The sequence below is a fragment of the Neolewinella litorea genome (assembly GCF_004803465.1).
Classification (GTDB): domain Bacteria; phylum Bacteroidota; class Bacteroidia; order Chitinophagales; family Saprospiraceae; genus Neolewinella; species Neolewinella litorea.
In genome coordinates this window covers 230,686-288,020 of record NZ_SRSF01000002.1, presented here as the reverse complement: position 1 = coordinate 288,020, position 57,335 = coordinate 230,686, and the positions used below count along the sequence as shown (strand labels likewise).

Here is a 57,335-nt window from a genome sequence, read left to right as displayed (position 1 = left end):
GTCTGGAGGAGTACGACAGCAAATTTGCTATTGTCGACATCAAGCAGTTGCGCCGACTGCTCAACTGGCGCAACGACCAGGTGGGCGGCTTTGAAGTCGTGCTGGATAATATAGATGACCTCGACGCCTTTTCCGATTACATCCACTACGACGTCCTGCCGCAGGACCTCTACGCCGACAGCATCCGCAACAAGCTGCGTGAACTGTTCAACTGGCTGGACATCCAGGATTACAACGGCATCATCATCCTCATCCTCGTCGTATTGGTGGCCATTATCAACATGATGACGGCCCTCCTGATCCTCATCCTCGAGCGCACCAACATGATCGGCACCCTCAAGGCCCTGGGGCAAGACAACTGGGGCATCCGGAAGATATTCCTCTACTACGCCGGCTTCATCGTGGTGGTGGGCTTGCTACTCGGCAACCTCCTCGGCCTCGGACTGGCCTGGATCCAGAAAACCTACGGCGTTGTCCAGCTGGACGAAGAAAGCTACTACCTGGCCGTAGCCCCCATCAAACTCGAATGGATGACCATCCTCGGCCTCAACCTCGGCACCTTCTGCGTTACGCTGCTGTTTCTGGTGCTGCCTTCTTACCTGGTTACTAAGATCGATCCGGTAAAGGCTATTCGGTTTAAGTAAGGGGGGAGTTCAAGGGGTGAAGGTGCCAAGGGGTGAAGGGGTGAAGGCCGTCTCACATTTGTCCCTCGCTTCGCTCGGGGGCGAGTTCAAGGGGTGAAGGGGTGAAGGCGGTCTTACATTTTTCCCTCGCTTCGCTCGGGGGAGGGCGGTTCTGCCTTGTCCACCCATAGTTCGTCCTTGGGCTTGGCATAATGCAAGTGGCGGGTTGCGGACGCACTCGGACGCTGAGTCGGCCAGTAAACGGTGGCCGCGGACTCAAACAACCCATAGGCGCAATCACGGATGCCAAACATAGCGAGGCAAGAATGGCACGCAACTCACCAACCAACAACTAAGGCATCCAAACCAACAACCCACTAGGCACCCGTGGCTCAAAGCGCGTACTCTTGGGCGGCAGGGTACGACCGGCTTCCACTTCGGAAAAGAAGCTTTGGCGACTGAGGGGAAAGCCGAGGAGCTTGATCTTGTCGTCATCGTCGGGGGAGAAGACTACGGCGCCGTCGACTAAAGGTGGGGGGTCGACCGAAGTGATGCGGGCGTCGGTGCGGGTGTCATGGATGCCGAAGACGTGGGGCAGGACCTGCAAATTCAGCCAGCCCGGATCGGTGTCTACGAGGGTGTTCTCGCGCTTGGTGAGTTCGAAATGCGCATTGCGAAAACTGAGCAGCCAGTGACCGGGAGCAGCGGGGGCTACCGGGCGGTCCAGGGGGCGGATGTTGAAGTAGGGGGTCAGTTGTTGTTGCAGTTCCTCAACCGATCGGCCTTCCCCATCGATCAGGCGCAGGAAAGTACCGATGTGGAGTTCGTCGGCGCCCACGATCACGACGGGAATGAAGGAGCAGGAAGCATCCCCCTCATCCGCCAACTGGGCGTGGGTATAGGCACGGTGGTGTCCGTCAGCAATTACCAGCGTGCCGGGGACCTCGAGCGGATGGTTGCCGTTCGCCCCCCCGTGGTGCAGGCGGTAAATGTGGTCATTGCCGTAGAAGATCACCTGGTCTTCCTCCGAGCCGGGCGACAGGGCGGACAGGCAGGAGTCAAGGGATGGCGTCGTCAGCAGGACGGGCTTCCCGAGGGCGCCACGATCAGAGGATACCAGCCGCTGTTGACGGTTGAGGCGGGCGGTGAGGGTGCGTTCGTGTGGGCGTACGGTTCCGTCGGAGAACGTGCTGGCGGGCAGCAACCCGCAGATGCCGTGCGCGGTACGGCCGTTTTCCCCGTTTCGGATGCTCAACCGGGGAAAGGAAGGCCCTTCCGTGACGGTAAAGGGAAAGGGCGACAATTGCCGGATACCGTCGCGCGTAACGGGCAGCGTCTCGTGAATGCCCGGAGCGGGATGGTAAAAGCGGGGGAAGGGGTAGAGGGCAGACGTCATGAGAGGGGGCAGAAAAATACCACCAATCAGGGGAAAAAGAGAAAGGTGCGGCACAAGTGCCACACCTTTCCTGAACTAAACCCCAGTTATAAAAAGTCTTTAAGGCGGCGCGTGCCGCCGGTAGTCTGCTGCAATATACGGGCAGCGATGAGAAATTATTGCGAAATGCCAGAAAATTTACTCCGGCAACCCCATGATTTTACTTTCGCACCCCATACCCGGGTGGATGGGCTAGGGCTGGGCGGTGGCACCGAAATCAAACAGCAGGCTGAAGCGGAGGGTGTTGTCGAGAGGGTTGCGCTGGTTGCTGGTGGGGACCAAGTAGCTCAGGTTGATACCAAAGATGTTGTACTTAAGCCCCAGGCCGGCGGTGAGGTACCTGCGGCCACCCTTGGTCTGGTTCTCGTGGAAGTAGCCGGCCCGCACGGCAAACTGCTGGGCGTACCAGTATTCTGCACCCACGCCGATGGTGAACTCCCGCAGTTCTTCGTTGAACCCGTCCGGCGCGTCGCTGAAGCTGGTCAGAATACCGGCAATGGGGGAGAGGTCGTCGATCTCGTTCTGGGTACGCTTGCAGGTGGGTGTTCCGTCACAGGGCGTAGGTACCAGCAATTTGTTGGTTTCGGCCGTGAAGGTGATCTGGTTGTACTCGTCAAGATTCATTGTGTAGGCCGCGCCGAGGGCCAGGTTGGCGGGCAGGAAGTCGCGGATGGTGTCCAGGGTGTATGAGATCTTGTTGCCGATGTTGGTCACGGCACCCCCGATGGAGAGGATATTACCGTTTACCCCCAGGGGTTCGCTGCGGAAATTAACCCCGAGGTCGGCCGCGAAAGCCTGTCCGGCCTGGATGATCTGTCCCTGCACCTGCTGCCCGGAGGCCAGGTTGGAGTTGATGTATTTGGCCGTGATCGACAGGCCCAGGTTCTGCGTGAGCCGGCGGCTGTAGGCCAGGGCCACTTCAAATTCGTTCGGCTTGCCGGTACCCAGCGAGGTGTTGTTTTCGTCGGTGTACTGGATATCACCCAGGCTGAAGTAGCGCAAGCTGGCGCCCACGGCCTGGTTCTCGTCCAGTTTCTTGAACCCACCGAGGTAGGCCAGGTAAACGTCGTTCAGGCCCAGCGCCTGCAGCCAGGGGGTGTAGGTTGCACTGAGGGCGAGGTCTTCCTCGGAGAAGGCCAGGCGGCTGGCGTTGTAGTGCAGGGCGTTGGCGTCGGGGCTGAGGGCCACGCCGACGTCGCCCATGGCGGCACCGCGGGCGTCGGGGGCAATTCGGAGGAAGGGCACGGCCGAAACGACGGTGTTCACGCAGGGGCCACCGGTGCCGGGCATGGTCTTGTTGCCGTCGGGGCCGACGACGCAGGCGCCGATCTGGCCGTAAAGGGACGTTCCCGGAACGCAGAGGGCGGTGAGGGCAAGCAGGGTAAACAGGAGTTGTCGCATAGGTTGATTAAGATTCCGACGGAGCACGGGCACAAGCGCCACCCTGAGAAAACCGCCTGGGGTTAGAGACTACCCCAACGTGCGGTAGTGGGTCCTTATTTTCCGCCCCGACCGCGGATTTGGTCGTGGGCGGGGACACTTTGGGACAAAATTACGTTTAATCGGTTCATGAATAGCCCCACAACCCTTTCGCCCATGTTTCTGCGCTGCCTCTTTTTTATTGCCGGACTGTTTTTTCTTATCCCGATTAGCGGACAGGTAGAAGTCAATCCGTACGTCGGCTTCGTGCCGGGCAAAGACCGTCTTTCAACGACAGGCGGGGACCTTAAAGGCAGCCGCTACCTTCTGGGAATCGACGCGCTGCTTGGGGCCGGGCAGTTGGCCCCTTTGGGGGGACTGTTTTACGTGCAGCAGCGGTACGAGGGTGGGGCGTCGGGCGACTTCTCCTACGGCCGGGTGCACCTTCCCCTTGGGGTGGCCTACCGCCTGCTGGCGCCCGATTTCGACCTGAACCTGGTGCCCTCACTCGCTTTGGCCCCCGGACTGACCCTGGGAAGTGACGCCGCTCCGGATTTTATGCGCGAACTGGACTGGAGCCTCCGGGCCGGCGCGCGCCTTTATCTGGACACGGTCACGGTAGGGGTACATTATCTGCTGAGCCTTACGGACCACTATCCGGAGGGCAAGGAAGATCCCGCCGGAGTGGTCCTTACCCTCGGCGCCCGCTTTTAACTAATATGATCGTCGGGCGGCGGGTTGTCGTCAGGAGTGTTACCTTGCCGCCCGGCCAGCCTCGATTTGCCGCTGAACTTGCGCAAGTAAACCTTTCGGGCTTTCTTTGCGGCCGCATTAAATCACAAAAGCCACCCCTGATTATGGCCAGTATTGAAGAAAAAGTAAAGCAGATCATCGTTGACAAACTAGGCGTTGACGAGTCTGAGGTAACGCGGGACGCCAGTTTCCAGAACGACCTGGGCGCGGATTCCCTCGACACCGTAGAACTCATCATGGAGTTCGAAAAAGAATTCGACATCAGCATCCCGGACGAGCAGGCGGAGAATATCCAGACCGTCGGCCAGGCCGTTACTTACCTGGAAAGCAGCGTGGAAAAGTAATTTTACCACCAACGCTTTTATTCCGCCGCCCGATTACCCCACCAGGTAGCGGGCGGCGGTTTTTAGAAACAGCAGCAACATGAAGCGAGTAGTCATCACCGGCATCGGCGCCCTCACCGCCATCGGTAATTCCGTCCCCGAATACCTCGAAGGCCTGCGCAACGGCCGCAGCGGGGCTACCCCCATCACCCAGTTCGACGCCGACAAGTTCAAGACGCAGTTTGCCTGCGAAGTGCAGGACTGGGATCCCACCCAGCGGGTAGACAAGCGGGAAGCCCGCCGGCAGGATCGCTACACCCTCATGGCCCTCTACACGGCCGACGAGGCCCTGGAAATGGCCGGACTTTTGGGTGAGGACAGACAAACACTCGCTTCCGTAGATCCTGACCGCGCCGGATGCATCTGGGCTAGCGGCATCGGTGGCCTGCGTTCACTTGAGGAGCAAATCGAGATCTTCGACGGAGGCGACGGCACGCCGCGCTACAATCCCTTCATGATCCCACGGATGATCGCCAATATGGGTGCCGGGCACATCAGCATGCGCTACAACTTGCGTGGCCCCAGCTACGCCACGGTCAGCGCCTGCGCTTCCGGCGGACACGCCCTGGCCTCCGCCGCCGACGATATTCGCCTTGGGCGCGCCGATGTGATGGTGACCGGTGGTTCGGAAGCCGTCATCACCAAGGTCGCCATCGGGGGCTTCAACTCCATGAAGGCCCTCAGCACGCGCAACGATAACCCCGCCGAGGCATCCCGCCCCTACGACGCCGACCGCGACGGATTTGTACTCGGAGAGGGCGCCGGCGCGCTGGTGCTGGAAAGCCTCGAACACGCCCAGGCCCGTGGTGCCACCATCCTCGCCGAAATTGGCGGTTACGCCGCCAGCTCCGACGCCTACCACATCTCCGCCCCGCATCCCGACGGGACCGGCGCCAAGATGGCCATGCTGAACGCTATGAAGGACGCCGGACTGTCGCCGGAACAGGTCGATTACATCAATACTCACGGCACTTCGACCCCCCTCGGCGATACCGCCGAGCTCAAGGCAATCCAACTGGCCTTCGGCGAGGCGGTTTACGACCTTAACATCAGCTCTACCAAGTCCATGACCGGCCACCTCCTCGGCGCGGCAGCCGCCATCGAGTCCATCGCCTGCGTCCTGGCTATCCAGCACAACTTTATCCCCCCGACCATCAACCACTTCACCGACGATCCCGAGATCGATCCGCGGCTCAACCTGACCTTCAATAAGGCAGTAGAGAAGCCGGTGCGCGTGGCCCTGAGCAACACCTTTGGCTTCGGCGGACACAACTCCGCCACCATTTTTAAGCGTTTTGCGGACTAATTTGTTATAGTCGCAATATGTCTATCAGCCTTTAGCCCCAATATCGCCACCTAGTGATAAAAGCAGTACGAAGGATCTATAATCGCTACTTCTCTCCGGAGAAGGAACTGGTGCGGCGATTGCGCCGATTACTGGGCTTCACCCCGGCATACCTGAATATCTTCAAACTCGCTTTCTCTCACAAAAGCAGCAACGACAATAACCGCCACCAGCCCTACGGGGGGCAGAACAACGAACGGCTGGAATTCCTCGGGGACGCCGTCCTTGGTACTATCGTAGCCGAGTACCTCTACAAAAAGTACCCCACCGCGGATGAGGGCTTCCTGACCAAAATGCGCTCCAAGATCGTCAAGCGCAAATCGCTCAATACCATCGGCTACGATATGGGACTTGACGAATTGCTCAGCACCTACAACAACACCCGTATCGCCCGGTCCATGCTGGGCAACGCCGTGGAAGCACTTGTCGGGGCCGTCTACGTCGAGCAGGGATACGTTGGGACCACCCACTTCGTTGTACAGCGGATGCTACGCGATTACGTAGACATCGACACGCTGGAAACCTACGACGACAACTACAAGAGCCAATTGCTCGAGCACTGTCAGAAAAACGGGCAGAAAGTCGACTACGAGATCCTCAAGCGGTTCAAGCAGGACAAGCGCGACCGCTTCCGCGTGGCCGTGACCATCAACGGGCAGCGCATGGCCGTAGGCGAGGATTTCAATAAAAAGAGCGCCGAACAGCTGGCCAGCCGCCGCGCCCTTAAGGATCTTGGCGTTACCGCCGGGGGCTGAGTCAGTATCCGGGCCAACGAAAATAAATCGCCGGCACCCGCGTTCGTCCTCTGTGCCGCGTCGATCGGGCGGGCACAAACCGGAAATCGCGTTATTGGGCTTACATTCCCGCCGTCGTTCACCGAGCGGAACGCGGCACCGGCCGGCCACGGCCCCGCCCGGTAAAGCCCCCCATCATGCCCCTTCCTACTACCTCCCGCTGGCCCCTCTACCTCGCCCTCATCGGCCTGGGCATCGTCGTAGCCTCGGTGTGGTATACCAACCGATTGGCCAACCAGCTTTCCGTCATCGAGGAGAACTACGTCCGCTTCTACGAAGCCTCCATGCGCGACATCAATAACTTTGATGGCAGCGACGCGGCGGAGGACGTCTCCACCCAACAGGCGATCATCGAGAACAACACCACCATCCCCGCCATCTGGGCCCTCCAGAGCGGCGGCTACGTGGAAGCCATCAACTGGGGCGGCCGCGAGTCCGACACCGCCTACATCCTCGAGCAACTGGATTACCTGAAGGAATACGGCAAACCACCCGTCGAGATGCCGTACGGCGGACTCATGTATTTCGGCACCAGTACGCTCATCCAGAAACTGCGCCTCTTTCCCTACATCCAACTGGCGCTTATCGGCACCTTCCTGGTCATCGGCGTATTCGGCATCAACCAGGCACGGCGGGCGGAGCAGAACCGCGTCTGGGTCGGCATGGCCAAGGAAACCGCCCACCAGCTCGGCACCCCCATCAGTGCCATCATGGGATGGATCGAGCACCTCAACCTCTCCTACGCCGACAACGCCGACCTGATGGACGTCTCCGCGGAATTGCAAAAGGACGTGCAGCGCCTGGAGATGGTCGCCAACCGCTTCAGCAAGATCGGGGCCACCCCGGAATTGTACCCCACCAATATTTACGCCGAGCTCGCCCGCTGCCGCGAGTACATGGAAAAGCGGGCCCCCCGCCGCGTCACCTTTAATTTCCCGGACGCGAGCACCGGTGACCTTCCCGTGGCGATCAATCCGCTGCTTTTCGACTGGGTGATCGAGAACCTCCTTCGCAACGCCCTGGACGCCATGGATGGCAAGGGAAAGATCAGCAGCGTGGTCCACGAAAAGGACAACAAAGTGATCATTGACATCAGCGATACCGGAAAGGGTATCTCACCCCGCAACGTCCGCCGCGTATTCAAACCCGGATTCACCACCAAACAACGGGGCTGGGGCCTCGGCCTTAGCCTGGTGCAGCGCATTATTGAGGAATACCACCAGGGACGGATTTCGGTACTCTCTTCCGAACCCGGCAAGGGCACTACCTTTCGCATCGTATTACCCCGCGCTACCCCCCCGAAACCATGATCCAGGACACCATCATCGCCGTCGCCACACCCCCGGGCGAAGGCGCGATCGGCATCGTACGCCTCAGCGGACCCGACGCGATCCGGCTGATTGACCCCTTCTTCCCTTCCCGCGAACTGCTGAAAGCCACGCCCCGCCGGGCTTACTTCGGCGCCCTGTTGGACCCCACGGGCGAGGCCATCGACGAGGTAGTGGTGACCACCTACCGGGCCCCGGCCTCCTATACGGGTGAGGACGCCGTGGAAATCAGTTGTCACGGCAGCCCCTTCATCCTGCAGCGCATCCTTCAATTGGGCGGGGACGCGGGTGCCAGGCCCGCTGGTCCCGGAGAGTTCAGCCAGCGGGCCTTCCTGAACGGCAAACTCGACCTGAGCCAGGCCGAAGCGGTCGCCGACCTGATTGCCTCCCGTTCGGCTGCCGCGCACCGCATCGCCCTGGGACAACTCCGCGGCGGCGTAAGCAACGAAATCACGGAGCTGCGCACAAAATTGATTGACTTTGCCAGCCTCATCGAGCTGGAGCTGGATTTTGGGGAAGAGGACGTGGAATTTGCCGACCGCCGGCAACTTTCGGATCTGGTGGCGCGGATACGCAAACGCATTGAGGACCTGACGACCTCCTTCCGGCTCGGGAACGCCATCAAGGAAGGGGTCTCGACCGTTATCGCCGGCCGGCCCAATGCCGGAAAATCGACCCTCCTGAACGCCCTCCTGAACGAAGACCGCGCCATTGTGTCCGACATTCCGGGTACCACCCGCGATACGATCGAGGAAGCCGTCAACATAGGTGGTATCCACTTTCGACTTGTCGACACGGCCGGTATCCGCGATGCCTCCGACGCCATCGAGGCCATGGGCGTGGCTCGAACGCTACAGCAGGTTGCCGTCGGTCACCTGTTGGTCTATGTCTTCGACGTGGTAGAGACCGACCCGGCCACGCTTGCCGCGGACCTGGACCGCCTCTACCGCGAAGACCTCGAACTGGTGGTGGTAGCCAACAAAATGGACCTGAACCCCTACACGAAGTACGACCACTACTTCGGCCAGGACTACGCCGGCAAATGGACGGTACCCCCCGAAAGGTTCATCCCCATGATCGCCAGCGAACGCAGCAACCTGCAGTATCTGCGCGATACCCTGCTCGATACGGTAACCGAAGGCCGGGGCGGAATAGACGCCCAGGAAGTCATCCTGAGCAATGCCCGACACTACGACGCCCTGCGGCGGGCCGACCTTTCCCTCGAGCGCGTGGCCAAAGGGTTGGAAACCGGCCTCTCCCAGGACTTCATCGCCATGGACATCCGCCAAAGCCTGCGGGACCTTGCAGAGATCACCGGGGAGATTTCCACCGACGATCTGCTCAGCAACATCTTCTCCAATTTCTGTATCGGTAAGTAGCCCGCTAGGGACCAAAAAAAGCCCGCCGGGAGGGGCGGGCCTGATATACACTCAAAACGTCAAACTTTATATTCTTTACGAATCGAGCCGGTGCAGCTCGAGTGATTCGATCATCCGGATAAGCTTGTCGGCGTACTTCGGATCCGTCGCGTAGCCTGCCGCGCTCAGTCCGCGCGCCCAGCTCCGGAAGTCCGTCCGATCAAGCTGAAACAGGTCCTGGTATCGGTCCTTCTGCAGCAATTCCCCGTGGGCCCGGTAGCTCTCTTCCGGACTGGAGAAAATGCGGAAGAAATCCTTGTGATGGTCGTCGCTGTGATTGCTGCAGTGGCCCTTGCTGCAGCTCTTGCTGAAGCATTTCAACCCGAAGTGGTTGTTGTTCTCTACGGCCAGGGTACTTTGCCCGACTCCGCTTTCGAGCAGGCCCTGGGCCAGGGTGATGCTTGCCGGGATGCCCTGCTCTTCCATTTGCCGCAGGGCAATGTTCTTGTACTGCCGAATGTAAGCCAGTTGCTCCAACTCACGCGCCGTCCACTGCCGGTCACCGCCCCGGAAGGCCACGAAACTGTTGCCGTCACCCACGCCGTCGAATACCGAGGATTGCTGCACGCCCAACCAGCGCCCGCCGTCGATGCTAAGGGAAAAACTCAACTCCTTGCGGGTAACCACGATCGCCAGTACGAGCAGAACGGCGGCCTTGGTCCAGGGACTGGTGAACTGCCGGTGCAGTCGCCGGTACAGATCCTCGAGGTAGAGACGCCAGCCGGTAGGTATGGGAAGGTTCATAACGGGTGGGTTGCTTAGGGCTGCAAGGTAGGGCTAAATGTTTTAAAAATCCCACATTTCAAACAAAATATTTATCCCGATCGCTATCCTGACTCTTTGTCCAGGATAGGTGATGATACCCCGTGCGCTCGCGCTCTCGATCTCCCGTATATTGTGGCACCCTTACCGTCCAATTCCCTTTCATGCACCGTCTCATTGTGATAGTATTCGGCTGTTTCCTCGCCGTGGGTTCGCTCACCGCCCAGAAGTACGGCCATCTCAACTTCGGTAACCTGATCGCGCAGGTGCCGGGCACGAAAGCCGCCGACGAGCAGTTGGCGGCGTACAACGCTGAATTAATGAAAAAGGGGGAGGAGATGGTCGCCCAATTGCGGGCCCGCGTCACCGAACTGGAAGGGCAGATTGACGAACTCCCACCGGTGAAGGTGGCAGAATTCCGCGCCGAGCTGAACAAGGACCGGGAAGAGATCGTCCGCTACGAACAACAGATGGTCCAGGACGTGGAAAGGCGGCGCCGGGAATTGCTCGGGCCCCTCATTGAAGAAGCACGGGCGGCGATCATAAAGGTCGCCGAGGAAAACGGCTACGTCCTGGTGTTCGATACCTCCCAGTTCAATACCGTTCTGTTCGCCCGGGACTCGGACGATCTGATGGCCCTGGTCAAGGCGCAGCTCGGCTTGTAAACCGCTTGTAGAACCTGCGCCGCGACTGGTCCAGGTGCAGGATAACGTCCTCCGTCAGCACAAAGCCCACCACCTGCCCCCCGGCGTACACGGCCGCACCGTACACGTCGGCATCCACGATCCGCTCGGTCAGGTCCAGCAGGTTGTCCTCCTCGGTGGCCGTGATGAACTCCGCCTCGTAATAGTATTCTACGGGGTGCTCCCGGTCGGCTTCCCGCAGCAGTACTTCCCGCTCCACGAATCCGCTCAGCTGGTTCCAGTTGTCATAGACGGGGAGCACCTTGGCGTCGGTACCGGCGAAGACGGCCCGGGCCCGGTACACGCGGTCGGTGGCGTAGATCCGTTCCCTGAGGGGGGTGCGAAGGACATCCGCGAGGGTGGCCCGGGAAAGGCGCCGGCGCTGCCAGCCCCGGTTGAGCTCAATGGCGGAAAAGGACACGATGAACAGCGCGCTCAGTCCCAGCAGCGGGTCTTCGATGGAAAAGGACAAGCCCACCAGTCCGGCACCGATCGTTATGCCCAGCAGGGTAGTGATGACGGTAGCCACCCGCTCACCGAGTGGTTTTTTCAGCAGCGCCCGCAGGATGCGCCCCCCGTCGAGGGGATAGGCCGGCAGGAGATTGCCGAGGGCCAGGATGGCGTTGACGGCCAAGGTGATCCCGAGCAACTGTTCCGTAAGGGTTGGCACCACGACGAGATTGCCGAAGGGGTTCAGGTAGAAGCGGAGCAGGTAAATGCCGTTGGGTTGCCAGAGCAGCACGGGCAGGGTGAGCAGCGCCAGCAGAATATTGGCCAGCGGGCCCGCGAAATAGATCAGCACCTGGTCGAAGGTGCGCTCCGGCTCGTCCGGGATCAGGGCGCCGCCCCCGAGGGGAAACAGGATGATCTTTTCGGCCCTTACCCCCCGCGCCCGGGCAGTGAGGGCGTGACCCAACTCGTGGATCAGCACGAAGAGGAACAGCAGGACGGTGATGCCCGTCCACCATTGCACCTGCGTCCAGCGCAAACCGATCCCCGGTTGGTAGGCATACACCAGGATGGCGGCCGGGACCAGCAGGAAGGACCAGTGCAACTCGGTGGGAACACCAAAGATGCGGCCGATGCGCCAGGTGCGAAACAAGGGTACGGTTTAGGTTGGCACGTAGTTCCGGTTGATCCGGGGCAGGAACAACAGGGCTATCAAGCCGATCAACACGTTACAGCCGATATTGATGGAAAAGAAGGAAATATTCGCCCAGGCGAAGCCGTCCTCGCCGGCCACCCCGTACAAGCCTAGGGCGCTCTGGGCCAGGTAGTGGTAGCTGCCCATGCCGCCCGGACTCGGAATGACGATGCCCCAGCCCCCGCTCACGAAGGTGGTCAGCGCGGCCTCCGGTCCCAGGTCCGCCGTGGGCGCGTAGGAAAGGAAGACGAAGAGCGTCATAAGGAAGTACATCAGCCAGATGTTGAGGCTGTGCAGGACAAACAGCCAGGGCCGCTCAACGGTAGCAATGGTGCGCAGCCCCTCCACGAAGCCGCGGATCACGCTGATCAGTTTGTCGCCCACCCGGGTGGCGGCGATGCGCCGGCGCTGGAACCACGCCAGGGCCAGTCCGGCCGTTCCCAGCACCACCACGCTCAGCAGCAGCCACTCCAGTCCCGCAAATCGTCCGGTCACGGAGGCGTTGTCCGTCAGCCAGGCCATAATGCGGTCGCCGGCCAGCAGGAGCGTCAGGCCCGAAAGGGTAAGCAGACAGATCACGTCGACCATCCGGTCGACCACCACGGTGCCAATCACCTTCTCCAGCTTCATTTTCTCGTAGCGCGCCATGGCCGCCGGCCGGGCGATCTCACCGAGGCGCGGGAAGCCCAGGTTGGCCAGGTAGCCCAGGTTGATGGTCAGAAAGGCATTCACCAGACGGGGGCGCTTGCCCAGGGTGCGCAGCAGCATGTTCCAGCGCAGCGCGCGGCTGAGGTTACTGACGCAGAAGGCCACCACCGTCATACCCAGCCAGGCGAAGTTGGCTCCCGCAAAGTCGCGCAGGACCTTGTCGAGCAAACTGCATTCCCCTTCGGCGAGGCCCCGCAGGGCGCAGTCGGCGGCGTAGGCTTCCTGCTGGTTGCGGTATACAAGGTAAAGGATGCCAAAGCCCAGTCCGACGAAGACAATGAACTTCAGCGCATTCGTAAGCGATTGCGACATGGGCGCGAAGATAGCCCCACTAGGGCCGTTCGTAGGGTGCCCGGTAGCGGCGGGCCAGTAAGGTCGCGTCCCCGCCGGAGAGGGTCCGCGTCTCGGGGTCGTAGCTCAGGGTGCCACCGTCGAGCATGGCCAGGTTGCCCAGGATGCAGGCCGCCGAAGAAATCACCCCCTCCTCAATGTCCGCCACCGGGCGCGTCCCCGAATCAATGGCCCGCAGAAAGTCAATAAAATGCGCGCGGGTGGCCGGCGCGGCGTGCAGTTCGATGTCCTTTTCTTCGAGGTCCTCGGGGAACTCTTCGCGCTCGTAGCGGGCCTCCACCCGCACGGTCTCGCCGCCGGCCGGCGTAAAATCGTATTTGTGCGGATCGGCCTCCAGCGTGCCCTGGTCACCGTAAATCTTCATTGCCCAGGGAAACTCCGGGTCCGGGGCCTTACCCCAGGTGCGGTGCTGCCATACGCAGCTCAGCCCGTCGTACTCAAAGACCACATGCTGGGTATCGGTGATGGTGGCGTCGGCCTCCGTCTGTACGTAGATGCCCCCCGTGCTGCTCACCTCCAGCGGCCAGCCGAGGTCAAGCATCCAGCGAGTCATGTCGAACATATGGACACACATGTCGCCGACAATTCCGTTGCCGTAGGCCCAGAACGAACGCCACCGGCGGTGCGGCAGGCCCTTGTAGGGCAGCAGGGGGGCCGGACCCGTCCACATGTCGTAATTAAAGAAGTCGGGAACGGGCTCCTCCTGTCGTACCGCACGGTCGCGCATGTGGTAGTAGCAGCACACCTCCACGTGGGCTACGGTGCCTAGTTTGCCGGCGTCCACGATGTAGCGCTTGGCCTCCACCAGGTGGGGGGTGCTGCGCCGCTGTAGCCCCACCTGCACTACGCGATCGTGACGGCGCGCCGCGTCCAGCACCGCCTCACATTCACGCACGTCTACGCCGACGGGCTTTTGCAGGTACACGTGGGCACCGGCTTCAATGGCCGCCACGGCCTGCAGGGCGTGCCAATGGTCGGGGGTGCAGACCAGCACGATTTCCGGACTTTCCTCCCGCAGGAGCCGCTCGTAGTCGAGGTACAGTTTAGGTTCCGCGCCGGGGATCCGCTGGCGTACCAGGGCCGCGGCACCGGCCAGCATGTGCTCGTCTACGTCGCACAGGGCCACCACTTCCACCTCGGCCACCTGGATTAGCCGCATGAGGTCGCTCTTACCGTACCAACCGCAACCGATCAACGCTACTTTCCGCGGGGCGGCGGCGCGCGGGTGCCGGGAAGGGTGGGGAAGCGGCCCGAGGGGCAGGCCCGCAAAAAGTACCGGGGCGGTCTGAAGGAAGGTGCGTCGTTTCATGGCTGGTGCTTGTGTGATGGCTAATATACTCGTCGGGCGGCCGGCATCAGTAGCGGGCGTCCAGCCAGTCCGTAAGTTGCTGCAGCACGCGGGGGTCGAGGGTGGTCATTATCGACCCGTATTCGTTCGGGTGGCCGGTAAGGGCGGGCTGGAGCAGGTGGTTCAGATCGGGGAGGGCTACGGTGGTAAAGTCGGGATTACCGCCGCGGTCCAGGGCCGCGGCCACCGCCTCCAGGTTGTTGATGCCCACCTGGGTGTCTTTTTCTCCGTTCAGGGCCAGCACCGGCACGCGCACCCGCTCCAGGAACACCGTCGGGTCCAGGGAAAGGAATTGGCGGATCCACGGGCTGCTCAGGCTTCGGGCGTAGGTAGCGGCAAAGGTGGCCGGATCGTAGATGCTCTTTCTGATCGTGGAATCCAGCCGCGGCAGGAGCGTAAGGATGGTATCCTTCAGCTCCCGGACAAAGGCGGCAGAATCCAGGTTCGGATGTTGCTTCACGTACGTGAAGGCCCCCCGGATGACAGGTTGGTCCGGCGGCGTCTGTCCGGCAATCATTTGGCGCTGGTCCAGCATCAGGCTGTCCAGCGGCAGGCCCGGTGCCGCCAGCAGAATTAGAAAGTCTACCGAAGGGGTCTGAGCGGCGGCAACCATGGGGGCCACCAGCGCGCCTTCGCTGTGGCCGATGAGGCCTACGGGTACGTCCCGGAACGCTTTTCGCCCCCGGAGGTACGCTACTGCCGCCGCCGCGTCCTCCGCAAAGTCGGTTGTAGTGGCGCCGAAAAAGTCACCCGTACTCCCACCCACGCCGCGCTCGTCGTAGCGCAGCACCCCGTAGCCACGCCGGGTTAGATAGTCGCTAAGCACCAAAAAGGGACGGTGGTTGATAACGGGACCCAAATCCTGGTTGCGGTCCTGGGGACCTGAACCACTGATGAGAACGGCCAATGCGCGGGCAGGGGCGTCGGTGGGCAGGGTCAGTTCACCGGCCAGCTCTACGGTATCGGCACCGCCGGGGAAGCGCACCGATTCGCGGAAGTAGGGAAAATCCACCGGTTCCTGCGGTCGTAAGGTGTCAGGGGTGATTTGAGGACCGTAGATAGTCGCACAGGCCCTGCCGGCCCCCATTGCCGCGAGGGAAAGGAAGGCGGCAAGTAACCAGGAGCGGATCATAGGCGGTGGAGTAACGGCAACCGGGGGCCGTGGATCAGTTAGAAGGGTCGTCGGCCTCCGCTTCCGTCTCTGCGGGCGCTTCCGCCTCCTCACCACCGTCCTTCAGTACGCGGGTATCGTAGGTGCCGATGCCCTGCTCTTGCAACCATTCCTGGTGCGCCCGGAGGCGGCGGCGGAAGTCGTCCCAGTCGCGGCGCGCCTGTGGCGTCCAGCCCACTTCGGCGAGGGCCAGCAGGCGGGGGAAGGTGAGGTAGTCGATGTCTTCGAGGTTCTGGATGGTCTCACCCCACAACGGGGCTTCAACGCCCATGATGTCGGAATCGGTAAGTCCCTCGGCCATGGTGGCGGGGTCCCAGAGGTAGGCGGAGTCCACTTCGATGTAGGCCGCCCAGTGCAGTCCGATGCGCGAGGTGCTGTCGTACTGCATATCCAGGTAGGCGCGGGTGGCGGGACTCATCAGTACCGGGTTGCCCGCGGCCTGGGCCTTGAGGGCGTAGTCGGGGTGGGCCCACAACTGTACGACCGTACCCGGCTCCAGGGCGGAGGTGGCTACCTCGTCCCAACCCATGGGTTGCTTGCCGTTGCGCTTAATGATCTTTTGCACCTCGTTGACGAACTTGACGTAGTCTTCGTGGTCGGTGGCGTCGCTTTCGTCGCCGCCCAGGTGGAAGTAGGGGCCGGGTGTCAGGGCCCCGATCTCCCGCACTACGTCGTCGATGAATACGTACACGGAGTCCTGGTCGGTGTCCAGCGTGCTGAAACCTACCCGGGTACCGGTATAGGGCTCGGTGGCCTTGCCGTCTTCATTGAGGATGGGGTAGGCCGACAGGGCGGCGTTGGTATGGCCGGGCATATCGATTTCCGGCACGATGGTGATGCCGCGCGAGGCGGCGTAGGCTACGATCTCGCTGTAATCCTCCTGCGTGTAGAAGCCGCCGGGGGTGCCGCCGACTTCCGACTTGCCGCCGATCTCGGTCAGCTTGGGCCACGATTTGATCTCGATACGCCAGCCCTGGTCGTCGCTCAGGTGCAGGTGAAGGTGGTTGATCTTGTAGGGGGCAATGCGGTCGATGACGGCCTTCACTTCTTCGACCTCAAAGAAATGCCGGGCCACGTCGAGCATGAAACCGCGATAGGGGAAGCGGGCCTCATCGTTGATGGTACCTTCGGAGATGTATACGGCACCCGCGTCCGCGCCCGAAAAATGAAGCACCTGTTCCAGGGTCTTGACGGCGTTGAGCATGCCGTCGCGCGTTCCGGCGCTGACCTCGATATTACCGTCGCGGAAGTTGATGCGGTAGGCACCTTCGGTCAGGTCACTGCGCACGTCGAACTGCAGGGGCAGTACCAGATCGGGCAGGCGGGAATAGAGGTAGCGCTGGGCGTCGCCGATAATGGCGTCCGAACTCGGCATCACGTTGCCGGAGTAGGTTTCGTAATACGCATCTCCTTCTCCGTCCACGATCGAAGCCGGCAGGGGAATGAGCGGCAGTTCGGAAAGCGCGGGCACGTTGGCGGGCTTGGGCGGGGGCTCGTTGCCGCAGGCGGTCAGAAGCAGGAGGAAGAGCAGGGGGAATAAACGCACCACGTAGTAACTGAGATTTGGTAGAAGCGAAAGGTAATTCAAAATCGGGAAGCAAAAAAAGGGCTCCCGGTGGTCGGGCGTGGCGGCAGGAAGTCCGGCGTGGATTACCTTTGCGGCGATAACGGGGTGCTGTCCCCCCTCCGGGGCGGCTGAGATCATACCCTTTGATATTTATTCAAGGAACCTGCCCGGGTAATGCCGGGAAGGGAAAAACCATTACGCATGAAGCGTCTGTTGCTGAGCGCCCTGTCGGGCCTCTTCTTTCTCCCATTGCTTACCGCCCAGCGAGCCGTCGACACCATAGCGAGTGTCTACGAATTCGATTACCCGATCACGGTAACGGCCACGGCCGCGCGCGCCGAAACGCCGGTCACCTTCGTTAACCTGACCCGAAAGGACATCGCCGTGCGCAACCTCGGTCAGGACGCGCCCTACCTGCTCAAGTGGACCCCCTCGGTGGTCGTCAATTCCGACGCCGGAACGGGCATCGGCTACACGGGCATCTGGATCCGCGGCAGCGACCCCACCCGCACCAATGTGACCATCAACGGTATACCCTACAACGACTCCGAAAGCCAGGGCGTGTACTGGGTCAACCTGCCCGATTTCAGTTCCTCGGCCGACCTGATCCAGATCCAACGGGGCGTGGGTACCAGTACCAACGGCGCCGGGGCCTTCGGGGCCACCATCAACTTCAGTACCCTGGGCGATGACGCCGAACCGGGCCTGCAACTCGACGGCGGAGTGGGCAGCTTCGGCACCCGCCGCGGAGTGGTGAACTACCGGGGCCAGACCGAGAATGGCTTCCGGGTGGCGGCCCGCTACAGCAAGATCCACTCCGACGGCTACGTCGACCGTGCCCGCGCCGACCTCGACGGCTACTACGCCGCGGTGAGCAAGGAGGCCGGCACGGCCCTCATCAGTTTCGTGGCCTTCGGCGGACACGAGGTGACCTACCAGAGCTGGAACGGCGTGACGCAGGACGAGATCGATACCTACGGCCGTACCTATAATTCCGTGGGCACCGAAAAGGAGGGTGAGCCCTACGACAACGAGGTCGATAACTACCGCCAGAACCACTACCAACTGCACTACAACAACCGCCTCAGCGACCGCTACGACCTGAGTGTGAGCGGCCACTACACCCGGGGACTGGGGTATTTCGAGCAGTATAAGGCGGACGAAAGCCTGGCCGATTACGGTATCTCCGCGGCGGTGGACGAAAGCGACCTTATCCGCCGGCGCTGGCTCGACAATCACTTCTACGGTACGGTCTACAGCCTGCGCTACCGGCAGGATCGCTGGGACCTCACTTTTGGCGGATCGGCCAACGAGTACCTCGGCGACCACTACGGGGAGGTAATCTGGGCGCGCTTCGCCGGTGACTCCGAGATCCGTGACCGCTACTACGCCAACGATGCCACCAAGCGGGACTTCAGCAATTACCTGCGCGCCAACTACGGCCTGACCGACGCCCTGAGCGCCTACCTCGACGGACAGGTACGGCACGTGAACTACGAATTTCTCGGTCCGGACGAAAACTTCAGCGAACTGGAACAACGGGCGGGCCACACCTTCTTCAACCCGAAAGCCGGGCTCGTCTACCAGCCCGCCCGCGGCACCCGGCTTTACGGCAGCTTCGGCGTGGCCCAGCGGGAGCCCAACCGCAACGACTTCGTGGACAACCCCGCCGCCACCCGGCCGGTACCCGAAAAGTTGTTCAATACTGAGATCGGGTACAGCCGCGGTACCCCAAACAGCAATTACGGCATCAACCTTTACCATATGGCGTACCGCGATCAGCTGGTGCTGACGGGCGCACTGAACGACGTGGGGGAGTACATCCGCACCAACGTACCGGAGAGCTATCGGCTGGGCCTCGAGTTACAGGGCGGCTTGCAACTCGCCCGGCACTTCACCCTCGGCGGCAACCTGACCGTAAGCCGCAACCGGGTGGGACGCTTCACGGAGGTGCTGGACGACTACGACGGTGACTTTGCGTACCTCGGACAGTTCGAAGCAGTACGTGAAAATACTCCCCTGGCCTTCAGTCCGGATCTCACCGGCGCACTGGAGCTGGGCTACGATCGCACCGTGCGGCAACACGGCTTCTCGGCCGCCCTGCAAACGAAGTACGTCGGAGCCCGCTACGTGGATAACAGCGGCGCCGAAGAGAGCAAACTCGACGGCTTTTACTACACCGACCTCCGCCTGGGGTACACCCTCCGAGAACGGTACCGCCTGACCTTGATGCTGCGCAACCTCACCGACCAACTCTACAGCAGCAACGGCTGGGGCTACCGCTACCGGTTCGACGGACAAGCGACCACCCTGCAGGGAATGTACCCCCAGGCGGGAAGGAATTTCATGCTGAGCCTGGGCGTGGACCTGTAGGTTGTGCGAACTACACGAAGGAAACACGGTGAAAACTTTCTGCTATTGACGTTCTCGCGTGCATCTTTTTGGTTACATCACCGATACGGAGGCCATCAGCTTAAGTCGCGCCGACATGAGGGTCATAGACTGCACTCGCACCATTGTTATGGCCCGGCAACCTTCACCAAGCGCCCCTTCCCGCCGTGGAAGGGGCGCTTTTTTGGTGTCTATTCTAACGGTTTGTTAAGCATACCACCTTATATTTTTGCGTTGTAGTTGCGAATAACCGGACGACACGTGAAAAATTTTCTGCTCTCCTTCCTTATCGTAGTGGCCGCCTTTGCCGCCGGGCGCTACTTCTTTCCCGCGGAAACGGCGGCCCCGCCGGCCCTGCTGAACGTGGTCGCCCACCGGCCGGCACCCGATAGGGCCAGTGCCGGAGAGCGGGTAACACCGGCCGACGTTACCCTGGCTTCCACTCCGGAAGAAGAACGCACCATTCGCCTTTTTGAGGAGGCATCCCCGGCCGTTTGCTTTATCACCACCAAGGCCATGCGTCGCTCGTTCTGGAGCTACGGCGAGGTGGAGAGCGGCTCCGGATCGGGTTTCCTGTGGGACCGTGAGGGACACGTCATCACCAACTTCCACGTGATCAACGGGGCCAATACCAGCTCCATCGCCGTCACCCTCAGTAACGGAAAGACCTACAATGCCCGCGTTGTGGGCTTCGAACGCGAGAAGGACCTCGCCGTCCTGAAGATCGATGCGCCGGCCGCAGAACTGCAACCCATCCGCGTCGGCAGCAGCCAAAATATTCGTGTCGGACAGTCGGTCTACGCCATCGGTAACCCCTTCGGCCTCGATCAGACCCTCACCACGGGAGTCGTCTCCGCCCTCGACCGCGAAATCCGCAGCCAGGCCGGAGTGCCCATCAAGGGGGCCATCCAGACCGACGCCGCCATCAATCCGGGCAATTCCGGCGGACCGCTCCTCAACAGTTCCGGCGAGTTGATCGGCGTAAACACCAGCATCTACAGTCCTTCGGGGGCCTCGGCGGGCATCGGCTTCTCCATCCCCGTAGACATTGTCCGCTACGTGGTCGATGACGTCATCCGCTACGGGGAAGTGCGCCGTCCGGTCCTCGGCGCAGATTTGCGGCAGTACGGCCGCATCAATGGCCTCATTGTCGTCACCGTGGATCCGGGCGGCGGGGCGCAGGCGGCCGGCATTCAGGGCCTGAGTCGCGATGCACGTGGGAGCCTGATTCTGGGCGATGTGCTCGTAGCCATCAATGGTAGTCCGATTCGCACTACCTCAGACTTGTACCTCGAACTGGAAAAGTACGAGCCGGGTCAGGTGGTCAAGCTGACCATTGTCCGCGGCGATCGTGAAGGGAAGGTCGACGTTCGGTTGGGCAGCTCGGTAGATGGGTGAAACCAAAGGGGCGCCTCCCTCTTGCTGTTTGGAAGGCATGGTTATCTAGTTGGCTGTAAAGGCTAAATGCTTGCGTATTCGGCAGGCCTTGAGGTCGCCGATGAGCATGTCCTCTGCGTTCACGCCGGTAGGATTAGTGGTCGGCCATTCGGTGATCGTACTGGCCGCTGCATCGCGTATGGCACTGAAGTTCTCGGCGCTAAACGAAGGTAAGCGGACGGGAACGGATGGAGGTTACGCCAGTGTGAATTCTACCTTTAAGGCACAATCACCTTGAAAGTGAGCGCCTCGCTGCCCTCCTGGCGCAGCACCAGGAAGTACACCCCGGTGGGGAAGCCGGCCACGCTAACCCGCGCGGTTCCCCCGGCCGGTGCGCTCCCCGACGCCATCAACTGACCGGCGGAATTGGTGAGCAGGTAGCTCCCGGGGCGGGTAATGCCTTCGAGGACATAGGTCGCAACGTCGATCCTTTGCAGGGTCACGGAAGCCGATGCGGTGCCGGAAGGGGCTATGCCATTCGCCTCCGCGCTCAGGTCGAGGCCCACCACGATGGGGTCGTGGTCGCTGAAGCGGTAAAAGTCGGGTGCGTAGAGGGCGTTACCGGCACCTTCCTGGTTATAGTCCAGCACGTCGGGCTCTGGCGCATTGACGGTCCAGGCGGTGGCACCGGTAACGTGTGCCGCCAGTGACGGACTGGCCAGGGCGTAGTCCAGGCTGCCCCACTGACCTCCGAAGACGTAAGACGGCGGGCCTCCGCCGCAGGGAAATTGATCGTTATCGGTAGTGCGGGTATTTACGTAGCCCGCCGCGCGGAAAACTTCGATGGGCGCTTCCAGGCGGTAGCTGTTCAGGTCGCCGACCACCAGGATGTTGTCTTCTTGCACGCCGGTAGGGTAAGTAGCCAGCCAGTCCACGATCGCGCGGGCCGCGGCGGTGCGGGTGCCGTTGCAATTGCCCGCTCCATTGGCGTCATCGTCGCCACTGCCGCAGGCACTGCCCTTGCTCTTGAAATGATTCACCACTACGGTCACTTCCCGGTCGAGGTTGCTGCTGGCGGAGTCGATGACGCGGAAGGTCTGCGCGAGGGGTACCCGATTGGAGCCGCGGCCCCGGAAGAGGGATTCGGGCGTCGAGAGTGCCGCAGCGGTACCGGATTCGGTCAGGCGATCGCCGCGGTATACCAGGGCCACGGTAATGTCGTCGTCGCCGGTATCGGGCGAGCGGACGAGGTCGTACTGGCGATCGCACGAGGCATTCAGGGCGTCCACCAGTCGTCGCAGGGCAACATTGTCGTTGTTTTCAATTTCAATCAGTCCAAGGATGTCGGCGTCGAGGGTACAGAGGGCGGCGACAATCTTGGCCTCCTGCCGCAGCAGTTCGCTTTCCGTGTCGGCCCCCCGCTGCTGCAGGGTGGTGAAGTAATTGAGCACGTTGGCGCTTACGACTCGGATCTCGCCCCCGACTTCCGGAGCGGCGGTCGGCCGTGGGTTGCCGCTCAGGGTCACCGTGCCGTATTCGGTGGGCTGCAGGCGGTAGCGGTCGAATCCGTACCCGAGGATACCGGTCAGCCCCTCGATCGTTTGCCCCGCCCGCAGTCCGGTGGCCGTAGTCAGGGTTGAACCGTCGGGTAACCGCACCGGGCTAAGGTTCGTACCGCCCCGTCCGTCGTCGACCACCAACACATCGTTGGCGAGGCTGTCCAGGTAGGCCCGGTAAGCGACGGAATCGGGCAAGTTGCATTCCGTGAACTGCGCCAGCCGTTCACCCGAGGTCACTTCCACTTCCCCGAATCGATCAAGGTTATCGACGCGGGTCATCACCACATTATTCAGGTCGACGCGCATGCCCTCCAGGGCTTCGAGTGCCGGACCGGTACGGGGCAGGGTGAGCGGGGTGGACTGCGGCAACCGCAAACCCTGGCTTTCCACGGTGATCGTGGCACCCGCGTCCGCGCCCCGGAGCTGGGTCTGCCCGAAGTATTCTTCCACCTCGGCGGTAACCGTAACACGGTCGCCGACCTCAACGTCTGGCGACCCGGCAAAGACGAAAATGCCTTCGGAAGTCAGCGTGTCCACATCCGCGTCCTCGTCCTCCTCCTGCAGGTAGAACCCGCGCAGGCCATCTTGAAAATCGCCGGTGACGATACCCTGGACCGTGACCTTCGTGCCGGTGAGCGGACTCGTTGCACCACTCCCCTGAACGGTGTGAATGGCTACGGTGTCGGGGGAGGGTACACTCCCTGCTCGCGACTGCACCGCGGTATCGGCGTCGGTCGGGCGGGGGCGAAGGCCGGTTTTCCTGACCTCCTGGACGGCATCGTCGAGCACCGAAAGATCGATACGAATGACGGTCTCCCCCGTGGCGGGGCCAAAGACGCGATCATCTCCCGGACCACGATCCTGGGCTTGGAAGGGTAGCGACAACAGGAGCGCAAGGGCAAGATAAAAGGGCTTCACGGCGCGGCGGGTACTTTTGGCGCGCAAAGGTAGTGCCTTTTGCAACTGCCTGCACCTCACCCAATTAAAAAGCCGGAAACTCAGTAAGTTGCGTAGGGCATGCGCTTGCTGGCGTTGCGCATGAGGTCTTCGATCAGGTCCTCGGGCTTATTGAAAATTCCGCCACTGGCCTCCCAATCGTAATTCCAGATCATGCCCGCTTCCGCATCGTGGAGGTCCATATTTACGGTAGTGGCGTTGGTGGTCCCGGACACCCCGGCCAGCACGCCCAGGGCGATGGCGGCCCCCTGGCTCATCGGTTTGCTGGTATTGAAGCGGGTATTGATGACGGCGTCGACCCCGAGTGCCCGGGCCATCTCGGCCGGTGTAAGGTTGCGGTTGTCAATGCTGTAGCCAGCGCGCTCCAGTTTGGCGTTGGTGGTTCCCGGGTCCATAATCTCAAGGCCGCGGATCTTGCCCTGTTGCTTGCGGCGCAGCATCCAGCTGTAGATCTCGCGCTGAAACGTGTAGGTATCCTCGCGGGCGGCGGCTTCTAGCTGGGCCTGGTCGTCCTTGGGCCGGCCTTTGATGGCCACCGTAGGTGGGGCGATCGCGATCAGCTGGTGCTGGCTCGTGACGGAGGTCATATTGGGTGACTCGTATACTTTCGGACCGCAGGATAAAAGGAGCAGGCTCCCCAATAGCAGCAGGATAAGCAGTGGTTTCATTGGACGGTGAGTTGGGTGTAACGGATAGATTAAATTACGCCCTATTCCAATGCGACAACCAGGTTTTCAGCCAAATCCGCACCGAACGTGCCAACCCTAGGAGAAAACAAAAAGACCGTTCAGCGTTACAGCTGAACGTTCTTTTGTCTGCGGTGCGGATGGGGGGTGCCCGGGCTTAGCCGATCGTGTAGGGCATACGCTTGCTGGCGTTGCGCATCAGCATTTCCACCAGGTCTTCGGCCTTGTTGAGTACGCCGCCGCTCGCTTCCCAGTCGTAGTTCCAGATCATGCCCGCCTCTGCGTCGTGGATGTCCATATTGACGGTGGTGGCGTTTGTGGCTCCGGATACGCCCACGAGCAGTCCGAGGGCGATCGCGGCACCTTGGCTCATGGGTTTGCTCATATTGAAGCGGGTGGTGATCACCGCGTCGACGCCGAGGGCGGCGGCCATTTCGGCGGGGGTGAGGGTGCGGGCATCCAGGGTTTAGCCGGCGCGCTCCAGTTTGGTGTTGGTGGTCTCGGGGTCCATGATCTCCAGTCCGCGGATCTTGCCCTGTTGCTTGCGGCGCAGCATCCAACTGTAGATTTCTCGCTGAAAGGTGTAGGTATCCTCGCGGGCGGCGGCTTCTAGCTGGGCCTGGTCGTCCTTTGGCCGGCCCTTGATGGCCACCGAGGGCGGTACGATGGCGATGAGCTGGTGGCTGCGGCTCACGGAAGCCATATTCGGGGCCTCGTAGACCTTGGGGCCGCAGGAAGCAAGGCACAGCAATGCCAGTAAGAGGGTAGTGGTGAACAGTCTCATATCGTGTGTGAAAGGGTGAGTGAAGTTGACCCATCAAGGGCCGTTAAGCAATGCTAAAATAGATCGGATTACAGTTCCGGGCTACGGAATTTGGTGCCATTACACAAAGAATAACATTTTCTAACCATTCATTTCCCGTTCCAGGGCGCTTCTGTCCAGGCGGTAAAGTATAGGTCCTCCTTTAACGCCGGCCCGTTTTTCACTGGTTTCGATCAGGAAATCGTAGGCGAGAATCTTGCGGCGGAAGTTGCGTCGATCGAGGGACTCACCCAGTATCCCTTCGTAGAGCTTCTGGGCCTCGGTCAGGGTGAAGCGTTCCGGCAACAGGTCGAAGGCCAGGGGGCGGTCCCGCAGGTGCTGTATCAGGCGGTGGTGCGCGTCTTGCAGGAGCCGGTTGTGGTCGAAGCCCAGTTCGGGTACCTCGGTGAGTTTGTGCCAGGCCGCTTCGCTGAGGTAGCCGCGCGCGATGGGGGTGTGGTTTTCGGGTTTGACGAGGGCGTAATAGGAGGTAGTCACTACCCGCCGGACGGGGTGGCGGACGGGGTCGCTGTAGGTGGCCACCTGTTGCAGGTATAGGTCGCGTACCCCCACGAGTTCGAGCAGCACCCGGCGGGCAGTTTCTTCCAGTCGTTCCTCGTCGCCCATTGCCCCGCCGGGGAGCACCCAATATCCGGAGAAGGGCTCCACGGCCCGCTGCACGAGGAGCACCCGGAGTTCGCCTTTCGAGAAGCCGAATACGGCACAGTCGGCCGTGTGGGCTGCCGCGCTGGTCTGGGGTGTGACCCGGATATTCAACGTCCCATCCATCCGCCGTCCACCACGAGGATGGTTCCGTTTACGTAATCGGATGCCGCGCTGGCCAGAAAGACCGCCGGTCCTTTGAAATCGTCCGGCTCCCCCCAGCGTCCGGCGGGAATTCGGTCCAGAATGGTTTGGGATCGTTCGGTGTTGTCCCGCAGGGCTTGGGTATTATCGGTGCGGATGTAGCCCGGAGCGATAGCGTTGACCTGGACGCCGTGACCGGCCCACTCATTTGAGAGTGCCATGGTGAGCTGGCCAATGGCTCCCTTGGAAGCGGCGTAGCCGGGGACCGTAATGCCCCCCTGGAAGGTAAGCAGGGAGGCCGTGAAAATGATCTTCCCGCTGCCGCGCTGCACCATGCCGCGCCCGAACTCCCGGGAGAGAATGAACTGGGCGGTCTGGTTGATTTCGATTACCCGGTCCCAGTAGGCATCGCTGTGCTCCGCGGCGGGGGCCCGCAGAATGGTGCCCGCGTTATTGACGAGGATGTCGGGCACCCCGTGGTCGGCTGTTACGGCCTTGACGAAGGCATAGAGGCTTTCGCGTTTGGCGAAGTCGGACTGGTAGGAGGAAAACCGGCGTCCGGTGGCCCTCACGGCCCGCTCGATGGCCGAGTCCGGGCCGAGAGTAGCGGAAACGCCGATGATGTCGGCTCCCGCTTCCGCCAGCCCGAGGGCCATTGCGTAGCCGATGCCGCGCTTGCAGCCGCTTACCACCGCCGTTTTGCCGCTCAGGTCAAATGAAGTCATGGTCTTGGGTTGATGCGGATTTGGTTAGCGGATCTCGTCGAGGGCGGCGGCGTCCATGTCGCTGAAGGACTGGTTTTCACCGGCCATTCCCCAGACGAAGCGATAATTGGCCGTGCCGGCACCGCTGTGGATGGACCATGGCGGGGAGATAACGGCCTCGAAGTTGCGAACGGCCAGGTGGCGCGTTTCCTGCGGCCTGCCCATGAAGTGCATTACCAGTTCGTCATCCGGGACGTCAAAATACAGGTATACCTCCATCCGCCGTTCGTGGGTGTGGGGGGGGAAGGTGTTCCAGATATTGCCGGTGAGTAGTTCGGTGAAGCCCATTACCAACTGGGAGCTTTGGATGCCGTTTTCGTGGATGTACTGGTACAGCACTCGCTTGTTGGCGTGGACGTCGTTGCCGAGTTCTACGCGGTTGGCGTCCTGTTGGGTATACTTGGTGGTCGGATGCTCGGCGTGGGACGGCGCGCTGTTCAGGTAGAAGCGGGCGGGGGAGGAGGAGCGGGCACTGGCAAAGGTAACCTCGCGCGCGCCACGTCCGACGTATAGGCAGTCGAAGCGAGCCATCGGGTACTCGGTACCATCCACCGTCACCGTGCCGGAGCCGCCACCAAGATTCAGGATGCCGAGCTCGCGACGTTCCAGAAAGTACTCCGCGCGCAGGTCATCGTCGTTCTCCAGCGCCAGGGGAGCATCGGTAGGAACGGCCCCTCCGAATATGAAGCGATCGTAGTGGGAGTAGAGCAGGTTTATTTGTCCCTCCAGCATCAGATTCCCGGCCAGGAATTCATCCCGTATCTCCTGAGTATTCAGCCGGGTAAAGTGATTGGGGTGGATGCCGTAGCGGGTCTGCATGATAATCTATTGTGCGTCAAATATACACAGAATATTAAGTGAGTCCTTGCATTATTGAATTGTTTACCCCCCATGCCTGCCTTCGCTCAGAGCTCGTGTGCTAGTAGGTGTCGCCATTTGGTGTATGCGAAGCCCTAAAGGCAAATAATACCGGGGAACGCAGAGCCGCACCCCCCCGAGCGAAGCGAGGGACAGAGCAAAGACGGCCTTAGCCCAATTGCCCCTTGAACCCCCCCGAGCGAAGCAAGGGACAGATGAAAGACGGCCTTAGCCCCTTAACCCCTTAGCCCCTTGACCCCCCCCCGAGCAAAGCGAGGCAAAAAGGCAAACCCGAAAATTCACTCCTAAGGACGAACCCAAAAAGGCATAGGATCCACGGCCCGCTTGCCCTTGCCCGGCATAATTTCGAAGTGGAGGTGGGGGAGGGTATGTTGTGCGTTACCGGTGTTACCTACGGTGCCCAGGATCTCTCCGGCGCTGACCGACTGCTCTTCTGCCACCGACCAATCGTCGAGGTGGGCGTAGTAGTACACGCGGCCGGCCCTGTCACGCAGGTAGAGCTGGCGTCCGCCGTTGCCGCCTTCGCGGAGTCGGATGATCACTCCGTCGGCCACGGCTACTACCGGCGTTCCGCGGGGTGCCTCAACGTCAATGCCCTGGTGGAGCCGGTCTTTTCCGCGCTTGTCGCCAAAGACGCTGATCACGGCATCGGTGCTGAGGCCAGCCACCGGAAAGATGAGGTCTGGCGCTTTTGATATGGGCGCCAGGGGAGTGATGGCTGCCTGAGGCAGGGTATCTACGATGCGCGTTTCCTTCACTGCTTCCGCGGGAGCTTCCACTTGAATACAAAATCCGGCGTCTTCCATCGAGAGCGCCGGATCGGGTTGTGGTTGGGGGACGGTCGTACCGACCATTAGGGCGATAAGTGCCACTTCCGAAAGCAGGGCTGTTCTGAGCATACCTGGGCAGGTTGGTTGAGCGAAAAACGTCCGCCCGAATGCAAAAGTTATCTGCCGGCCTGTCCCGGCCTGACGGTCAGTATGCCGATAAGTTGGTCAGGGAAGGCGTGGCTTGAGTTTTTGCGAATGTTTAGAGCGGCGCGATACACAACTCTTAACATTACTTTAAGCCTCGGCGAATAACCAACTGTCCTTTTTCTCTGGCCTGCACGGTCTGAAAATAGGAAGGTGTATTGCCCGAAAACCACGAGCCCGCGGCAGGATCACTGCAGCGGGCTCGTAGCTTATTGGTAAAGGTTGGTTGCTTTCCTAGCGGACTAATAGGCGGGTGCTCACGGCACCGGCACGCAGTACGTAGATACCGGCGGGCAGCGCGGCCGGCAGATCGAGGGTGCCGATGGTTGCGGCGGAGCGCTTGATCTCACGACCGGTAATGCTGTGCAGCACTACCTCATCCACATTGGCAGGGGCCTGGAAGGTTACCCGCTGACCGGCACGGGCCGGGTTGGGGTAGAGGGCGGTGAGGGAAGCGCTGGTGTTTTCTCCAATGCTGGCGCTGCGGACGGGGTAGTCGGTACGCGTGCCATCAAAGTCCACCTGACTGAGGCGGTAAAGGTTCAAGCCTTCGGAAGGGTTGGCGTCCACGTAGGAGTACTCAACGATTCCATCTGAGAATCCTTCTCCGTCCACTTGGGCTATCTCCGTGAAGCTGCGACCATCGGTACTGTGCTCGATGATGTAGTAGTCGTTGTCGGTTTCTGAGGTGGTCGCCCACTTCAAGGCTACTTTGGCACTTTCGACGCGGGCAGCCCAATAGTAGAGGTTGACCGGAAGCTCTTGGGCTTCAGCCCTGATAGCAGCCTCAGCATCTCTGAAATTGTTAGTTGGTGCATTTTTCTTGAAGGTGATTCCTCGGAAAATTAGCCTTGAGTCATTGGCATCTCCGGTCAGAGTGAAAGCTTTTGCTTGTTCATTTACTGTTAAACCTACCAGCATGTTACCACTGAAGTCGGAGATGGTTACCGTTTCACTTTCCCCAACTCTTAAGTTCAGGGCACCAATAGTCAAGGTTCTTTCGCCACAATTTGTCGGAAATGAGAATTTTTTATTCGCGTTATTCCCGGTCCCAGGAATGTTAATGTAAATGTCGCCAGTTAATGACCCATTTGTATTGGAATACGTACCCGAACATGGAGTGCAAAACCCTTGGGAATTGGTGCTGGTGTAAGTACAGGACTGAGCAAAAATGTAAGAAGATGACGCCAATAGGCATACGAAGAGCAGTAGAAATTGCTTCATGGGGGTGTGTTGTTTAGTGTTGTAACAAATGCGATAGTGCCCTACAGGATGGGGTAGCTACCGTGCTACTAATGTAGCGCGATAGAGGGGGCATTTGTGCACACTTTATCCTACTGCTTCCTTAAGAAAGGAGGGAAAAGACCAGAGCCGTACCAAAAATACACACCTGAAACGGCTGCTTGTCAGCTGTTTATGCGCGTTTACATAGGAAAACAGACGGGGGCAAAATTATTGTGCTTTTCTGCAAATTTTTTGCCCCCGTCCTTTGATTTTGCCATGCCGGCGGTGGTCCCGGTCGTATAATTTGGGGGTCAGTTGACCAGCAGTCGCTCCACCACCTTGCCTACGCGGAGGAGGTAGATGCCGGCTTTCAGGTCGGCGGGAAGCATCAGTCTTGCTTCTTCCTGCGGTCCTACGGGCTGACTAAGCAGAAGCCGACCATCTGGCTGGTAAAGATTCACTATGGTGGGCACCGCGGGTTGCGGGAAGCGCACTACCTCTCCGGCGCGCACCGGATTGGGGTAGGCACCCAGGGCCGCCTGGTTGCCGCGGTATTCCGTGGTCAGTACTGCGAAAGTGGTGGCCGTTCCATCAAAATCCTGCTGCACCAGCCGGTAGTAGTTCAGGCCCGGTGCAGGGGATCCGTGGTGAAAGTTGTATTCCTGGTTAGCCTCGCTGTTGCCTGCTCCGCTGATTTGGGCGATCCGATCGAAGGTCCGACCGTCGGTGCTGTGCTCTACGGCGAAGAAATCGTTGTCCTCCTCCTGGACCGTACCCCAGCTCAGGTCTACACCGGCAGTAGTGGAATTGGCTTCCCAGTAGAGTAGGGAGACGGGTAGGGCAGCTGCATCGGCACGGACTTGGGCTTCACCCTGGGCGAGGCTGGGGAGACCGGCAGCGGTTGAGTATAACACTTTACGGTATATAAACTCGGTATTACCCCCCCCCGGCTCATTATTAGGTACAAAATCGAGGTTAAAATTGATAGCTTGTGGATTCGCTACAATGTTCGAGTCCAGTTCCAGGCGATCATTGATGCCAAGAACAACGGTTAAAGCACCTATAGTCAGAGTGCCAAATTCCCCGCAGCCTTGAGGAACGTTAACTTTTGCCTGGCTTTTGCCGCCATCGTTTACGGTAAGGGTGCCAGTCAATGATCCTCCCGGGAATGAGGAGGGGCATTTCAGGCAAAAGTATTGGGCGTTGGAACTGTTGCTGCTGGAATTTTTGACATACGTGCAACTTTGCCCATAGCCAACGGTGGTGCACATAATAGTTAAGCTAAGCAGTAGAAATTGCTTCATGGTGAGTGTGTTGTTCAAGTGTGGAAAAGGTGGATAGTACCGTTTATCAAAACGAGTTCTTTCCATTATCGAAAATAAGGGGCATCATATACACACATTTGTTAAATGTTTGCAGGACCGATCCCGGGTCAGCTGCTGGTGGCTGGGTACACACCAGCATTAATTGCAAATGGTTGAAATACAGCCGCATAAAAATTACCTTCCCTGTGGTACAACCGCAAAAATATTGTGTGTTATAACGTATTCCGGTCCGCCATCGCCCTTTATTCGGTCGTAGAAGGCCGGGTGAAGGGTAGTTGTCGACGGCGTTCCCAGTTGTTAAGGCGTAAGCGGTGACGAGGAGACAGGTACCACACGGACATGGGAAATCAGGAAGGGCAGGGTAGCTCAATGCGTACCTCCAGGCAGCAGCGGGGCGAGGGTTACCGCTGCCGGCCCGGAGTTAATGGCAGGATGGGACAGCAAAAGGGCCTTTACGCATCGCGTAAAGGCCCTTTTGGCTTTTCTTGTTGGGGTCGTACTAGCGTACGGCCAGCCGTTGACTGTGGGTGCCGATCCGTAATATGTACATCCCCGGGGGGAGATCAGGGGGCAGACTCAATTCGGTGGAGGATCCAACCACCAAACCAGCAATTTTCCTCCCATTCAAGGTAAAGAGGGCTACGGGAGCCGACTGATCATCAGCGGTGATATGGATCGCATTTCCTGGAGTGGCCGGGTTCGGGTAAATGGCCGTAGCTGATCTGTCATTCCGGAAGTATGCGGAGACGACCGGAAACAGTGTCGCCGACCCGTCCAGATCATACTGCACCAGTCGGTAGAAATTGGTGCCCGGGCTAGGAGTGGCGTGCCGATAGGTATAGTCAATTGTTGCTTCGCCGTCGGTTGCTCCTGATCGTTCCGCCAGCGGCGAAAAGTGCAGGCCATTGACGCTGTGTTCAACGATAAAGAAGTCGTTGCTACTTTCCCCTGCGGTGCGCCAGGTAAGGGCGACCGCGTTTTCCGCTACGCTCGCTTGCCATTTTACCAGGGTCACGGGCAGCGCCTGGGGCTCCGGCACGACCGCCCGGTTGTTGGCGGCACTGGACATGAGCGCGGCCAGGTCATCGTAGTTATCTGGATTGTTATTTTTTACGGGTACGTAGTTCTTGCCAAACGCGTGGATGTATCCGCCCTGGGGACTTTGCATTACGGTGATGCTTACACTGGTGCCGTCGGCCACCTGCGGGTCCTCACCGAAGATGAGGTCGGTGTCCTTATCCATAGATATGGTGAAATTGCTTGCGAAGTATATTCCACTCAGGCAACTGGCCGATATGGTATAGGTGGAGTAAACCTCCAGGGTCCCGGTAAATACTCCATCTACCAGCGCGGGGTCCGGACCCGATGAGCAGATGGTGCAAAAATCTTGGTTGATGTTTTGGGAAACAATCTGACAGACAGGCTGCGCCAGAACGGTGCAGCTGATCCCCGACAGGAGAAGCGAGAAGAGGAGTTTCATGAATAGTTTCTAGTGTCGGATCCTGGGATATCCCAGCAATCAATTCGCTTAAGAAAAAAGTATCTAATCCTTGTATTTATAACGGTTTATCCGGTCGTGAGGTACAGTGTTAAGAGGGGTACAGGGAATACTTTCACTGTATTCATACCATCGGGTAGGAACTTTTTGGGCACAAAAAAAGCTCCCTCCGGTCAGGAGGGAGCTTGAATTTCTTTCGCGCGGAACTGCTGGCTGCGGAGAGCGGGTGCCAGACTATCGCACGACCAGCCGTTCGCTGTGGTTGCCCACCTTCAGGATGTACACACCCGGCTGCAGGTTGCCCGGCAGGGCGAGTTGGCTGGCGTTCATGTCGATGCTTACCGGAGCGCTGGCCACCAGCCGACCGTCGAGGTGATAGAGATTGGCGGTGGTCGGAACGCTGGGGGCGGGGAACCGTACGGCCTGTCCGGCGGACGCGGGGTTAGGATATACGGCGGCGCGGGCGCTCTGCTGGTAGTAGTCGGCAGTAACTACGGGGTATACGGTGGCCGAACCGTCCATATCGTGCTGCACCAGGCGGTAGAAGTTGGTGCCCGAAGCAGGCGCCGTGTGGCGGTAGGTATAGGTGCGCTGGTTGTCGCTGGTTCCCGCACCGCTTACGTCGGTCAGGGGAGCAAAGAGTACGCCATCCGTGCTGTGCTCGACGGTGAAAAAGTCGTTGTCGATTTCCCGGCCGGTGGTCCATTGGAGTTCCACCTCGTCGCCCAAGGTCCTGGCGTCCCAGTCGAGCAAGGTGATGGGGAGCATGGCCTCACCGCCACCCGGTGCAACACGTGCGGTGGCGTTCGACATCATGCGGTTGGCAAAGTCGACATAGTCCCGACCAGCCTGATTGGGTTCGTAAGTGGTCAGGTAAGCGGTGATGCTCGAATGAACGTGCTTCCCGTACTCGGCGGTTACGGTCGTTCCTTCGGCGACCGTTGGATCCTGAGCGAAGCTAAGGTGAGACTTGAACTCTGTCCGGAATATGACTTCGCCGGCAAAGGTGATCGCCGACAGGTCAGCCGCCGAAATGCCGTAGGTGACGTTGTCGATAACCAGCGTACCGGTGAACACACCGTCGACCAGGGCAGGATTGGCTCCCTGGGTGCAAACCGTCTGCAGGCTCTGCGATGAATTGGTCTGATTGATGGTACACACTCCCTGAGCAAAAGCCGTGGAGGACAAAACGAAGAAAAGGAAGGTAAAGTAAAAGTTCATGGGATGTGATAAGTGTCTGATTCCGGAAAATACCGGCAATCAATTGGGCTTAGTGTAACATTTGCAGTAAGCCCGATTCCCTTATAAAACGGCCAGAATCAAGGCATATTGCGGGTTGCAGCCAAAATTCATTGTAGGCACATCATTTGTTGAAAAAGATAAGTTCACATCAGGGTAACCGGTTGCAGCGAACACAAAAACCGACTTTTAGGCCATTTTGGAAATATTATTTGTTAACATTTTAACGGAGGTGATCAAAAAACAGCCAACGGCGAACCGAAAACGGTAATTTTTTTCTGGACGAGCCACGAGTCCCGATTGTCCGTTTACTTTGCGCCATGCCTCACCTGCTTACCTCCGCCCTCCCATACGCCAACGGCCCCCTCCACCTCGGTCACCTCGCCGGTGCCTACCTGCCCGCCGACATCTACGCCCGCTACCTCCGGCTCATGGGCAAGGATGTACTCTGGGTCTGCGGAAGCGACGAGCACGGCGCCGCCATCACCCTGCGTGCCAAGAAGGAAGGCATCACGCCCCGCGACATCATCGACAAGTATCATACCCTTAATAAGGACAGCTTCGCGGCCCTCGGTATCAGCTTCGACTACTATCATCGCACCAGCACGCCGCTGCACCATGAGACGAGCCAGGAGTTCTTCCGCACCCTCGACCGTAAGGGCGGGGAGTTCATCATTCGAAACACCGAACAGTTCTACGATCCCGAGTTCAAGCAGTTCCTCGCCGACCGCTATATAAAAGGTACCTGCCCCCGCTGCGGCTTCCCCGATGCCTACGGCGACCAGTGCGAGAACTGCGGCAGCGACCTGAGCCCGAATGAGTTGATCAATCCCGTATCGACCCTAAGCGGTGCCCGTCCCGAACTCCGGGAAACCAAGCACTGGTACTTCGACCTGGCCAAGCACGAGGATTTCCTGCGGACCTGGATCCAGGAAGGAACCGTCGACGGAAAACAGGTGCACGACCCCTCCCGCTGGAAAAAACACGTCATCGGCCAGTGCATGAGCTGGCTCAACGAAGGTCTTCAGCCCCGCGCCATCACCCGCGACCTCGACTGGGGCATCAGCGTGCCGCACCCCGAAGCCGAAGGGAAAGTCCTTTACGTCTGGTTCGACGCCCCCATCGGCTACATCAGCAGTACCCGGCAGTGGTGCCTGGAGCACGGCCGCGACTGGAAAGACTACTGGCAAAATCCGGAAACGGAGCTGGTCCACTTCATCGGCAAGGACAATATCGTCTTCCATTGCCTCATCTTCCCCGCCATGCTGCGGGCGCACGGCGATTACGTCCTGCCCAAGAACGTACCCGCCAACCAGTTCCTTAACTTCGAGGGCGACAAATTCAGCAAGTCGCGCGGCTGGGGCATTGAGCTCCACGAGTACGTCGAAGAGTTCAAGGACTTCCCCAACGGTGAAGACGCCCTGCGCTGGGCCCTGATCCGCAACCTGCCCGAACAGCAGGATGCCGACTTCACCTGGGACGGCTTCACGGAATACTACGACAAGGACCTGGCCGACAAGCTGGGCAACTTCCTCAATCGCGTCACCGTCCTCACCCACAAGTTCTTCGGGGGAAAGGTCCCTGCTACAGCCATTTGGGCGGAGTCGCAGGTGCAAGTCCAACTCGCCGAGTCGCTGGGTCAGATGGCAACCCACATCGAAGCCTTCCGCTTCAAGGACGCCGCCACCACTTTTGTAGAACTGGCCACCTTCGGCAACACATACCTGCAGGAGGCCGCACCCTGGTCGCTGGCCAAGACCGATCCGGATGATCCCCGCATCGCCACCGTCATGTTCGACTGCCTGCAGATCGCCGCCGCGCTTGCCCTCACCGCTCACCCCTTTGTGCCGCTGGTCAGTGCCAAGGTGCGCACCGTCCTCAAGCAGGAGATCGTTGAGAACGGCGACTGGGCCCTGGCGCGCGACCAACTGGCGGCCGGCAGGGCATTGATCGAGACCGGACACGTCATCGGAAAGGCCGGCGTGCTGTTCCCGAAGATCGTCGACCGCAAGGACGACAGCCTGCAGCAGATCATTCAGCGACAGCGCGACAAACTCACCGCCGCCCTCGCCACGCGGGATGCCGCCGCAACGCCGGAATCGAAGGAGATAACAGCTGACCTCCCCCCCACAAAACCCGAGATCACCTTCGACGACTTCAGCAAACTCGACCTGCGGACGGCTACCATCCTGACGGCCGAAGCCATCAAGAAGTCCAACAAACTCCTCCACCTCACCATCGATCTGGGCGGCGGGGAAACCCGGAGCGTAGTCAGTGGCATTGCCAAGCACTTCGATCCGGCTGACCTCCCCGGCAGGGCGGTGGTAGTAGTATCCAACCTCGCACCCCGAAAGATGGCCGGCGTACCCAGCGAGGCCATGATCCTGATGGCCGAGGACGGCGAAGGGAACCTGCAGTTCGTGTCCCCACCCAGCGATTTTGGCAACGGTTGGACGGTCCGGTAGGCCGGCTAAGGCGATCCGGGTTCTCATCAGGCAGGTTGTCCAGTGATTTGACGGGTACATAGTGTTTGGCAGTGTGGTGCGGCGGGCTTACATTTAGTGCCAGCTACTTGCCTTTTAAGCCGCCTATTGGCGACGAGAACACTATGAGAATACACAAAATCGACCTCCTGCGGGCCATCGGTCTGTTCATGATCGTGGCGGCCCACCTGTCGCCTCCCGCCCTGCTGCACCAACTCAGGAATTTCGATGTCCCCCTCATGGTACTCGTCTCCGGAGCCTCCTTGCAGCTTTCACACCGCAACCGGGGGTCTTACCTGAACTACATCTGGAAACGCATCAAACGCCTCGTGGCGCCGGTCTGGCTCTTTCTTACGCTGTGGTTCCTGTTGTTTTACCTCGTCAATCCGAGCCACCCCTACCTCGACGCTGGCAACCTCGAGGCGAGCTACCTGCTCTCCGATCGCGTCCAATATCTTTGGATTATCCGGGTGTTTTTGCTCGTGGCCCTGATTGCCCCCTTTCTGTACCGGATCAACCACCGCATTCGATCGCATACCCGGTTCTTCGCGCTCCTGTTGGCGGGAATCGTTGGTTATCATCTTCTCCGGTACAATCAGTTCGAGGCCGCGTGGGGTGGTGTCTTCACGGCATTCACGGAGTCTGCGCTCTATTACCTGCTGCCGTACGGACTGGTGTACCTGTTGGGCATGCGATTGGTCCAACTGCCCGGCCCGGCCCTGCGCCGCGTCTGGTACTTTTTTGCTGGCACCTTCCTGCTGCTGGCCATGGCACTGGCACTGTGGACGGGCGCTTTGGTACCCACCCAGTCTTACAAATATCCGGTGGCCTATTACTACCTGTCGTATGCCATGATGGTGTCGGTAGCCCTGTGGATATGGGGCGATCGGGTGTGGGCACTCATGGGGCCATCGCTCCAGCGGATGATTTTTTTCGTCTCCAACCATTCCATCTGGATCTACCTGTGGCACATCCCCGCGGTACGGTGCACGGTGTATGCGGACCTATCCTTTTTTACGGCCTACCCCCTTACCCTGATGCTGGCTATCGCCATGACCTGGTTGCAGGTACGGGTGATCAACAGGTTCCTGTTGCCCCGCTTTTCCGACCGGTCGGCCCTGCAAAACATCCGGCTGATCCTCCTGGGCTAGCCAGCTGCGAAAATCCTCGACTACCGCGGCGGCCCGGCGAAACTTTTGGGTTCCCGCCGCGCTCTATGGGTAGACATGCCCTTTCAGCTTCATCCCCCCCGTGAGTACGCCCTCATTTCCACCGGTCTCGTACTGATCGCGGCCGCCCTCTGGGTGGACTACCGGGACGTTGAGCCGGTGTACTCCCCGTACTCCGGCGAATACCAGGGGCACGAGATCAATCCCATCGACCGCCTGGGGTATACGGTTCGCGACGACCGTGCGGGCAACCTGGCCGACGTAGGGCTGTTCGGCGGTCCGGTGTTGCCGATTCTGCTTTCCTTCGACCAACGCACCCGGCCACACTATCCCCTGATCCTCGTGCTCTGGCTGCAGACCATGCTGCTCACTTTCGCCCTCACCAGCCTCATCAAGAATACCGCCAACCGCCCGCGCCCCTACATCTACAATGCGAACTGGCACCCCGAGCGCTTACTCTCGCGCAAGGACCGCGCTGCTTTTCTGTCGGGCCACGCCGCCAACGCTACGGCGGGGGGCGTCCTGTTCGCTGCGCTGCTGGAAGCCTACGATCGGCCCCTGGCTACTTACGGTAGACTGATCGCGGTGGCCGTGGCGGGTTTTACGGCTTTCTTGCGCGTCAAAGCGGGCCGGCACTGGGTCACGGACGCCACGGCGGGCATACTGCTGGGGGGCGCGGTCGCGGGTGCCGTGATCAGACTCCACCGGCCGTCCCACCTGGTTAACGAGCCAACCGTTCCCTAAACCATCCGAACGTTCGGGCCGTTCCATTGGCGAAAATTCGCGGCTCGCACTGTTAGGCGAAAGCCTACTTTATATTTGCCTTAAACCAATTCTATGAAATTGCTAGTGTGCGTCAGTAAGACGCCCGAGACCACCACCAAAATCCAGCTTACTTCCGACGGCACCGAGATCGACCGGTCCGGCGTACAGTACATCATGAACCCCTACGACGAATGGTACGCCCTGGTACGCGCCCTCGAACTCAAGGAGTCAGCCGGCGGTACCGTCACCATTCTCAACGTCGGTCCCGCCGACAACGACCCCATCATCCGTAAGGGCCTGGCCATCGGTGCCGACGACGCCGTACGCATCGACGTTTCCGACGAAAAGGACAGTCTCTACACCGCCCGGCAGATCGCCGAATTCGCCCGCGGCAAGGATTACGACCTGATCCTCTTCGGCAAGGAAACCATCAGCTACAACGGCTCGGAAGTGGGTGCCATGGTGGCCGAGTTCCTAGACCTGCCCTACGTGGGCGACGCCATCCACCTCGAAGTGGACGGAACCTCCGCCACGGTAACCCGCGACATCGAAGGCGGCGAGGAAGTGATCGAAGTCCAGACCCCCCTGGCCCTGAGTGCGGCCAAAGGCATGGCCGAGCAGCGCATTCCCAATATGCGGGGCATTATGATGGCGAAGCGCAAGCCCCTGGAGGTGGTTCAACCCGTCGACTTCCCCGACACCACCCGCATTGCCGCCTACCACAAGCCGGAGGAGAAAGGCAGCGTAAAACTCATCGATCCCGAGAACATGGACGAACTCGTCCGCCTGCTCCACGAGGAGGCCAAGGTGATCTGATCCACTCCCCCCCCCGGCTTATACAATCACCAACTAAAGAAAAAGAAATGGTACTCGTTTACGCGGAAGCGACCAACGGAGAATTCAGGAAAGTGGCCCAGGAGGTCACGGTTTACGGAAAGAAAACGGCCGATGTGCTGGGCACGGAGTGCCACGCTGTCGTGCTGGGCAACACCCCCGGCGCCGAAGCCCTCGGCAAGTACGGGGCATCGAAAGTGCACCGGGTGACCGGCCCGCAGCTGGAAAAGTTTGACGCGGCGGTTTACACCGTGGCCCTTTCGGAAGCGGCCAAGAAATTGGGCGCCACGGTGGTGGTCCTGCCCCACAACAGCACCGGGAAGAACGTCACCGGCCGCCTGGCCGCGCGGCTGGAGGCCGGTTCGGTAGCCGGAGCCAATTCCGTGCCGATGATGAAAGACGGCTACTTCACCGTTACGAAGCCCGTCTTCTCGGGCAAGGCCTTCGCGGATGTACAGCTACTCACCGACGTGAAGGTGATCAGCCTGGCCGGTAACTCAATCCCGGTTGTGGAATCCGGCGCGGAAGCACCCGTCGAAGAACTCTCCCTCGAGCTGCCGGAGCCGAAAACCCGCGTCGTGAAGCACCAGGTGGCCACCGGTCGGGTGCCCCTACCCGAAGCAGAGCTGGTCGTCAGTGGCGGCCGCGGCTTGAAAGGACCCGAAAACTGGTCGGTGATCGAAGAATTGGCCGAGGCCCTGGGCGCCACCACCGCCTGCAGCAGGCCCGTAGCCGACAGCGACTGGCGGCCCCACCACGAGCACGTCGGACAGACCGGTGTAGCTATTCGCCCCAACCTGTACATCGCGGCCGGTATCAGCGGTGCCATCCAGCACCTGGCGGGTGTCAACAACAGCAAGACGATCGTGGTAATCAACAAGGACCCCGAGGCGCCCTTCTTCAAGGCCGCCGACTACGGGGTAGTCGGCGACCTCTTCGAAGTGTTGCCCCGCCTGACGGAGGCCGTCAAGAAGTACAAGGGGCAATAAAGCCTTTCTTAGTCGATCAGGATGCGCTGGGTCAGTCCCCGCTCGCCGTTGATGCGCAGGAGGTAAATTCCCTTCGGCAAGTCGGCGGCGGGCAGGGGCTGTACTTCCCCGGTTAGTGGGAAGGTGACCAGCATCCTGCCGGTGATGGAGTACAGACTGGCCGTGTGGCCGGCAAAACCCGCCGCACGCAGCTGGATGGCCCCCACGGGAGCCGGCTGGGGCCAGACAGACAGCGCCTGGGCATTATCAGCCGCCGCTATGGTGATGATGTCGGAGAAATGGAAGGCCCCGTCAAAATCGATTTGCTTTAACCGGTACTGCAATTCCGTACCCGGTACGCCGTAGTCGGTGAATTCGTAATCCGCCCCCGTGCTACGGTTCATAGCAGCTACTTCGCCTACGGACGACCAGTTGCGGCCGCCGTCGACGCTACGCTGTACTTCAAAGAGTTCCGCATCCTCCTCGGATCCGGTGGTCCACTCCAGTTGCGCCTCACCGCCGCGGCGCTCGCCCAGCCAGCTGGTGTAGGTGACGGGTAGGGGGGCGGCGACTACGTAGCTGAAGTTGCTTCCACCGTTATTGTTGAAAGTAATGGTGCGCAGGTCGGCGTCGGCACTCGAGGGCGTTGCAAGGGCCGGGTTGTTTGTGCTGCTGCCGGAGGAAAACACATAGTATCTAACCGTCTGGCCATTGGTACCTACGGTCTTGGGAATATTTGCCGTGTAAACATTGGTGCCGCTGGTATTGGCCATCGCCAACACCGTAGAATTGGTGGCCGTAAAGGTGGGATCGGTAGTGTAGCGTAGCCACATGGTTTGGCCGTTAGAGGTGGTCTGACCGGAAGTACCGAGCTGTGCGGTAATGGTCACGGTCTGGTTCTCCGGGTGGCTTCCTCCATTTGCAACGGTAGCCCCAGTACGGTCTTTTGCAGTTACACTTGTGACTTCCCGGACAGGTTCATCTAGCCTCCAAAAAACAAATTTTGCAGACTCATTTGATGCTGGTGTTTTGAAAACATAGGTTTTATTGGCAATAGCCGAACCCGTCTGGAAGGATTGATTGTTTGCGGGGCCACAAGGATACTTCCCCACGATCTCCGTCCCGTCAAAACTAACGATTTGATAGTTTTGACTACAGTTACCATTACCCGCAAGATGGGCTACCTCCTGATCAGTACCAACCGCGTTTTTGGTGACTAATCGGAACCGTCTCTGACCGCTCGCATTACTCGACACAGTAATCGTCAATATCCTAGTAATACCAATACTTGGGTTAAAAGGGATTATAGTCGAATTACTAATGGTACCGTTGACTGCAACGCTGCCAAACGGGGCCTCTCCTTTTATGCCGTTCTGTGCAAAAAGAAGGGTTACCGAGGATAGAACAAAAATCAGAAGCAGGTAAAGTTGTTTCATAGCTAATTGTGTGTTCAAAGTGTACAAAAGTCTCAGACATGAGAAAAACGATGTACTAAGATAGTGTAAATGACAAATATTGTTCCTGGCGAGAAATTTATTTTGTCTGACAGGTTCCAGTCCGCGGTATGGTTAATGCGGGTCCTGCACTAATGTCACCCACACCTCGTAGTTCACGGTGCCCCGCAGGTGAGATTTGATAGGGGCCAACTTTTCCTGGAGAAGTGTGAACGTGGTGCTCATTCCGTTGGGTGGTTCTTGCCCTGCAATTGAGGTACGCACCTGACCGTATCCGGTGAAGCTGATGACGGTAGGAGAACCCACCAGTTTCAGCTTTTCAAAAGTCAGAAAGGAGAGTTTCCTACCGCTCCCACCGCCAAGGCGGAAGTTGGGTGGCCGGCGAACCGCCTCCAATATGCCATCCGTTGGGATTCGACTCTGGCCAGGGGTGAGCCTCGAACGGCAAATCGGTGGTGCCGTGGTGCGCAACCGGGACTAGCCGCCCGAGAAGCGCTGAAAACAGGGCCGACCAGTTGATCAGCGCAGGTTGATGTTGTGTCATGTGGGAGTTGTACAAAAGCGTCTGTCCGCTTCCGACGCTCAATTTACAGGAAGTAATGGTCGAGCTGATAAAAATTTTTCCCCGCTGAACTTTTCGGCATCCGGCCACGATCACCGCCGCCGCTTGATGCCCAATACCCCAAGAATTCCCCGCGCCACTTCGCGGGCCACCGTGCGGCCGATCTGCCGGGTCATGGTGTTGGACATGATCTCCTCGAGCATTGATTTTTCCCGGCCGGTCCTGCGCCGCGACGTGCTACTGGTCGTCTCCCGGGCCTTTTCCCGCTGCTCCTCCATCTCCGCGCGGTGTTCTTCGGCCCGCGCCCGTTCGAGTTTCTTTTCCAGAATCTCGTAGGCGCTTTCCCGGTCGATCGACTCATTGTACTTACGCACCAGGGAGGATGAGGAGACCAGCCGCGAGATCTCCTGGTCGGTCAGTACATCCATCCGGCTCTCGGGCGCGCGCAACATGGTCCGGACGAGCGGGGTAGGGCGTCCCTTGCGGTCCAGGGCGGTCACGAAAGCCTCTCCGGTACCCAGTTCGGTCAGCGTCTGATCGATATTATAGAAGTCGCTGAGTGGATAGTTCTCACTCGCCAGTTTGATGGCCTTGCGATCCTTGGCGGTAAAGGCGCGCAGGGCGTGCTGCACTTTGAGTCCGAGCTGGCCGAGTACATCCGAGGGGATGTCGGCGGGGTTCTGTGTCACAAATATCAGTCCCACCCCCTTTGACCGGATCAGCTTGATGATGGCCTCCAGCTGGTCGAGCAGGGCATCCGTAGCCTCCTCGAACACGAGGTGCGCCTCGTCAATAAACACCATCAGTTTGGGCCGGTCCAGATCGCCTTCCTCGGGGAAGGTGGCGTAGATTTCGGCCAGCAGTTGCAGCATAAAGGTGGAAAAAAGCTTGGGGCGGTCCTGCACGTCGGTCAGCCGCACGATTGAGACGATGCCGCGGCCGTTCTCGTCGAGGCGCAAGAGGTCTTCCACCTCGAAGCTCCGTTCTCCGAAGAATTTCTCGGCTCCCTGGCCCTCCAGTTCGACCACCCGCCGCATAATTGCTCCCACGGAGGCCGTCGAGATCCTTCCGTATTCCTTTTCTGCCGCGTCCTTACCCTCGTTGGTCATGTACTGCAGCACCTTGCGCAGGTCCTTGAGGTCGAGCAGGGGCAGGCCCTCGTCTTCGGCGTACTTGTAGGCTACGGCGATGATGCCCGACTGGGTATCGTTCAGGTCCAGCATCTTCGAGAACAGCACGGGGCCGAATTCCAGCACGGTAGCCCGTAAGCGGGCCCCCGGCTCATCGCTCAGGCTGAGCAGTTCGACCGGTGTTCCGCTGGCGGAGAAGGGAATGCCAATCGCCGCGTGGCGCTCGTCGATCTTGGGGTGGCCCCCCGCCGGCACGGCAATGCCGCTGAGGTCACCCTTGATGTCCATGAGCAGACTCGGCACGCCTTCGCGGCTCAACTGCTCGGCGATGATCTGCAGCGTCTTGGTTTTTCCCGTACCCGTGGCCCCGCCGATCAGGCCGTGGCGATTGAGGGTGCCCAGGGGAATGCGCACGAGGGTGCCCGTTTGGGTTTCTTCGCCCAGCATCGCACCGCCTAGCACGAACGACGGTCCTTCGAATGTGTATCCTTCCTCAATGGTCTGGCGAAACGCCTGCCGCTGCTCCATTACTCTTTTATTTTACGTGGTTCCATTGACCGATGCGACGGTCGAATTTTTTCTGATCGTAGTACCAGTCCCTGGCTTGGCTGGAGGACTCGATGGCCGCCTCCAGGTCGGGGGGCATAAGTTCGGGAAAGAAATCGATGCCGGTGCGCGCTTCCACTTCGTCGATGCTCATGGCGTAGTCGGCCAGGGGTTGGGTACTGACGGCATTCGGGATGACGAAACCGATCCCTTTTTGCTGCGGCTCATCCAGGTCCAGCACCACTTTATAGTAGGCGCGGGGGATGGCTACCTTGTTGTCACGGCCAATATAGGCCAGCGGAGGCTCACTGGTCACCGGACCCGTCACCACGTACAAGCGGCCGTCGCGACGGGCCCAGTCGCGCACTAGTTCTTCCAGTTCCCGCCAGATGCCCTGGTTGAAGGCGGGGTCCTGCGGACTGATGTTGGAGAAGTAAAAGGTTTCGTCGGCCAGCGCTTCGTCCCAGGCAAAATCGGCGAAGGGGGCCAGGTGCCCACGATCGTAGCCGCTGCCGCGGTAGTCGAAGTCGGTGGCCGATCCGGTGGAGACGCGTGGGTCGTCGCGAAAATTGTCGCGGCGGTCACTCCATTCCTTCTGCAGTTGGTCGCGGGTAAGCAGGTAGGCCACCCACTCGGCCTGCTCCCAGTCTTCGCGGTAGGAGAGCGTGAAACCGTTATGCGCAACGACCTCCCCCGAGGTGCCGCCGGGCAGGAACCACCCTTCCGCGGCGTAATCGGGACCGTACTGCACCGGCGTCCGCGCCCGATTCCAATGCTGGAAAGCCCACACCAGTCCGAAGAGGATAAGGGCAAAGAGGGTGAGCTTGAGGATGGTGCTGCCGGAAGCCGCCGCCCCGCGCCGCGCATGGTTCCTGCGTAATTTGGCCATGAAACGCAAGGTAGGCTACCGCCCTCACATGATCCAGTGACCGTAAAAGCGGCCGCGGCTGTACTCGAGGGCCGGGGCGGGTACTTTCACAAAATCGAGGATGCCGAGCGCGAGGCGTACCCACCGCTTGCGGGTGGGGATGCGGCTGAGGTAGATGTCCGGACTGAGGAACCACTGGCGGCGGCGGTCGCCCGTACGATAGCCGAAGCCCACACCGTTCTCCCGCCAGACATTCCCATAGGCGCCATACACATCCTCAACTCCATAACCAACGGCAATATTTAACCAGGGGGGGAGGGTGTGTGCCTGAACAATGGAGGCTATATTAATCGAGGCCCAGATCGTTTGCGCATTGTAATCTTTCAGGTACCGCTCGGCAACAGATGACCCAAATCGCAGACGACTGATGTTACCTAAATTTGAGGATGCTCCAGATGGATGTTCAACTACTATATCGGGTGGCGGTCGAAAATCATTCGACACTTTGAGCAGAATCCGCTGCTCTCGCCAGAGCGCGTCCTGCGCGGTAAATACCAGGCTGCCGGCGAGGTTGGCGCCCATGTCGCTCAGGCTGAAACCCCAGTTGGAGGAGAAGCCGTCCATGGTTTCAATGGTTGCCTGCAGCAGGTTGGCCACGCCGAGAGCGGTGTAGCGGGCGGCGGGTCGTTTGAGGCCCGTCCAGCGTAGTCCGGCAAAGGCCGTCCGGTTGAAAAAATAGGCGGTAAACAGGTGGCCGGCCTTGTCCATCTGTTCCCACTCCGGCCAGTCGTTGAAGGTGTGGAAGCTTTCCAGCTCGTAGCCCTTGTACCAGATCGAGTAGAGCCCGACCCCGAAGGCCGCGTACGCGCCGGCACCGATGCCCGCTGCGGTATAGAAGCGACCGCCATGGAACTCTTCCGCGGGCCGCAACCAATTATCTTCGGCCACCTCGGCCAGGGGGTCCCGCTGGGTGTAGTCGTAGCGCTGCCGGCCGTCCGTCTGAGACAGCAGGGCGTTGCACGCGGGTGCCAGGAACAGCAGGCAGAGCAATAGGGGTAGGGCTCGCTTCATAGGAATGGGCTTGGGGGATAACGTATCGGGGAGGGATTTTAGCATGGCGGCGGAGACTGTCATTCTGGCAGACGTCGGACGTCTGCCATTTTGACGCGTAGATTCCCGGTTTCCGACGCACGCCGTGGTTACATTTACGTCCCTCAGATTTAAAACCCCATTTATGGCACACCTCGTTGCTCCTTCCCTGCTTGCCGCCGATTTCCGCCGCCTCGACCAAGCGATTGAACTGGTGAATACCTCGGAGGCGGACTGGTTCCATCTCGACGTGATGGACGGCAGTTTCGTGCCCAACATCTCGTTCGGTCAATTCATCATCGAGCAGATAGCGGCGGAGGCCAAGAAGTACGTCGACGTACACCTGATGATTGACGACCCGGCACGCTACATCGACAGTTTCGCCCGGGCCGGCGCCAACGGGATCACGGTACACGCCGAAGCCTGTACCCATCTCCACCGCGTCGTCCAGATGATCAAGGAATCCGGTGCCAAGGCCGGCGTGGCCCTGAACCCGCATACCCCCGTCAGTATCCTGGAGAACGTGATCGAGGACTTGGACCTCGTGCTGATCATGACGGTTAACCCGGGCTTTGGCGGCCAGAAGTTCATCTACCACAGCCTGCAGAAGGTGCGGCAGACCGCAGAGCTCATCACGGTGCGCAACGCCCGGGCAATCATTGAGGTAGATGGCGGCATCGGCCTGCAGAACGCCCAGAAGGTGCTGGAGGCCGGCGCCCGGGTGCTCGTGGCGGGCAGCGCGGTGTTTGGAGCCGAAGATCCCGCTGGGGTCATTCGCGAGTTGAAGGCCATTGCGCCCAACCCGATAGCCTACGTGTAAAGTGTTTTATATGAACGTTTCATCCTGCTTAAACCTAGCAAAACGGTACCCTCGAAGCTGGGGGTAGCCCTATCTTTGCGGCCTAATCCAAGATATGGCCGATAATATTCACCCCATACACGACCAACTGGTACAACGCGAGGAGCGGGAAGCCGCCCACGGCCACCGCGGCGCGGTGGTTTGGCTCACCGGCCTGTCGGGCAGCGGAAAAAGCACCATCGCCGCCGCTGCCGAACGCAAGCTGTTCGAGCGCGGTGTGTTGGTCAGGGTGCTCGACGGCGATAACGTGCGCGACGGCCTCAACGGTAACCTCGGCTTCAGCCTCGAGGACCGCGCCGAAAACACCCGCCGCGTCGCGGAAGTTGCCAAGCTGTTTGCCGATACCGGCGCGGTGGTCCTGTGCTCCTTCGTTAGTCCTACCCGGGAGATGCGCGCCACGGTGGCCGACATCGTGGGTAACGACGATTTCCTGGAAGTGTACGTCAACGCCCCCCTGGAGGTCTGCGAGCAGCGCGACGTCAAAGGGCTGTACGCCAAGGCCCGCGCCGGCGAAATCAAGAACTTCACCGGTATTGACAGTCCCTACGAGGCACCGGAGAACCCATTTTTGGAACTGCGGACGGCCAACCTCACGGTCGAGGAAGCCGCCGACGAACTCATTGAAGCACTCCCCCTATGACCAGCAACTACCAGCTCAACCACCTGCGCGAGCTCGAATCCGAGAGCATCTTCGTGCTGCGTGAAGTCGCCGCCCAGTTCGAAAACCCCGTGCTGCTGTTCAGCGGCGGCAAGGACTCGATCCTGATGGTCCACCTGGCCGTAAAGGCCTTTTACCCCGCCAAGATCCCCTTCACCCTCCTACACGTCGATACCGGACACAATTTTCAAGAAACGATCGACTACCGCGACCGGCTGGTCGACCACATCGGCGCCAACCTGATCGTCGGTTCCGTCCAGGAAGCCATAGATAACGGGATGGTCCGCGAGGAAACGGGCTACAACGCCACCCGCAACTACCTGCAGACGGCCGTGCTGCTCGACTCGCTCGAAAAAGGAAAGTATGACGCCGCTCTGGGGGGTGGCCGCCGCGATGAAGAGAAGGCCCGCGCCAAGGAGCGATTCTTTAGCCACCGCGACGAGTTCGGTCAGTGGGACCCCAAGAACCAGCGCCCCGAACTCTGGAACCTCTTCAACGGCCGCAAGCAATACGGCGAGCACTTCCGCGTGTTCCCGATCTCCAACTGGACGGAACTCGACGTATGGCAGTACCTGGCGGTTGAGGAAGTGGAACTGCCCAGCCTCTACTTCGCCCACGAGCGCAACGTATTCCGTCGCGACGGCATGCTGCTGGCCGAATCCGAATATCTTCCCCGCCGGCCAGAGGAAAAACTGGAAAAAATGACCGTGCGCTGCCGCACCATTGGCGACATCACCTGCACCGGTGTGTGGAAATCCGAGGCTTCAACCCTGGAAGACATCATCGCGGAAGTCAGCATCGCCCGGCAAACCGAACGCGGCGGACGTGCCGACGACAAGCGTTCGGAAACCGCCATGGAAGACCGCAAAAAACAGGGGTATTTCTAGAGGGCCCCCTGCCCCGTTTTCACCGATCGCGCCGGCGTTCCCGCGCACTGCGCCCTTTGTATATCGATTCTCGTAAATTTTTATTTTCATGGTCAATTCTCTAGCGCATACCGAGCTGCTTCGCTTCACCACCGCCGGATCGGTCGATGACGGTAAATCTACCCTCATCGGGCGCCTGCTGTACGATTCGAAGTCCATCTTCGAGGACCAGTACGAGGCCATCTCTCAGACCAGCGCAAAGCGTGGGGAAGAGGGTGTCAACCTCGCCCTGCTCACCGACGGGCTCAAGGCCGAACGCGAACAGGGAATCACCATTGACGTGGCCTACCGTTACTTCGCAACCCCCAAGCGGAAGTTCATCATCGCCGATACCCCCGGACACATCCAGTACACCCGCAACATGGTCACCGGCGCCTCCACCGCCAACGTGGCCCTGATTCTGGTAGATGCCCGCAAAGGGGTAGTAGAGCAAACCCGGCGGCACGCCTTTATTGCCTCCCTGCTGCAGATCCCCCACCTGATCGTCTGCATCAACAAGATGGACCTGGTTGATTTCAATGAAGAAGCGTACAACCGCATCAAGGACGATTTCAGCGCCTTCAGCCACCGCCTGGACGTCAAGGACGTCGACTTTATCCCTATGTCGGCCCTCCTCGGCGACAACGTGGTGGACCGCAGTACCAACATGGACTGGTACGGCGGCAGCACCCTGCTCTACGCCCTGGAAAACGTTCACATCGGCAGCGATAACAATTTCATCGATTGCCGTTTGCCGGTACAGACCGTCATCCGGCCCTACAGCGACGAATACCACGATTACCGCGGTTACGCCGGCCGCATCGCCGGGGGCGTCTTCAAGAAAGGCGATGAGGTGGTCGTCCTGCCCAGCGGATTTTCCTCCCGCATCGCCAAGATCGATTCCTACGACGGAGAACTTGAGGAGGCCTTTCCCCCGATGTCCGTCACCCTGCTTCTGGAGGATGACATCGACATCAGTCGTGGCGATATGATCGTGCGGCCCAACAACCAGCCCGACGTGACCCAGGACGTGGAGGTCATGCTCTGCTGGTTTAACGAACGGCCGCTACAGCCCCGTGGCAAGTACGCGATCATGCACACCACCCAGGAGGCCCGCTGCATCATCAAGGACGTGCGCTACCGCCTGGACATCAACACCCTGCACCGGGACGAGGAGAACAAGGAGATCAAGATGAACGACATCTGCCGCGTCCTGCTCCGCACCACGGCCCCCCTGCTGACCGACCCCTACCGTAAAAATCGCATCACGGGATCCATTATCCTGGTGGACGAACAGACCAACGAAACGGTCGCCGCGGGGATGATCATTTGAGCAAAATCAGTACTATGCGTCTCCTCCTGGCCGCCGGCCTCGCCTGTTTGCTGTCTGCCTGTTACGAGGAGCGGGTAGGGTGCCTGGACCCCGACGCCGCGAATTATGAACTGCGGGCCGATGTGGCCTGTCCCGACTGCTGCACCTATCCCCAACTGTCGATCCGAATCCGCCCGACCTGGGAAGACACGACCATCGTCATCGGGCAAACCTACACCGACGGGGCGGGCAACCCCTTTCAGATCGTCCGCTTCCGCTACTATCTGGGAGACCTGGTGTTGCTCTCGTCTGAGGGCGACCTGCCCACCCCGGTCCGGCCGGTGGAGGTGCGCGTCTTAAATGGAACCGATACTCTCACCTCAGTCGTCAACGGCAATTACCTGCTCGCATCGGCGGCAACGGCCACCACGATGGTCGGCGCGCTGCAGATCGGTGCGGCCTCGGTCAACGGGCTGGGCGGCACCTACGGACTGCCCGATCGCTACCGACCGGTGGTGCCGGCCAGCGCACCCTCCGGGGATGCCCTGCGCACCCAACCCGGGCGCCTGAATTTCCGCGATGGGCGCGGCTACGTGCAGGCCCGCCTGGAGTACACCCTGGAACCCGGCGGCGATACCCTCTCGGTAAGTTCCTTCGGCAGCCAACCCTTCGTGCTGGATTTTGGACAAGACCTCGAGCCGCTGCGGGGCTTTAATCTGCGCATCGACCTCGACGCGCGTCTGGCGGATCTTCTTGGAGATATCGATCTGGCGGCCGACTCCGCCAGCGTGGCCGCGGACCTCAACCAGCCGGTGGACTTTCTCATTCCCGTGGGCCTTTCGCAGTAAGGAATGGTAGCCGACCATGCCCGTTTCCCTGATCGGTAACCTGTTCAACCTGAGCGGGGAGGGTCACCGCGTCCTCGCCGTTTGGCCGGGACGACGCCTACTACGTATTCTTTCAGCCCAAGGACGCGAATACGCAGCCGCTGGGCATTTTTCAGGGCAGTCCCTTCGCGGCTTACCGGTTATCCATCTTCGGGGCGCCCATTCTCTCCCTAGCCTATAAATTTACGTTTTTACCGTAAGCCATTGCACCCGCGAACCCGCCCATGAACGTAGCCGTAGAACTCTCCCTTTATCCACTGACGCCCGACTATAAACCGGTGATCATCGACTTTATCAAGCGACTGCAGGACGGTGGCATAGAAGTAGCCACCAACCCCCTAAGTACTCAGCTGACGGGCGACTACGATGTCGTAATGCGGGCACTTACCGAGGCGATGCGCCCCACCTTGGCCGGTGACGCCGCCTGTTCCTTCGTGATCAAGATCCTTAACGTGGCCATTGCGCCCGGCGAGCGGGTGGAGATCTAGTACTTGGCGGTAATCCAGCGGCCCATGTCCTTGAGGCTGGATTTCTTGCCGTAATTGAGGATGCCGATGCGGTAGATGCGCGAGGCCATCCAAACCATCAGCGCGGCAAAAAGGAAGACCACAACCAGACTGATCGCGACCTGCCAGAGCGGCGGATCGAAAGCCAGCCGCGCCGGCATCACGATGGGGGCGAATAGAGGGAAAATGGAAGACCAGACCGCCAGACTGGAATTGGGGTTCTGGATGGCCGCCATCATAATGTAGAAGGCCAGAATGACCGGAATCGTGATGGGAATGGTGAGCGTCTGGCTCTCGCCCATATCGTCGCCCATGGCACTGCCGACGGCTGCGAAGAGGGCCGCGTACATGAAGTAGCCCCCCAGGAAGTACAGGATGAAGCAGGGCAGAATAAGCCACCAGTTAAGGTCGGTGAGCCCGCCGGCCAGTTTCGCGACCATGGACTGCATTTCCTCCGGGTCAATGTCCGGGCTGTTCGGCATCTGGCTGGGCTCGGCGTCGAGACCGAAAAAGAGGCCCACCAGAAAGAGGAGTCCGGGGATCATGATCATCCACGCCAGCACCTGCGTGAGCCCGAGGGCGCCGACCCCGATGATCTTGCCGAGCAGGAGGGTAAAGGGGCGAACGGAGGAAATGACCACCTCCACGATGCGGTTGGTCTTTTCCTCCATCACGGAGCGCATGACCATCATGCCGTAGACGAACACCGAGATGTACATCAGGAAACCCATTACCGTACCGATCCCGGCCCCGATGGCGGCGGCCATGCTGCGGTCGTCGGACTCGCCCTCCGCTGTAGCGGTGAGGCTGCGCACGCTGATGTCCACGTCGGTATCCAGGCTGGCCAGGGTGTTTTGGTCAATCTCCAGAGCCTCGATCTTGTATTCCCGCAGGGCGTCCTCTACCCGGCGCTTAATGCGCGACTGGGCGTCGATGCTCAGGGTTTCGTCGCTGAAGAGCTGGACGCGGAAATTGCGGTTGCGTGGGTTGACCACTTCCGGAACTACAAGGATGCCGGAAAAGTCGCGGTCTTCCTCGGGGTGCTCGCGCAGTTCATCCAGCGGCTGATCCACGAAGCGGAAGTAGAGCCCGTTTTCGTCGGGTAGGGCACCATTAAACAGGTTGCCGTCGTCGATGACCGCGATGCGTTTGACGTCGTCGTTTTCGTAGCTGAAGACCGCGTTGGCGATCACGACGAAGAGGGCCAGTCCGATAGGGGTGAGCAGGGTGGCCAGGATGAAGGAACGGCGGCGGACGCGGGTGAGGTACTCACGGCGGATGACGAGCCAGAGGTTGGACATAAGTTAGCGGTTGGCGTGGGCGGAAGAAGGGGTGGCCATGAGGGCTTCCTCGGGGGTGGATTGGTCGAGTCGGGTCACCCGCTTGATGAATATCTCATTCAGGCTGGGCAGCAATTCCTGAAATCCCTGAATTTGTACGCCCAGGTTCAGGAGGCTGCGGAGCAGGTCGTTGCTGTCTTCACCGGGCTGCAGCTTGATGTCGACGGTGGAAACCGTGGGATTCAGCAGGTGATGATGCTGGCCCACGGCGGGGGGTAACTGACCGGCGTAGGTGATGCGGTAGCGGTGCTCGTTGAATTCCCGACGGATCTCGCGCACTTTGCCCTGCAGGATGTTCCGACCCTGGTCAATGAGCACGATGTATTCGCAGAGTTCCTCCACCTGTTCCATGCGGTGGGTGCTGAAGATCACGGCGGTGCCCTGCGCGTGCAAGCGCAGGATCTCGGCCCGCATCCGGTTGGCGTTCACGGGGTCGAGTCCGCTGAATGGTTCGTCAAGGATCAGCAGTTTCGGGTCGTGCAGCACGGTGGCGATGAACTGTACCTGCTGCTGCATCCCCTTGCTGAGCTCTTCCACCTTTTTCTTCCAGTGCCCTCCGAGCTCAAACTTGGCGAGCCATTCGCGGGCGCGGTCTTCGGCGTCGCGCGCACTCATGCCCTTGAGCTGGCCCAGGTAAAGTAGTTGCTCGCCTACGTACATGGACTTGTACAATCCCCGCTCCTCCGGCAGGTAGCCAATCTGGGTGGGGTGGTAACCGCTCAGGGGTGCCCCGGAGAAGTAGATCGTTCCGCTGTCGGGGGCCGTGATGGTCGTGATCATGCGGATCAGGCTTGTCTTACCGGCACCGTTGGGGCCGAGTAAGCCCAGGATCGCATCCGGCGGCATGGCGAAGGATACATCGTCGACGGCAACTTTTTCGCCGTAGGTCTTGCGAACGTTCCGGACCTCGATCACGGGTGCACTGGAGTGAGCTGTCATGGGGTAAATTCAATGAGTAGTGGGCACCAAGATCACCTATAATACGGAGAATCCATGCCAATAAGGACGAGTGGTTCGACTGCATAGACGAACGTTGCGGCCCCAACATTCGCTGCCGTACTATTGTAACATGACGACCGACCCCCACTTCATCGTAAATCCCGCGGCCGCCGGCGGCCGCGCCGCGCGGTGGTGGAAGTACGCCTGGCCGGTACTGAACAAGCGCCTGACGGGAGCCACCTTTACCCTTTCCGACCGTCAACATCCGCTCGCCGACCGTCTTGCCGCGGCCGTATCCGCAGGGCACACCGAGATCGTGGGCGTGGGCGGCGACGGCACCCACCATGACCTGGTGAACGCCGCAGTTGATCACGCCCTGACCTCCGCGTTTACCTATACGCCCCTGCCCCTGGGCTCCGGGAACGACTGGTGCCGCACCCTCCGCGTGCCGCGCCACATCCTGCAGTGGCTGGAAATGCTGGAAAAGAGTACCGTCATCGACCACCGGGTCGGTAAACTCACCTACGGGGAAGGCCGCGAACGCCACTTCGTGAACGCCGCCGGACTGGCCTACGATGCGGCAGTGGTCCGGCGCTGCGCCGACTCCGACTACAAGCACCGGCTGATCTATCCGGTCCTGACCGCCCTGCACCTGCCCGCCTTTCAACCTCCGCGACTGACCCTCGATTACAACGGGACCCAAGTCGTGGGCACCTTCCACACCATCAACATCGGACTGGGACGCTATAAGGGAGGCGGCATGGAACTCCTGCCCCAGGCCAGTCCCACCGCTGACACCCTTGCCCTGACCTACGCCACCGGTGTACCATTGCACCGCATCGTGACCAACAGCTGGCGCTTCTACACGGGCAGCATTGGCCGGGTGGAGGGCGTGACCACCTGCCACGCGCGGGTCATATCGGTCAGCGGGCCTACCGGCCTGGAGGCCGACGGCGAGTACCTGGGTACTACGCCGGTGCGGGCCGAACTCATCGGGCAGCGCCTGCGGGTGCGGTGCGGACTCCGGCCGTAAAGGCATTCGCGCAAACCTCTCACCAACGCCAGATCACCTGTGCGCTGAGATCCGTCCGGTGCGTCTTTCCGGTTGCTTCTTGTCCGGTGCCGAAGGTATTGCCGTCGGTGGACTGGCTGCGGGCCGCCCGGGCCTCCAGCGTCAGTCCCCGGATGCCCTTGTAGCGCAACAGCAAATACCCGCGCACACCTTCGCCGTAGTAAGGCAGTACGTAAGCATTGTAGGTGAGTCCGTTCTCGTACTCGTAAAAGCGAACCTCGTATCCCGGTGTAGCGAAGGCGGCAAGGCGAGCGGAAAAACTCAGGGGCCCCATGGGTCGGTAGTGCAGGTCCTGGAAGAGTAGAATGCCGCGACGCGCGTCCGTACCTGCATAGCGGGTGAAGCCCATATCCAGTCGACTGCGCCACTCCAGGGTGGGGCTAAGGTGGTATCCGGCGTGCAGGCGCGCCTGGAATCGGGTACGGTCCACCACGGCGTCCAGTCGGTCGTCCTGGTCGCTGCGCAGCGTTGCGCCCTTCGTTTCGGTGCGGATCTCGAGGTAACTGTCGAGTTTCCGCTTGCGGGCGTAACTCAGGCGCAGGCGGTACTCCCGTCCGGCGGTGGGGGCGTCCAGGTTATAGCGCACCCAGTCGTGGTGCCAGAGGTCGTAGTAGGCGTTGATGCGCCAGCGGGCCGCGGGACGCACTTCCAGGCCTACGTACAGCCCTTCTTCGTTGCGACCGCCGCCGGATTCGCCGAAGGGCTGCGCGCTCAGGGCCTGGTAATCGCGGTCGTACTTTCGGTAAACCACGGCCACGTCGGTGCGTCGGTCGATGCCGAGATTGACGCCATGCAGCATGGCCGTTCCCGCGCCTACGGCACCCGCGACCTCGCCAAAAAAGGAAAAGTTGCGCAGGCGGTAGCGGTAGTCCAGGCTCACGTTCTGCAGGTCGGTGCCGCGGAAGTAAAAGCGATTGTAGGGTCGCGGCGTAGGCAGTAGTGGCCGGCTCAGGTGCTCGCCCAGCAGATTCAGGCCGAGGTGGAGTCGGGGGGTGGGCCGGTACCGCAAGCTGCCGCCGTAGCTGGTCTGGGTGAGGGCGTTGCGGTCCATACGTTCCCCCACGGTACGGTGGTAGCCGCTGAGGTTCAGAGAGGTGACGCCGAGGGAGTCGCGCGTCGGGTTGGCGGTGCGGCGGCGATGACTACCGAAGAGGGTCAACTCAAGATCTTCCCCTAGGGCCAGGGTCGTGCCCGCCCCGCGCATGAAGTTGAACTCGTTGACGCTGGCGTAGGGCTGCAGGGTAGGGGAGGTGCGCGCCACGCTCGTCGTATAGCTACTCTTCCCGAAACCGAATCCCGTGAACAGAATCAGCCCCTGGCCCATGCTGACCGTAAAATCACCGAGGGCCACCGCGCGCACCCGCCGGTCGAGGTTGCGCAGGAACAGGTGGGCGCTGTAAAAATCGAAGCCCCGCCCCCCGCGAAAAAAGGGCTCCCCCGGATCCTTCTCGGCTACCACGCCGAGGCTGAGTTGGTTGCCGTAACGCTGCCGGTATTTGGTGTAGAGGCGCAGGGGGCTTCCTGCGTAGGCCGGGTTGGGCGGGGTATAGCCGCGCGCCCGTTCCAGTCGCCGGCCGGCGCGGATGTACACCTCCCGCGTGCCCTGGGTAAGCAAGGTGGACAGCGGCACGCTCACATCGTCGAGGCCGGTACCCACCTTCACGTAGGGCAGCAGCCGGCGGATCGTCTCGAGGTCCAGACCCGGCACAGCCTGCAACTCATAGATGCTGATGAACCGCCCGAGCGCTTCGCGGTAGGCCAGCAGCCGGTCGATTTGCAGCGGGGAGAGCAGGTACAGGGACCCGAGTTCTTCGGCGGTGGCCGCATTCAGGTCGAGTGGCCGGCGCGCGTAGGCTTCCAGCACATCGAAGGCCGCATTGAAGGTGAACTCACCTCCTTCTTCGGCCTGCTGCGCCACAACGTCCTCGATCAGTTGGTCCACGGGTTCCGTCTGCGCTCCCACGGGCCAGCCCAGCACCAAAAACAACAGCAGGGCGGCGGCGCGCGGGTGCCGCAGAAAGCGGGAAGGCTGTGCCGGTCGGTTACGCGTACCCGGGGGGTGTGGCCCAGTTTGCGGGGCTACTTGCCGTGATTTGGTCGCCGGAACGCACAAGAAGAACATCCTAGATATTACCAGCCTTCGCGAATGTTCTGAATGATGCCGTCGATCAGGCGGGTGCGTGCTTCTACACTGGCCCAGGCGACGTGCGGAGTGAGCAGGAGGTGCTCCCGCTTCTCGACGCTGAGGTAAGGATGATGGTCGGGCAGGGGCTCGGTGGTGAAGGTGTCGACCGCCGCCCCGGCGATCTCGCGGGCGTCGATGGCACGGGCCAGGTCGGCTTCCACGACGATGCCGCCGCGCGCCATATTGATCAGGTAGGCGGAGGACTTCATCCGCTGCAGCTGCGGGTAGGCCAGCAGGTCGCGGGTCTCATCCGAGAGCGCGCAGTGGAGGCTCACTACGTCGGCGGTTTCCAGCAATTCGTCCAGTTCCAACCGTGCGTAGGGCACGTCGTGGTCGCTGCCGCTGATGCTGTGGTAGACGACCTCGGCGCCGTAGGCCGCCGCCAGCTCGGCCACCCGCGTACCGATGGCCCCGAGCCCGATCACGCCGAAGCGTTTCTCATTTAGCTCGTGAAAGGGGTGGCGCCACATCGTGAAGTCGCGCGCTTTGCTGTATTCTCCGTTGTAGACCGATTCGTTGAGGTGCAACAGGTCCATGGCCACGGTAAAGTAGGCCGTGAGGGTAAGCTGGGCAACAGAGTCGGTGCTGTACCCGGCCACGTTGCGCACGGGAATGCTGCGCGCTTCGGCGGCGTCGTGATCGACATTATTCGTGCCGGTGGCGGCGATGCAGATCAGTTTCAGGTCGGGCAGCTGCCCGATTACCTCCGCGTCGATTTGCAGCTTGTTGGTGATGATCACCTGAGCGTCCGCCGCGCGGGTCGCTACCTCATCTTGGGTACTATAGTCGTAGGTAACGAAGTGCCCCAGTTCCCGAAAGCGGTCAAAGGCGGGAAGGTCGCTTAGGGAAGCGGCGTCGAGGAATACTATTTTCGGCGGTTGGGGCATGGTTGGGGTTTGAACCGGACAAATTATAAATCCGGCGGTAAACAAAAGAATCCTTCGGGTCGCTTTAGTCGGTATGCGTCACCTTTCCTTGTTTCACTCTCTCTTGCTGGTCCTGTTCTCCCTTCCGCTCGCGGCCCAGGAGGCCGAGGTTTCCGGCACGGTTACGGGCGTCAATGGCGATACCCTGGTGGGGTGTTCCGTAC

At 60.3% G+C, this 57,335-nt stretch carries 51 protein-coding genes (2 of these 51 only partly in view); 23 read left to right on the top strand and 28 right to left on the bottom strand.

What is annotated here, in order from left to right:
- Positions 1-644, top strand: partial view of an ABC transporter permease gene (locus E4021_RS06915; RefSeq protein ID WP_136457741.1) — the 3' portion only. 679 nt of this gene lie to the left of the window's left edge; the window shows 644 of its 1,323 coding nt (coding positions 680-1,323); its start codon lies beyond the left edge, outside the window; it ends in the stop codon at positions 642-644.
- A gap of 331 nt (positions 645-975) precedes the next feature.
- On the opposite strand, the gene E4021_RS06910 is transcribed toward E4021_RS06915, so the two are convergent.
- Both E4021_RS06910 and porV read right to left on the bottom strand, forming a co-directional pair.
- On the bottom strand, positions 976-2,019 hold the full coding sequence (locus E4021_RS06910) for a DUF1015 family protein (RefSeq protein ID WP_136457739.1): 1,044 nt from the start codon (positions 2,017-2,019) through the stop codon (positions 976-978).
- A gap of 231 nt (positions 2,020-2,250) precedes the next feature.
- Positions 2,251-3,459 carry a type IX secretion system outer membrane channel protein PorV gene (porV, locus tag E4021_RS06905; RefSeq protein WP_136457737.1) on the bottom strand — a complete coding sequence of 403 codons (1,209 nt, stop codon included), beginning with the start codon at positions 3,457-3,459 and terminating at the stop codon, positions 2,251-2,253.
- Positions 3,460-3,654: 195 nt separating this feature from the next.
- Between porV and E4021_RS06900 the strand changes: the two genes are divergently transcribed.
- The 6 genes from E4021_RS06900 to mnmE all read left to right on the top strand — a co-directional run bounded on the left by E4021_RS06900 (position 3,655) and on the right by mnmE (position 9,459).
- Positions 3,655-4,191: a hypothetical protein gene (locus E4021_RS06900; protein WP_136457735.1), complete on the top strand. Its 537-nt coding sequence runs from the start codon at positions 3,655-3,657 to the stop codon at positions 4,189-4,191.
- 143 nt (positions 4,192-4,334) lie between these two features.
- Positions 4,335-4,574 carry an acyl carrier protein gene (locus tag E4021_RS06895; RefSeq protein ID WP_099105650.1) on the top strand — a complete coding sequence of 80 codons (240 nt, stop codon included), beginning with the start codon at positions 4,335-4,337 and terminating at the stop codon, positions 4,572-4,574.
- A 79-nt stretch (positions 4,575-4,653) separates the two neighbouring features.
- Positions 4,654-5,919 (top strand): beta-ketoacyl-ACP synthase II, encoded by a 1,266-nt coding sequence (fabF, locus tag E4021_RS06890; RefSeq protein WP_136457733.1) that lies wholly within the window; start codon positions 4,654-4,656, stop codon positions 5,917-5,919.
- 53 nt (positions 5,920-5,972) lie between these two features.
- Positions 5,973-6,713 (top strand): ribonuclease III, encoded by a 741-nt coding sequence (rnc, locus tag E4021_RS06885; protein ID WP_246050241.1) that lies wholly within the window; start codon positions 5,973-5,975, stop codon positions 6,711-6,713.
- A 176-nt stretch (positions 6,714-6,889) separates the two neighbouring features.
- Positions 6,890-8,062 (top strand): sensor histidine kinase, encoded by a 1,173-nt coding sequence (locus E4021_RS06880; protein WP_168797497.1) that lies wholly within the window; start codon positions 6,890-6,892, stop codon positions 8,060-8,062.
- On the top strand, positions 8,059-9,459 hold the full coding sequence (mnmE, locus tag E4021_RS06875; RefSeq protein ID WP_136457731.1) for a tRNA uridine-5-carboxymethylaminomethyl(34) synthesis GTPase MnmE: 1,401 nt from the start codon (positions 8,059-8,061) through the stop codon (positions 9,457-9,459). The genes E4021_RS06880 and mnmE overlap by 4 nt, the downstream gene beginning before the upstream one ends.
- 75 nt (positions 9,460-9,534) lie before the next feature.
- On the opposite strand, the gene E4021_RS06870 is transcribed toward mnmE, so the two are convergent.
- A complete protein-coding gene (locus E4021_RS06870; RefSeq protein WP_136457729.1) occupies positions 9,535-10,242 on the bottom strand; it encodes a glycoside hydrolase family 73 protein in 708 nt (235 codons plus the stop codon).
- 182 nt (positions 10,243-10,424) lie between these two features.
- Here E4021_RS06870 and E4021_RS06865 point away from each other — a divergent pair, with 182 nt between their 5' ends.
- The gene (locus E4021_RS06865; RefSeq protein ID WP_136457728.1) at positions 10,425-10,925 is read left to right on the top strand and encodes an OmpH family outer membrane protein; all 501 of its coding nucleotides are present in this window, start codon (positions 10,425-10,427) and stop codon (positions 10,923-10,925) included.
- Here E4021_RS06865 and E4021_RS06860 read toward each other — a convergent pair.
- From E4021_RS06860 to E4021_RS06840, 5 genes are read right to left on the bottom strand one after another with little or no spacing between them, the layout of a single operon-like run.
- A complete protein-coding gene (locus tag E4021_RS06860; RefSeq protein WP_136457726.1) occupies positions 10,903-12,045 on the bottom strand; it encodes a M50 family metallopeptidase in 1,143 nt (380 codons plus the stop codon). The genes E4021_RS06865 and E4021_RS06860 overlap by 23 nt on opposite strands.
- A 9-nt stretch (positions 12,046-12,054) precedes the next feature.
- Positions 12,055-13,107 (bottom strand): lysylphosphatidylglycerol synthase transmembrane domain-containing protein, encoded by a 1,053-nt coding sequence (locus E4021_RS06855; RefSeq protein WP_136457724.1) that lies wholly within the window; start codon positions 13,105-13,107, stop codon positions 12,055-12,057.
- Positions 13,108-13,126: 19 nt separating this feature from the next.
- Positions 13,127-14,455: a Gfo/Idh/MocA family protein gene (locus E4021_RS06850; RefSeq protein WP_136457722.1), complete on the bottom strand. Its 1,329-nt coding sequence runs from the start codon at positions 14,453-14,455 to the stop codon at positions 13,127-13,129.
- 46 nt (positions 14,456-14,501) lie between these two features.
- Positions 14,502-15,626: an alpha/beta hydrolase family protein gene (locus E4021_RS06845; RefSeq protein ID WP_136457720.1), complete on the bottom strand. Its 1,125-nt coding sequence runs from the start codon at positions 15,624-15,626 to the stop codon at positions 14,502-14,504.
- A gap of 34 nt (positions 15,627-15,660) precedes the next feature.
- Positions 15,661-17,370: a family 20 glycosylhydrolase gene (locus E4021_RS06840; RefSeq protein WP_136457718.1), complete on the bottom strand. Its 1,710-nt coding sequence runs from the start codon at positions 17,368-17,370 to the stop codon at positions 15,661-15,663.
- 63 nt (positions 17,371-17,433) lie between these two features.
- On the opposite strand from E4021_RS06840, the gene E4021_RS06835 reads away from it, so the two are divergent.
- Together E4021_RS06835 and E4021_RS06830 are read left to right on the top strand one after the other, a co-directional pair.
- On the top strand, positions 17,434-19,605 hold the full coding sequence (locus E4021_RS06835) for a TonB-dependent receptor (protein WP_168797496.1): 2,172 nt from the start codon (positions 17,434-17,436) through the stop codon (positions 19,603-19,605).
- 279 nt (positions 19,606-19,884) lie between these two features.
- Positions 19,885-21,021, top strand: coding sequence for a S1C family serine protease (locus E4021_RS06830; RefSeq protein ID WP_136457714.1), 1,137 nt, complete (start codon positions 19,885-19,887; stop codon positions 21,019-21,021).
- Between the two features lie 257 nt (positions 21,022-21,278).
- Here E4021_RS06830 and E4021_RS06825 read toward each other — a convergent pair whose 3' ends face one another.
- From E4021_RS06825 to E4021_RS06770, 12 genes are all read right to left on the bottom strand, one after another.
- A complete protein-coding gene (locus E4021_RS06825) occupies positions 21,279-23,477 on the bottom strand; it encodes an ExeM/NucH family extracellular endonuclease (RefSeq protein WP_168797495.1) in 2,199 nt (732 codons plus the stop codon).
- An 80-nt stretch (positions 23,478-23,557) separates the two neighbouring features.
- On the bottom strand, positions 23,558-24,184 hold the full coding sequence (locus E4021_RS06820; RefSeq protein WP_136457711.1) for a hypothetical protein: 627 nt from the start codon (positions 24,182-24,184) through the stop codon (positions 23,558-23,560).
- Between the two features lie 175 nt (positions 24,185-24,359).
- Positions 24,360-24,635: a hypothetical protein gene (locus E4021_RS06815; protein ID WP_136457709.1), complete on the bottom strand. Its 276-nt coding sequence runs from the start codon at positions 24,633-24,635 to the stop codon at positions 24,360-24,362.
- Positions 24,636-24,668: 33 nt separating this feature from the next.
- Entirely contained in the window at positions 24,669-24,986 is a 318-nt protein-coding gene (locus E4021_RS06810) for a hypothetical protein (protein ID WP_136457707.1), read from the bottom strand.
- A 120-nt stretch (positions 24,987-25,106) separates the two neighbouring features.
- Entirely contained in the window at positions 25,107-25,781 is a 675-nt protein-coding gene (locus tag E4021_RS06805; RefSeq protein WP_168797494.1) for an NUDIX hydrolase, read from the bottom strand.
- On the bottom strand, positions 25,778-26,536 hold the full coding sequence (locus E4021_RS06800; RefSeq protein WP_136457703.1) for an SDR family oxidoreductase: 759 nt from the start codon (positions 26,534-26,536) through the stop codon (positions 25,778-25,780). The genes E4021_RS06805 and E4021_RS06800 overlap by 4 nt, the downstream gene beginning before the upstream one ends.
- A 24-nt stretch (positions 26,537-26,560) precedes the next feature.
- A complete protein-coding gene (kduI, locus tag E4021_RS06795) occupies positions 26,561-27,394 on the bottom strand; it encodes a 5-dehydro-4-deoxy-D-glucuronate isomerase (RefSeq protein WP_136457701.1) in 834 nt (277 codons plus the stop codon).
- 344 nt (positions 27,395-27,738) lie between these two features.
- The gene (locus E4021_RS06790) at positions 27,739-28,353 is read right to left on the bottom strand and encodes a M23 family metallopeptidase (RefSeq protein WP_136457699.1); all 615 of its coding nucleotides are present in this window, start codon (positions 28,351-28,353) and stop codon (positions 27,739-27,741) included.
- A 309-nt stretch (positions 28,354-28,662) separates the two neighbouring features.
- Positions 28,663-29,133, bottom strand: coding sequence for a T9SS type A sorting domain-containing protein (locus E4021_RS18025; protein WP_168797493.1), 471 nt, complete (start codon positions 29,131-29,133; stop codon positions 28,663-28,665).
- A gap of 830 nt (positions 29,134-29,963) precedes the next feature.
- The gene (locus E4021_RS06780) at positions 29,964-30,566 is read right to left on the bottom strand and encodes a T9SS type A sorting domain-containing protein (RefSeq protein ID WP_136457695.1); all 603 of its coding nucleotides are present in this window, start codon (positions 30,564-30,566) and stop codon (positions 29,964-29,966) included.
- 910 nt (positions 30,567-31,476) lie between these two features.
- Entirely contained in the window at positions 31,477-32,457 is a 981-nt protein-coding gene (locus E4021_RS06775) for a T9SS type A sorting domain-containing protein (protein ID WP_136457694.1), read from the bottom strand.
- 252 nt (positions 32,458-32,709) lie between these two features.
- The gene (locus E4021_RS06770) at positions 32,710-33,696 is read right to left on the bottom strand and encodes a T9SS type A sorting domain-containing protein (RefSeq protein ID WP_136457692.1); all 987 of its coding nucleotides are present in this window, start codon (positions 33,694-33,696) and stop codon (positions 32,710-32,712) included.
- Between the two features lie 338 nt (positions 33,697-34,034).
- On the opposite strand from E4021_RS06770, the gene metG reads away from it, so the two are divergent.
- From metG to E4021_RS06745, 5 genes are all read left to right on the top strand, one after another.
- Positions 34,035-36,179, top strand: coding sequence for a methionine--tRNA ligase (metG, locus tag E4021_RS06765; protein ID WP_136457690.1), 2,145 nt, complete (start codon positions 34,035-34,037; stop codon positions 36,177-36,179).
- Positions 36,180-36,322: 143 nt separating this feature from the next.
- Entirely contained in the window at positions 36,323-37,348 is a 1,026-nt protein-coding gene (locus E4021_RS06760; RefSeq protein ID WP_136457688.1) for an acyltransferase family protein, read from the top strand.
- A 75-nt stretch (positions 37,349-37,423) separates the two neighbouring features.
- Positions 37,424-38,110 (top strand): phosphatase PAP2 family protein, encoded by a 687-nt coding sequence (locus E4021_RS06755; RefSeq protein WP_168797492.1) that lies wholly within the window; start codon positions 37,424-37,426, stop codon positions 38,108-38,110.
- Between the two features lie 93 nt (positions 38,111-38,203).
- A complete protein-coding gene (locus E4021_RS06750; RefSeq protein WP_136457684.1) occupies positions 38,204-38,947 on the top strand; it encodes an electron transfer flavoprotein subunit beta/FixA family protein in 744 nt (247 codons plus the stop codon).
- Between the two features lie 47 nt (positions 38,948-38,994).
- Positions 38,995-39,954, top strand: coding sequence for an electron transfer flavoprotein subunit alpha/FixB family protein (locus E4021_RS06745; protein WP_136457682.1), 960 nt, complete (start codon positions 38,995-38,997; stop codon positions 39,952-39,954).
- An 8-nt stretch (positions 39,955-39,962) separates the two neighbouring features.
- Here E4021_RS06745 and E4021_RS18020 read toward each other — a convergent pair whose 3' ends face one another.
- From E4021_RS18020 to E4021_RS06725, 4 genes are all read right to left on the bottom strand, one after another.
- On the bottom strand, positions 39,963-40,823 hold the full coding sequence (locus E4021_RS18020) for a T9SS type A sorting domain-containing protein (RefSeq protein ID WP_168797491.1): 861 nt from the start codon (positions 40,821-40,823) through the stop codon (positions 39,963-39,965).
- A gap of 1,218 nt (positions 40,824-42,041) precedes the next feature.
- Entirely contained in the window at positions 42,042-43,607 is a 1,566-nt protein-coding gene (locus tag E4021_RS06735; RefSeq protein ID WP_136457678.1) for a helicase HerA-like domain-containing protein, read from the bottom strand.
- A 7-nt stretch (positions 43,608-43,614) separates the two neighbouring features.
- Complete coding sequence (locus tag E4021_RS06730) at positions 43,615-44,514, bottom strand: DNA/RNA non-specific endonuclease (protein ID WP_136457676.1); 900 nt, start codon at positions 44,512-44,514, stop codon at positions 43,615-43,617.
- A gap of 24 nt (positions 44,515-44,538) precedes the next feature.
- Entirely contained in the window at positions 44,539-45,564 is a 1,026-nt protein-coding gene (locus tag E4021_RS06725; protein ID WP_168797490.1) for a DUF2279 domain-containing protein, read from the bottom strand.
- Positions 45,565-45,727: 163 nt separating this feature from the next.
- Here E4021_RS06725 and rpe point away from each other — a divergent pair, with 163 nt between their 5' ends.
- The 6 genes from rpe (at position 45,728) to E4021_RS06695 (ending at position 50,691) form a co-directional block, all read left to right on the top strand.
- Positions 45,728-46,402 (top strand): ribulose-phosphate 3-epimerase, encoded by a 675-nt coding sequence (gene rpe / locus E4021_RS06720; protein WP_136457672.1) that lies wholly within the window; start codon positions 45,728-45,730, stop codon positions 46,400-46,402.
- 94 nt (positions 46,403-46,496) lie between these two features.
- Entirely contained in the window at positions 46,497-47,081 is a 585-nt protein-coding gene (cysC, locus tag E4021_RS06715; RefSeq protein ID WP_136457670.1) for an adenylyl-sulfate kinase, read from the top strand.
- Positions 47,078-47,986, top strand: a complete 909-nt coding sequence (cysD, locus tag E4021_RS06710) for a sulfate adenylyltransferase subunit CysD (RefSeq protein ID WP_136457668.1) — start codon at positions 47,078-47,080, stop codon at positions 47,984-47,986. The genes cysC and cysD overlap by 4 nt, the downstream gene beginning before the upstream one ends.
- A gap of 88 nt (positions 47,987-48,074) precedes the next feature.
- Positions 48,075-49,337, top strand: a complete 1,263-nt coding sequence (gene cysN, locus E4021_RS06705) for a sulfate adenylyltransferase subunit CysN (protein WP_136457666.1) — start codon at positions 48,075-48,077, stop codon at positions 49,335-49,337.
- Positions 49,338-49,351: 14 nt separating this feature from the next.
- The gene (locus E4021_RS06700; protein ID WP_136457664.1) at positions 49,352-50,164 is read left to right on the top strand and encodes an MbnP family protein; all 813 of its coding nucleotides are present in this window, start codon (positions 49,352-49,354) and stop codon (positions 50,162-50,164) included.
- A gap of 263 nt (positions 50,165-50,427) precedes the next feature.
- Positions 50,428-50,691, top strand: coding sequence for a YkoF family thiamine/hydroxymethylpyrimidine-binding protein (locus tag E4021_RS06695; protein WP_136457662.1), 264 nt, complete (start codon positions 50,428-50,430; stop codon positions 50,689-50,691).
- On the opposite strand, the gene E4021_RS06690 is transcribed toward E4021_RS06695, so the two are convergent.
- Both E4021_RS06690 and E4021_RS06685 read right to left on the bottom strand, forming a co-directional pair.
- Complete coding sequence (locus tag E4021_RS06690; RefSeq protein ID WP_136457660.1) at positions 50,688-52,010, bottom strand: ABC transporter permease; 1,323 nt, start codon at positions 52,008-52,010, stop codon at positions 50,688-50,690. The two genes, E4021_RS06695 and E4021_RS06690, sit on opposite strands and share 4 nt — an antisense overlap.
- A 3-nt stretch (positions 52,011-52,013) precedes the next feature.
- The gene (locus E4021_RS06685; RefSeq protein ID WP_136457658.1) at positions 52,014-52,988 is read right to left on the bottom strand and encodes an ABC transporter ATP-binding protein; all 975 of its coding nucleotides are present in this window, start codon (positions 52,986-52,988) and stop codon (positions 52,014-52,016) included.
- A 130-nt stretch (positions 52,989-53,118) separates the two neighbouring features.
- Here E4021_RS06685 and E4021_RS06680 point away from each other — a divergent pair, with 130 nt between their 5' ends.
- Positions 53,119-54,021 (top strand): diacylglycerol/lipid kinase family protein, encoded by a 903-nt coding sequence (locus tag E4021_RS06680; protein ID WP_136457656.1) that lies wholly within the window; start codon positions 53,119-53,121, stop codon positions 54,019-54,021.
- 19 nt (positions 54,022-54,040) lie between these two features.
- Here the strand turns inward: E4021_RS06680 and E4021_RS06675 are convergent, their stop codons facing one another.
- Positions 54,041-56,002, bottom strand: a complete 1,962-nt coding sequence (locus E4021_RS06675) for a ComEA family DNA-binding protein (RefSeq protein ID WP_168797489.1) — start codon at positions 56,000-56,002, stop codon at positions 54,041-54,043.
- 188 nt (positions 56,003-56,190) lie between these two features.
- Entirely contained in the window at positions 56,191-57,132 is a 942-nt protein-coding gene (locus tag E4021_RS06670; protein WP_136457652.1) for an NAD(P)-dependent oxidoreductase, read from the bottom strand.
- 73 nt (positions 57,133-57,205) lie between these two features.
- Here E4021_RS06670 and E4021_RS06665 point away from each other — a divergent pair, with 73 nt between their 5' ends.
- Positions 57,206-57,335: the beginning of a TonB-dependent receptor gene (locus E4021_RS06665; protein ID WP_136457650.1), read on the top strand. 2,492 nt of this gene lie beyond the right edge of the window; 130 of the gene's 2,622 nt are visible here — the first part of the coding sequence; its start codon is at positions 57,206-57,208; the stop codon falls past the right edge of the window.

What these genes read in the sequence shown, in the direction of transcription:
- fabF (WP_136457733.1), top strand. Translation starts at nt 4,654, where the DNA reads ATGAAGCGAGTAGTCATCACCGGCATCGGCGCCCTCACCGCCATCGGT.
- kduI (WP_136457701.1), bottom strand. Translation starts at nt 27,394, where the DNA reads ATGCAGACCCGCTACGGCATCCACCCCAATCACTTTACCCGGCTGAAT.
- E4021_RS06835 (WP_168797496.1), top strand. Translation starts at nt 17,434, where the DNA reads ATGAAGCGTCTGTTGCTGAGCGCCCTGTCGGGCCTCTTCTTTCTCCCA.
- E4021_RS06870 (WP_136457729.1), bottom strand. Translation starts at nt 10,242, where the DNA reads ATGAACCTTCCCATACCTACCGGCTGGCGTCTCTACCTCGAGGATCTG.
- E4021_RS06690 (WP_136457660.1), bottom strand. Translation starts at nt 52,010, where the DNA reads ATGTCCAACCTCTGGCTCGTCATCCGCCGTGAGTACCTCACCCGCGTC.
- E4021_RS06815 (WP_136457709.1), bottom strand. Translation starts at nt 24,635, where the DNA reads ATGGCCGCCGCCCTCGGCGTCGACGCGGTGATCACCACCCGCTTCAAT.
- E4021_RS06735 (WP_136457678.1), bottom strand. Translation starts at nt 43,607, where the DNA reads ATGGAGCAGCGGCAGGCGTTTCGCCAGACCATTGAGGAAGGATACACA.
- cysC (WP_136457670.1), top strand. Translation starts at nt 46,497, where the DNA reads ATGGCCGATAATATTCACCCCATACACGACCAACTGGTACAACGCGAG.
- E4021_RS06865 (WP_136457728.1), top strand. Translation starts at nt 10,425, where the DNA reads ATGCACCGTCTCATTGTGATAGTATTCGGCTGTTTCCTCGCCGTGGGT.
- E4021_RS06685 (WP_136457658.1), bottom strand. Translation starts at nt 52,988, where the DNA reads ATGACAGCTCACTCCAGTGCACCCGTGATCGAGGTCCGGAACGTTCGC.
- E4021_RS06725 (WP_168797490.1), bottom strand. Translation starts at nt 45,564, where the DNA reads ATGAAGCGAGCCCTACCCCTATTGCTCTGCCTGCTGTTCCTGGCACCC.
- E4021_RS06855 (WP_136457724.1), bottom strand. Translation starts at nt 13,107, where the DNA reads ATGTCGCAATCGCTTACGAATGCGCTGAAGTTCATTGTCTTCGTCGGA.
- E4021_RS06700 (WP_136457664.1), top strand. Translation starts at nt 49,352, where the DNA reads ATGCGTCTCCTCCTGGCCGCCGGCCTCGCCTGTTTGCTGTCTGCCTGT.
- E4021_RS06790 (WP_136457699.1), bottom strand. Translation starts at nt 28,353, where the DNA reads ATGCTCAGAACAGCCCTGCTTTCGGAAGTGGCACTTATCGCCCTAATG.
- E4021_RS06845 (WP_136457720.1), bottom strand. Translation starts at nt 15,626, where the DNA reads ATGATCCGCTCCTGGTTACTTGCCGCCTTCCTTTCCCTCGCGGCAATG.
- E4021_RS06895 (WP_099105650.1), top strand. Translation starts at nt 4,335, where the DNA reads ATGGCCAGTATTGAAGAAAAAGTAAAGCAGATCATCGTTGACAAACTA.
- E4021_RS06730 (WP_136457676.1), bottom strand. Translation starts at nt 44,514, where the DNA reads ATGGCCAAATTACGCAGGAACCATGCGCGGCGCGGGGCGGCGGCTTCC.
- E4021_RS06840 (WP_136457718.1), bottom strand. Translation starts at nt 17,370, where the DNA reads ATGATCTCAGCCGCCCCGGAGGGGGGACAGCACCCCGTTATCGCCGCA.
- E4021_RS06670 (WP_136457652.1), bottom strand. Translation starts at nt 57,132, where the DNA reads ATGCCCCAACCGCCGAAAATAGTATTCCTCGACGCCGCTTCCCTAAGC.
- E4021_RS06910 (WP_136457739.1), bottom strand. Translation starts at nt 2,019, where the DNA reads ATGACGTCTGCCCTCTACCCCTTCCCCCGCTTTTACCATCCCGCTCCG.
- E4021_RS06760 (WP_136457688.1), top strand. Translation starts at nt 36,323, where the DNA reads ATGAGAATACACAAAATCGACCTCCTGCGGGCCATCGGTCTGTTCATG.
- E4021_RS06775 (WP_136457694.1), bottom strand. Translation starts at nt 32,457, where the DNA reads ATGAAACTCCTCTTCTCGCTTCTCCTGTCGGGGATCAGCTGCACCGTT.
- porV (WP_136457737.1), bottom strand. Translation starts at nt 3,459, where the DNA reads ATGCGACAACTCCTGTTTACCCTGCTTGCCCTCACCGCCCTCTGCGTT.
- cysD (WP_136457668.1), top strand. Translation starts at nt 47,078, where the DNA reads ATGACCAGCAACTACCAGCTCAACCACCTGCGCGAGCTCGAATCCGAG.
- E4021_RS06770 (WP_136457692.1), bottom strand. Translation starts at nt 33,696, where the DNA reads ATGAACTTTTACTTTACCTTCCTTTTCTTCGTTTTGTCCTCCACGGCT.
- E4021_RS06820 (WP_136457711.1), bottom strand. Translation starts at nt 24,184, where the DNA reads ATGAAACCACTGCTTATCCTGCTGCTATTGGGGAGCCTGCTCCTTTTA.
- E4021_RS06850 (WP_136457722.1), bottom strand. Translation starts at nt 14,455, where the DNA reads ATGAAACGACGCACCTTCCTTCAGACCGCCCCGGTACTTTTTGCGGGC.
- E4021_RS06695 (WP_136457662.1), top strand. Translation starts at nt 50,428, where the DNA reads ATGAACGTAGCCGTAGAACTCTCCCTTTATCCACTGACGCCCGACTAT.
- E4021_RS06900 (WP_136457735.1), top strand. Translation starts at nt 3,655, where the DNA reads ATGTTTCTGCGCTGCCTCTTTTTTATTGCCGGACTGTTTTTTCTTATC.
- E4021_RS06745 (WP_136457682.1), top strand. Translation starts at nt 38,995, where the DNA reads ATGGTACTCGTTTACGCGGAAGCGACCAACGGAGAATTCAGGAAAGTG.
- rpe (WP_136457672.1), top strand. Translation starts at nt 45,728, where the DNA reads ATGGCACACCTCGTTGCTCCTTCCCTGCTTGCCGCCGATTTCCGCCGC.
- E4021_RS06755 (WP_168797492.1), top strand. Translation starts at nt 37,424, where the DNA reads ATGCCCTTTCAGCTTCATCCCCCCCGTGAGTACGCCCTCATTTCCACC.
- E4021_RS06680 (WP_136457656.1), top strand. Translation starts at nt 53,119, where the DNA reads ATGACGACCGACCCCCACTTCATCGTAAATCCCGCGGCCGCCGGCGGC.
- E4021_RS06810 (WP_136457707.1), bottom strand. Translation starts at nt 24,986, where the DNA reads ATGAGACTGTTCACCACTACCCTCTTACTGGCATTGCTGTGCCTTGCT.
- cysN (WP_136457666.1), top strand. Translation starts at nt 48,075, where the DNA reads ATGGTCAATTCTCTAGCGCATACCGAGCTGCTTCGCTTCACCACCGCC.
- E4021_RS06750 (WP_136457684.1), top strand. Translation starts at nt 38,204, where the DNA reads ATGAAATTGCTAGTGTGCGTCAGTAAGACGCCCGAGACCACCACCAAA.
- mnmE (WP_136457731.1), top strand. Translation starts at nt 8,059, where the DNA reads ATGATCCAGGACACCATCATCGCCGTCGCCACACCCCCGGGCGAAGGC.
- metG (WP_136457690.1), top strand. Translation starts at nt 34,035, where the DNA reads ATGCCTCACCTGCTTACCTCCGCCCTCCCATACGCCAACGGCCCCCTC.
- E4021_RS06880 (WP_168797497.1), top strand. Translation starts at nt 6,890, where the DNA reads ATGCCCCTTCCTACTACCTCCCGCTGGCCCCTCTACCTCGCCCTCATC.
- E4021_RS06800 (WP_136457703.1), bottom strand. Translation starts at nt 26,536, where the DNA reads ATGACTTCATTTGACCTGAGCGGCAAAACGGCGGTGGTAAGCGGCTGC.